Raw genomic sequence first — 57,671 nt, forward strand, 5'->3', positions numbered from 1 at the left:
CGAACCGCTTGGATAATAACTGGCATAAACATAATCACAATCAAAGCAATTACTAATGTAGCCACTAATGTGTGATTACCACGTTGCTTTTCTTTACTTACTGCACGAGAAACATGACCTGATTCATCTTCATCAGAATCAAAACTCTTCTCCCAAGGCTTCTCTTCAGCTTCATCATCAGCCTGTTCTTCGTCAGCTTGATTTAATTCTGGTTCAGTATCTGGTTCAACTTGTGATTGTTCACTTGTTGTGTCTGTATCAGGTTTTAAAGAATCACTATCATCAACTAAACCTGTTACTGGAGGAACTGAATCAATATTTTCATCTTCATTAGACTCTGATTGACTTAAATGATTTTGATTACTCTTACTTGCTTGTAAGTGATCATAATTTTGATTATCATCGTTATCTTTAACTTCAGAACTATCATCTTGAACACTTTTTGGTTCCACAGATTCTACGGGTTCTGCTGGTTGTGGTGTTGAGTAACCATCGTCACCTGGAGCCTCTTCAACATCATTTTTATTATCATCAAAACTATCCTGTCCATTGGACGGAATTAAATTGTACTTTTTTAAATCTTCAGGACTTACGGATCCTTGCATACCATCAGTTGTTTGAGGTACACGAGAACCACCAGAAGTATTGTTTTTGTTATTCTCGGCCATTAAAAACCAACCTCCTACTTTCTATCCTTTAAAGCATATCATAAAATTTTAAAATTTTTCTTTAAAGATTTATAAAATAGGCTTAAATCTGTCAGTTTAACAATTATTTAATAAAAAAATGACCTTTTAATCGTGGATAAACTACAAATACACCCGCAGAAATAATCAAAGCTTTTATGATATTGAATGGAATAACAGCTGTAACAACATATTTTGTCAAACTCATATTAAGTTGCATCCCTACAACATTCATATACAACGGCATAACTATGAAGTAATTCATTAAGGACATTACAAGTGTCATCGAAATAGTTCCCACAACGACCGCCATAATTTTCTTGTCCTTTTTCCAAAAATAACCAAATGGTAATAGCAATGAAATTCCTCCAACTATGTTAGCACCATTACCAATAACTCCGGCGACACCTGATCCAGTGATTAACCAGTGACAAACCGCCTTAATAACGGCTATCAAACTGCCCCCAATTGGACCATATGCTAATGTTCCAATAATAGTTACCACATCACTTAAATCTACTTTTAAAAATGGTAACCAGAATAAAACTGGAAATTCAAAAAACATAATGATAGCAGCCAGTGCGGAAAATATGGCTACTCCAATCATTGCGTGAAATTTGTACGTACTTCTTCCCATAAAATCAACCTTTCCCGCCGATTTCCAAAAGAAAAGAGGTCTATTTGAATATACCTAAATAGGGCATACGCAAACAGACCTCTCTGTTTTCTTTCATCTAGACTTTAACTATCGGTCTGGGAATCAAACCCAGTCGGCCAGCAAAATGCTGGGTCGCGGACTATACCGCCGGTCGGGAATCACACCCTGCCCTGAAAACCAACTTATTAAATTTTTCACTATTAATATATCAAACTAACGTCTATCTTTCAACTGTGCAACTTCAAGTCTTGTTAAATTTCTATATTTACCAGATACCAAACCATCTAATGTTAAGAAACCATATTTCTCACGAGCCAATTTCTCAACTGGATGACCAACGGCTGCAAACATATTCTTTACTTGATGATTATGTCCTTCATGAATCACCATTTTTACAAGTGAAGTATTCTTTTTAGTGTCCTTTGACATGATATGTACTTTAGCACGTGAAGTCGTATAATCCTTTAGTTTCAGACCATTCTCTAGCTTTTTAATTTCTTCAACTGTCAAAAAGCCTTGGACCTTTGCAATATATGTTTTTTCAACATGATATCTTGGGTGCATCAATAGATTGGCAAAATCACCATCATTAGTTAACAACAATAAGCCAGAAGTATCATAATCTAATCTTCCAATCGGATATACACGTTCATCAACATCTTCCAAAAGATCTGTAACAACTTTTCTATTCTTATCATCCTTAACAGCAGAAATAACACCACGGGGCTTATACATCAAGATATAGCGTTTCTTCTCACTATGAAGTGGCATTCCATCTACTTCAATTTTATCGCTATGATCTACTTTAATTCCCATTTCTCTAACTGTTTTACCGTTAACCACAACGTGTCCTTCAGAAATCATTTGTTCTGACTTCCTACGCGAAGCTACACCTGCGTCTGCCATAAATTTTTGTAATCTAATTTTTTCCATCAAAATCTCCTATGTTCTCAGTTTCATCATTTTCAAATTTTTCTATTTCAGGTAATTCTTTTAAATTCTTAATACCAAAATAATCAAAGAAATAATCCGTAACCACATATAGATTAGGATGTCCGGGAACATTCTTCTTCCCATCCTCCTTGATTAAATTCCTAGCTAGAAGTGTGTTGATACTTCCGGAACTTTGAACTCCACGTATATCATCAATCTCAATTCTAGTTATTGGTTGTCGGTACGCCACAATTGACAATACCTCTAACGCTGCTTGACTCAGCTTGGTTCCTAAGCCAGATTTGAAATACTTGGTTAATACGTCACTATATACGGATTTGGTAATCAATTTATATTGAGAATTAAAGTTAGCTAGCTTAATACCTGAATTTTCATCACTATCCAACTTAATCTCTAATTGTTCAATATTTTGTCTTAATGCTGCACTATCTATTTCAAGTAACTGTGCTAAATCGTGTTCCTTTATCCCTTGATCTCCAGCAACAAAAAGTAATGCCATAATTTTTGCTTGATACACTATTATTAATTCCTCAATTCAATTATTAATTCACTATCAAGATTTTCTTGAGTCGCCGTTATTTGTTGCTTACTCACCATTTCAAGTATAGCTATAAAATCAGTAACAACTTCCTCAATATTATCTTGTAACTTTAAAAGTGACTTAAACGTTGTTCTTTTAACACTTGATAATTTATCCAAAATATTTTCTGTAGCATCTTTTATTGACAAGACTTCATTTTGTATAATTTCAGTCTGTGGTTGACGATTCTTTTGTTGTCGTAATATTTCAGCAAAAGTTGTAGCCAAATCATCAAGCACTACAGAATCAGGCTTTAAAAATTGTTCCAATTGAGTTTTCGGTATACTCATATCTTTATCAAAAGACAACTTACGTACTTGTTCTTTTTGTTCAAAATATTCTGATACCCTTTTAAAAGTCTGATACGTCAATAATTGTGAAACTAGTTCATCACGTGGATCTTCCATCTCAAAATCTTCGTCGATTTCATCAGGTGCTTGTGGCAACAACATCTTGCTTTTAATTGACATCAAAGTTGATGCCATCACTAAGTAATCTCCAGCAACATCTAACTCCAAAACTTTCATACTATTCAAATAATCAATATATTGCTGTGTGATTTGAGCAATGGGAATATCATATATATCTATTTTGGACTCTTTAATAAGATGGAGCAGTAAGTCAATTGGTCCTTCAAAATCCGTTAAAACTAAATTTAATTTTTCCATTATTTATTATTTTCTAATGCATCTTCACCTGTAACTACAGACGATTTACGCTCTTCCTCTTTGCTTTCACGCCAACTTTTTAATAATTCACTAAGGTTAAAGTTTCCCAAAATCGTATAATTTGAGAACTTTTGTTGAATATCATCAAAGATTTTAAAAATATTACTTTGTGAACGATAGGAAGGACTCAAAGAAATATACTCAATAAACACGGTATGTGCTGAAAAAGAAAGTGCCACAATTCCCGAATAGTCTTCAATATTGCTCTTCCAAAGATACAACTGACGATTTTCATCTTCCTTATAAAGATTTAATTCTTGATCTAAATTAGACATGTCTTTCAAATCATGAATATACGATAAAAATCCCATGGCAATTTTTTTGTTCTCATCACTATATTTATTAAGCATATTTAAATATTATCTCCTATGCACGAGGATGCGAGTTTTCATACACTTGTTTCATCCTTGTTTTATTAATATGAGTATATATCTGAGTGGTTGAAATATCAGAATGCCCCAATAACTCTTGAACAACACGTAGATCAGCACCATTTTCCAATAAGTTTGTCGCAAACGAATGTCGTAACGTATGTGGTGTAACATCTTTTTTAATACCAACTTGTGCAATGTATTTTTTAATCATTCGCCAAATAGATTGTCTGGTTAATTTGTTTCCCCTAAAATTCAGAAAAACTTCTTTCTGTTCACCATATCTTTCAACCAACTGATCACGAGTTTCAGAAAAATATTTTTGAATCCACTTAATAGCGGTATCTCCGATTGGTAATAATCGCTCTTTGTCACCTTTACCTAAGGTCTTAATTAAGCCTAAGTCTAAATGTAAATCATTCATTGACAAATTAACCAGTTCGCTAACACGTAAACCAGTTGCATACATTGTTTCAAAAATTGCTCTATCTCTAATACCTAATGGTGTTTGTGTATTAGGTGATTCAATTAATGAATCTACTTCTTGCATTGACAATACTATTGGCAGATGTTGACCTTTTTTAGGCGCATCTAGTTCATTCATCGGATTAACTTCAATTTTGTTGATTAATTCTAACCACTGATAAAAACGTCTTAAAGAAGAAAACATTCTCATCTGTGTTGTTTTAGATTTACCTTGCTTGTCTTGATCGGCAAAAAAATTAGTGATCACAAAATGGTCCTCAGGATATGTATCTTTTTGGTTATTTTCTAAGTAATAACTAAATTCCAACAAATCTTGTTGATAAGATGTGATCGTATTCTTTGATAAACCTCTATCAAGTCTTAAATAACGTCCATAATCAGCTATTGTATCAATCATTTTTTGATTATGGATTGTCAATTTCTCAGTCAAATGGTTCCACCTCTATTTAAGATACGTAAAACCATCTTTTTGTTCAATCTTTCGTTGTTTCATTAGATTACCTAATGCACGCTTAAAACTACCCTTACTGATACCAAAGTATTCTTTAATATCATCAGGATCACTCTTATCAGTATATGGCATTTTACCATCTTGAGAATGTTCCAACACTGCAATAATCATCTGTGCATCTGGAGTGATTTCTTCATATGCACGTGGTTTCATTGATAGATTCAATCTTCTATGACTTGAGCCAATTGCACGAGTTTTTACGTGTTGTCCTATATGCATTGGACCAGACTGCTCGTTTACATGAATGAAACCTAAATAGTAATCTTCTGTAATAACAAAAGTACCAGAATCTCTAATTGCAATTACGGTTGTCTCTTCATCTCTGTTTTTCATAGAGTCATTGGCGCTACGTACTAATTGCATATAAAGATTTAAGTCAGCAAGTTTACCCCATAAACGTCCCTTGTGATCAACATCTAGTTTAACCATGACACGATCACCTTTTTTAGGCCATTCAGAATGTTCCAATGGTAAATCATCTAATGAAACAACAATATCCTTATCCTTTAATCCAACATCAATAAAGACCCCAAGGTCTGATCTTACATCAGTAACTTCAGCATAATCCCAAACTCCTTGTGATACTGAAGGCAAATTAGCAGTCATTTTGTTCTTATGTGCCTGATTTTCATAAACAAAACCAGTGATCTCATCCCCTAATTCAGGAACACTTTCTAATTCACTTAAATCCAAAGCAAATGTGTAGCCCTCAATTTGTACGAAGGCTTCATCTTTATTCAAATCAGTAACAACCCCAGTCACTACTTGACCATACAAATCTTTTAATTCCATAATTTCACCATATTCTTCTTAATATACTCATTTTTTACTATTACTATTTTAACAGTTATATCCAGAGTTACATAATTATTCTTGTCGAAACATTGTACCATGTTTATTTCAATTTTTAATTATTTTTGAAATGAATTTTCAAGTCACAGTTTTTTTTAAATTCAACATTGAATTTATAACTAGTTTGTGAAATAATTTCCTTCGTGGGAAGCGTTTCCAAAAATAAATAAAGTATAGAAAGAAGAGTTTTATTTATGAAAATTAAAGCTGCTGTTGTAGATAAGGTAAATGATCCATTTGTAATTAAAGATGATATAGAGCTTGCAGATATTCAAGATGATGGATTGCAAGTAAAGGTTGTAGCATCAGGTATTTGTCACTCTGACGAAGCCTTGCGTACGGGTGATGCTGGTTTTGATATTCCTGCAATTTTGGGACATGAGGGTTCTGGAATTGTTGAAAAAGTCGGTAAAAATGTTCATAACTTTGAAGTTGGTGACCATATCATCATGTCATTTTATTCATGTGGAGAATGTGACAATTGTCTCAAAGGGATTCCAACACAATGTCGTAAATATGCTGCCTCAAACTTAAGCGGTACCCGTCCAGATGGCAGTGATCATTTTACAGAAAATGGTAAACATATCAGTGACATGTTTAATCAATCATCATTTACAACTCATACTGTAATCAGTAAAAGAAATGCTGTTAAAGTATCTAAAGATTTAGATTTAAGAAAACTTGGACCTTTGGGTTGTGGATACGTCACTGGTAGTGGTACCGTATTTAACACTTTAAAGCCAAGACCCGGTGATACAATTGCCGTCTTTGGTACAGGTGCTGTTGGTCTTGCTGCCATGATGGCTGGTAAAATTTCTGGCTGTACACACGTTATAGCAGTTGATATTGTTCCATCACGTCTTGAACTAGCGCAAAAAATGGGTGCTACTGACATTGTTGATAGTTCAAAAGAAGATGCCGTTGAAGCAATCAAGAAGATCACAAATGGTCTAGGTGTTGACTGGGCTGTTGATACTACTGGTGTTGCCAAAGTTATGACAGATTCAATTGCAGCATTAACACAAGGTGGTACAACAGCTACAATTGCTGTAACACCACACAATATTGAAGTTAGCACATGGAATGACCTATGTGTTGACGATAAAAAAATCGTCGGTGTAAATATGGGAGATTCCATTCCTCAAGTTGACATTCCTCGCCTAATCGAATTCTATAAGATGGGTGTATTCCCATTTGACTTAACTGAAAAATTCTATGATTTCGATCAAATCAATGAAGCTGACGCTGATTCTGTCAGTGGTAAGACTATCAAGCCTATCTTGATAATTGATAAAGATTATAAACCAGAAGCTTAATTTACATATTTAAAGAATTTGTGACATAACTCTTTTTCTACTCAAACTTGCAGTGAAAACGCGTGCCAAAACACAATTTTCTCCGTCTAATAAAAAGAAATCGATACTTACTTACGTAATTATCGGTTTTTTTTGCATTATACTAGAAAACTGAACGTGTTATGTCACGCTTAGTTTCCTATATGACATATGTCACAAAAAGTCATGACATTGCTTACTATTTATGAGTAGATCACTCCGCTAAAATTAATTTATCAAGTAAAGGAGTGAATTTAATGACATCTATTATTGAAGTTGATAACTTGAACAAAAATTATGGTAATAAAACAATCCTGGAAAATATTAATTTCAAAGTTGACCAAAATCAAATAATTGCTTTAATCGGAGAAAATGGTGCTGGTAAAACCACACTAATAAATATTTTGTTAGATTTAATTTCATCTGATTCAGGTACAGTGAAGATATTGAACAATACTAAGCATATCAAAGAGCATCTGGGTGTAATGATACAGCAAAATATCTCCATAACACGCATTACCGTTAAAGAAATAATAAAACTAACTCAAAGTTATTATCAAAATCCATTACCATATGAAGAAATAATTGAATTAGCTGATTTAAAAAAATTGGAACATTCAAAGATGAATCAGCTATCTGGTGGACAAAAAAGACGTCTATCTTTTGCACTTTCAATAACAGGTAATCCCAACCTACTCTTCTTAGATGAACCAACTGCTGGAATGGACAGTCAAAGTCGTACCAAATTTTGGCAAATTATCGCCAATTTAAAAAATCAGCACAAAACAATTTTTGTAACTAGCCACTATCTTAATGAATTAGAGACCTTTGCCGACAGGATCATAATTTTACAAAATAAATCAATTGCCTTTGATGGATCAATCGCCAAACTACGCTCTTTAGAAGGCGAAAGTTTAATTGAATTCGACAGTGATCTCTTGCCTGACTTATTTAGTTCCATACCTGAAATAACCAATTTTAAGAAAATTAGCAACCATTATCAATTCACAACTAATAATACTGAATCACTAATGAATCAGCTAACTCCATATTTAAATGCCATCAGTAACCTCAAGGTACAACAAAACTCACTAGATTCGCTATTTTCTAATTTCAATACAGGAGACATAGTCTATGAATAGTTTTATTTATCAAATCAATATTAACTTCAAAAGAATAATTCTTCGCAATAAACGTTTCTTCTTATTTGATATGATGTTGCCAATTATATTTTATTTATTGTATTCCAAAGTATTAGTTTCCAATATGCCAGAGACTGATTTAAGAATATGGCAAATGAATTATTTGATAAGTATGGTTATTTATAGTTGTTTATTAGGATCAATCATCACCGTTGCCAATACGTTATTTGAAGACAAAACCAGTCATTTTGATATATTATCAAGACTAACTCCTCTCCCCCAGTGGCAATACTATTTATCACGAATCTTAATTTTTATGTTACTTAATTTAATTTCAGCAATTAGCATCTGTTTAGTTGGCATACTGGTAAATAATCTAAGTTTATCCATTACCACCTGGACTTTGATAATTTTCATAACCATAATCGGTACCCTACCGCTTATATTGGTTGGAATTTTGATTTCACTTATAAATAATCCGACTACAGTCAATATATTAAACAATCTAGTGGTATTTCCACTCGCAATTATCAGTGGACTTTGGTGGCCAATTACTATTATGCCTGATTGGTTACAATTTATTGGAAAATTGATGCCTACTTTTGAATTATCCAGTATCGATCAAGCCATTCTTTATGGTAAGATTATAAACAATCATTATGTTTTAGGACTAACCCTTTGGATTATAATCATTGGAATACTAACTTTAACAATAATCAAACATCAAAAACATAAGGAGTTAAATTTCGAATGAAATTTCTAGAGGACCATATTCTATTTCCCAAAAGATTCGGTATTATGCCGTACTTTTGGACCCTTTCATTAATTTTGGTATCCAGCCAAGTGCTGTTTGAAAGAAACAGTTTTGACTGGATTTTGTTTTTCCTACTATTAATTTTCATCAAACTTTATCGTGACGGTTATGTGATCAATCGGTGGCTTCCCATACAAATAGGCGGTCAATTAATCATCACAACATATCTTTTATCTCAATATTCCTTTGGGACACTTTTCATTTACACTGCATGGGAAATTGGTTCACTTCATTTAAAGAAAAATCAATTCTACAAATATACAACTGTTTATCTAATTTTTAGTGTAATTTGCATTTTGGGAAACTCAATAATAAATTACAAGTCATCTGACATATATGGACTGATCATAACTTTCTTATTTGCCTTTGGGTCTCCATTTGCTGCAAGATCACTAGGAAATACATATCAAAGATCCTATCGTTTAAAACAAAATAACAAACGTTTGGAAACAATTATCAAACAAAACGAACGAGAACGAATTGCAAAAGATTTGCATGACGATCTTGGGCAATCATTTTCACTAATAACTTTGAAAGCTGAATTAGCGGATAAATTGATTGATAAAAACGTTACACAAGCACGAAAAGAGATTAAGGATATCGCTACAACATCAAGGGAAAATCTTACCTTGGTTCGACAAATTGTCAGTGATTTGAATCGAAAGTCGATTGCTGAAGCAATGATTGAAGAAGAAAACCATTTAAAACTAGTTAATATCATTCAGCAATCATATAATGAGAAAGTATCAACAACGTGGCCACTCGAAATTCAAAACGTGCTAGCGGCAATTATAAAAGAATCTTCAACGAATATCATCAAATATAGTAAAGCAGACACGGCTATATTCGATTTTAATGAAGATGATAAATATTATTATTTGAATATCAAAGATGACGGTATCGGATATAAAAACGTTCGTAAAGATTCTTTTGGATTATCTGGCATGTCACAACGTCTATCTGACATTAATGGAGAAATAACTATTAGTTCCAAACAAGGTACAACTCTAAAAATAAAAATACAAAAGAGATAATTAAAATGACGACAGTTTATCTGGCAGAGGATCAAAAGATGTTAAATACCGCTTTGGCAACACTTTTAGGATTAGAAGATGACTTAGATGTTATCGGTACAGCAACTGATGGAAACACTGCCTTATCAGAAATAATTTTCAACAAACCAGATGTTGCGATTCTTGATATTGAAATGCCAAAATTGTCCGGATTAGATGTGGCGCAACAACTAAATATTCTAAAACTACCAACTAAAGTAATAATCTTGACAACATTTGCCAGAGAAACTTATTTTGAACAAGCTGTTCAAGCCAATGTTAATGGATATCTGTTAAAAGATAATCCAACTGATCAACTAGTTAAAACTATCCATGAGGTTCTTAATGGACAAACTATATTTTCTCCAGAATTAGTTAGAACAATTATTTCAGCTGAAAAAAATCCCTTATCAAAACGAGAAATGGATGTCCTCAAGGAAATAAAAACTGGTAAAAATAGTAAAGAAATTGGTAAAGCTGTATATCTTTCAGATGGAACCGTTCGTAATTATATTTCATCCATTCTCAGTAAAACTGGAACTACCTCTAGGATAGAAGCCTTGAACATTGCAGAAAATAAAAAATGGATTTAAATAGTGTGACAGAGTATCTTCAAATTTCATATATGATACATAAAAAACGATATTTACTTACGTAAATATCGCTTTTTGTATTATATTAATAAGATTTTGTTCTGTTATACCTTTTCACTGTAAATTTACGTAAAAACAGAGTTATATTACAATTTTTTTATTTCGTCACAATCTGACTCATTCTTTAACTTAGTTAAAACATCTGCACCGAATTTCTCTAATGTATCTTTATTATCTCTTTGAGGTAACTTATAGCCTACAAAATATGGTGATGCAACAAATCTTGGGATTATTTTACAAATAATATCACCATTTTCATCATAAAAGAAAATATTATAAGAATCACACGTTCCATTATGAAAGTCATTCAATATATAACGAATAGTAATTCTGGCGAATTCAGCCAAATCATTTAAGTGCTCAACACCTTTGATTCTAATATTGAATTCAACGAAACCCATAATAGGTTCCTGTGATAAATTGAAATCAATATTATCTGATTTATAAATTTCATATCCAGTAAAATTATGCTTACTAATATATTGATATCCATCAACATTTTCCAAACCAACTATTTGAAAATGCGGATGCTTCAAACTACCACCGGACATTGGACCAAAATTCTTGTACATCAAAACACTCTTATATTTCTTTGTTTCCAATAATGAATTCCAACAATCAAAGATAAATTGAAATACTTCAGAATTCTTTTTAACTGAATAAGTCGATATATCTGCATCGTGTTCACTAGACTCAATTAAAACGGTTTGATAGGTATCCTTTAAAGTTCTGAATTTATTCTCAAGCCAAATCATGTCGTCTTTTTGTCTGATAATATTAGTTAAACTAGCTGTGTCACAAAATGGACAGATTGCAGCTTTCTTTTTTGTATCCCTTGGTTTCCCTTTAGCTACATCAAGTTGGAAAATCAATAGGTCATTTTCATCCAAATTAAATCTCCTTTTTTATGTATACAAAAATACTGAAAAGGATTTGATCAGAATCCCCTTCAGTACTTTTAATAAATTTCAATTAATTATTTTTGTTAATTATAGAGAACGTGAAGCACCCTTGTAAATAACACCACGTCTTGAGTCAACAGTGACTGTTTCGCCATCATTAATCAAGTTTGTAGCATCTTTAGCACCAACAACAACTGGTAGACCCATAGCAATACCAACTACGGCTGCATGTGAAGTCAAACCACCGTTTTCAACAACTACGGCACTTGCTTTTTCAAGAGCTGGAAGATAATCTTTGTCAGTCATTTCTGTAACAAGGATATCTCCTTCTTTAACTTTATCGTTAGCTTCTTTAGCTGAATGAGCAACTACAGTATTACCAACGATTGATTCTTCACCAACACCTTGACCCTTAACTAACTTTGAACCAATTAGTTGGATCTTCATAACGTTTGTTGTACCACTTTCACCAACTGGAACACCAGCAACGATAAGAATTAAATCTCCTTCTTTAGCAAAGCCAAGTTCTTGAGCTTTCTTAGAAGCAAGATCAAACATTTCATCTGTATTAGCAGGTTTGTCAGCAACGATAGGTTGTACACCCCAGTTAACTGTCAATCCACGTTGTGTTGTTTCGTCGAATGTAATAGCAAGAATATCAGCACTTGGACGATACTTAGAAATCATACGAGCTGTGTAACCTGATTTAGTAGCTGTAACAATTGTCTTAATGTTCAATTCTTCAGCAGTTCTAACAACAGATTCACCGATTGATTCTGTAACGTTTGAGCCTTTGTATTCTTCGAATCTTTGAATAGCCAATTGGTTACTCTTGTCTAATTCTTTTTCTGTACGTTCGTCAATTTTAGCCATTGCTGCAACTGATTCAACAGGATAATCACCGTTAGCACTTTCACCAGAAAGCATAGTTGCATCTGTACCATCAAGAACAGAGTTAGCAACATCAGTAACTTCGGCACGTGTAGGACGTGGGTTTTCTTGCATTGAATCAAGCATTTGTGTAGCTGTAATAACTGGTTTACCTAAAGCATTACATTTTTGGATCAAGCTCTTTTGAACAAACGGTACGTTTTCAAATGGAATTTCAACACCCATGTCACCACGAGCAACCATCAAACCATCTGAAACCTTCAAGATAGAATCGATATTGTCGATACCTTCTTGTGATTCGATCTTAGGGAAGATTTGTACTTGTTCCATATGTTTTTCTTCAAGAATTTCACGAATATCAAGAACATCTTGTGCTTTACGAACAAATGAAGCTGAGATGAAGTCAATAGCGTTGTCACAACCAAAACGAATATCACTGGCATCTTTTTCTGTGATACCTGGTAGGCGAATTTCAACACCAGGTGCATTAACACCCTTACGTGAACCGATCATACCGTCATTTTGTACTTCTGTAACTAATTCACGGTTTTTGTCATCTTTTTCTGTAATCTTAAGATCAACAAGACCATCATCGATCAATACGTGACCACCGACATGTGTATCATCGTACAAACCAGGATATGTAACAGCAATCTTTTCTGGATTACCAGTTAATGAATCATCCATAGAAATACGGATTGTTTCACCGATTTTAGCTTCAAACTTGCCACCATCTTGAACAGTTGTACGGATTTCAGCACCCTTTGTATCAAGAACGATACCAACTGTCTTACCTGTAATCTTTTCAGCTTCATGAACCATGTTCATACGTGATAAATGTTCTTCATGATCACCATGTGAGAAGTTGAAACGGAAAACATTTGCGCCTGATTCAACCAACTTTGTAATTGTTTCAATATCATTAGATGCGGGTCCAAGTGTACTTACGATTTTTGTTCTTTTCATCGAGAAATCTCCCTTTTTTATGTTATTCGTCTTTATTGTAACAAACTATCTGCTTAATGATTGATTTAAATCGTATAAACTTAAATCAGGTTTGTGCTTATTATCAAACAGATCAAGCATATTATGGTATGTCAACTTGTTGTCTTCAATACCAATGGCTACTCCACCTTTGCCATCTTCAAGAAGATCAACGGCATAAGCACCCATTTTACTTGCTAAAACACGATCCCTTGCAGTAGGTGAACCACCACGTTGTACATGTCCTAAAACAGTGCTACGTACTTGGAAGTCACCATAAGAATTAAGCTTGTCAGCAAATTCTTGAGCATGCATAACACCCTCAGCAAGAACAACAAGCATATGCTTCTTGCCCTTTTCACGGCCTTCTTTAATACGTTGAGCAACTTCGGCAATATCAAATTCACGTTCAGGAACGATAATTTCTTCGGCACCACCAGCAACACCAGACCATAAGGCGATATCGCCAGCACCTCTACCCATTACTTCAATAACAAAAGTTCTTTCATGGGAAGTAGCTGTATCTCTAATTTTATCAATTGATTCAATAACAGTACTTACGGCTGTATCAAATCCAATTGTAAAATCAGTATAAGGAATATCATTATCAATTGTACCTGGTAGACCGACAGCATTATATCCATGCTCTGTTAGACGCAAAGCACCGTGATATGAGCCATCTCCACCGATAACAACTAATGCATCAATTCCAAATTTCTTAAGTTGTTCAATACCCTTAAGCTGACCTTCTACTTTGGCGAATTCAGGATATCTTGCAGAATACAAGAAAGTTCCACCACGTTGAATACGGTCAGATACATCAGCAGCTGTTAGTGGGAAGATATCCCCAGCAACTAATCCTGCATATCCATAATTGATACCAAACACTTCAAGTCCCTTGTCTAGGGCTCTACGTGTGACTGCTCTAATAGCAGCGTTCATTCCAGGGGCATCTCCACCACTGGTTAAAATACCAATCCGCTTCATTTGTTCACACTCCAAATTTATTTGTTTCAAAAACAAAACCTTATAAAATATAACATTTTTAGAGAATAGTTTGTAGGGTTGAAAACGTTTTAAGGTGAAATTAGTCACTATTTTTAAGGAAAACATTTTTTTTGCCTAATAAATCTTCTAACTTTTGCCCAATTTCATCAGAAAAGTTTATCCAACGATTCGACTTTAAGATTACTGCCTGCTTAGTTCTCTCTCGATAAAGTATCACTGGAATTTTCCCAGGTGAACTTTCTATCAATTTATATAGTTTTGACAAATTGTCTTCATTATCAAACGCAAAGCTTACTCTTAAATATAATTTATTTTTAGGTAACTTAACTGTGTATTGTTTGGGATCGTTGAATTTATCGGCAATAAATTCCAAATCCCCCCTCATTCCATCATCTGCACGACCAACAATTAGAAAAATTTTGCCTTCTAATTCAACATTTTCTAATTTCTGAAATAATTTTGGAAAAATTGTTACTGAGATGGAACCAGTTTCATCTTCTACAGTCGCAAAACACATTTTCTGCCCCTTTTTAGTTCGAATAACACGTGGACGCTTTATTAATCCTAAAATAGACACATTGCTCTTTTTGAAATCCTTCAAATTAGAAATTTTAACTGTATTTATATTTAATAACCGCTCACGATACTTCTCAACCGGATGTCCCGATACATAAACTCCTAGAAATTTTTTTTCTTGATTTAATTTTTCAGTTAAAGAGTAGTCATCCACAACATTTTTCTTCGGATCTAAGACATCAAATAGTGATAAATTATCCCCCGCAAGTTGCATACTCTCTATTAAGTCTTTGAAATCAAGCATCAATTCCCGTCGATTACGATTAAACGAATCAAATACTCCTGACAAAATCAATGGATCCAAATAGTCATCTTTAACAAATCGAATATCTATTCTTTGTAAGAAATTCAACACACTAGTATACTCACCATTTTTTTGACGTTCTTGAATTATATTTTCTGCTAAATCTCTTCGCATCCCTTTGACACTTAAAAATCCAAAGCGGATACCGTCATCATCCATTTTAAAAGTTGCATTACTTTGATTAATATTCACGTTTTTAATTGGAATAAATTTATCTTTAGCAGCTTGAATATATGTTGTGATTTTCTTTTCACTATTTAAATTAGCATTCATCAGACAGATAAAAAATATCTGTGGGAAATGAACTTTAATATATGCCAGCCAAAAAGCCACCATGGAATAAGCTACAGAGTGAGATTTATTGAATCCATAATTACCAAATGTTTCTATATATTTGTAAACCTTCTCAGCCGCATCACGATCATGGCCTAGCTTTACAGCACCTTCTACAAACTTTTTGCGATTTTCATCCATCAATAATTCATTTTTTTTACTAATGGCACGCCGCAAAATATCGGCATCTGCTAATGAAAAACCAGCCATCTTTGATGACGCCTGCATAACTTGTTCTTGGTATACCAAGATCCCATACGTTGGCTCAAGTATCTTTTCTAGTGAAGAATCCGGATATGTAACAGGTTCTGAGCCATGTTTACGTGCAATAAATGTTGAAATATTTTGCATTGGACCAGGACGATACAGCGCATTAGTTGCTACAACATCATTAAAACTAGTCGGTTTCAATTGCCTCAAGACACTTTTAATTCCGTCAGATTCAAATTGGAAAACACCATCAGTATCCCCTCTTTGAAACAATTCAAGAGTTTTTTGGTCATTCAAAGGAATTCTTTCTGGAACGAACTCTTTTTTATATTTCTTAGAAATAAGTTTAATCGCTTTATCCAATATGGTTAGATTTCTTAAACCTAAGAAATCCATTTTAAGTAATCCAACGCTTTCAACATTATTCTTTGTTTGCTGAGTCAGATTAATCCCGTCATCTTCCAACTGAACGGCAACGATATCAGTCATTGGCTTTTTACTCAAAACAATTCCTGCAGCGTGAGTAGAATAATGTCTAGGAATACCCTCAACTCTTCTAGCAACCTTGAAGATCAATTGATTCTCCTGGGAGCTTTCAACTAGATCCTTTAAAGTGTTAGATTCGTTAATTGATTCTTCAAGCGTAATATTTAACTTACGTGGAATTGCATTTGACCATTGAGTCAATTGAAACGATGTTTGACTAAAAGTCCTAGAAATATCACGCAAAGCCATTTTTGCAGCTAATGTGCCAAAGGTAATAATCTGTGCCATATGAGTTGATCCATATTTATCATGCATATACATTACCATTTCGTCTCTGCGGTCATCTGGGAGGTCTAAATCGATATCTGGCATATTTACCCGTTGAGGGTTTAAAAACCGCTCAAACAGCAAATCATACTTTATAGGGTCCACTTGCGTTATTCCTAACGTATACGAAACCAATGAACCAGCTGCTGACCCACGTCCAGGACCAGTTCTAATACCGACTTCGTGTGCATGCTTTATAACATCCCAGACTATCAAAAAGTAATCCGAGAACCCCATCTCTTCTATAACACTCAATTCATAATTCAGACGTTTAACGTAATCACTTGTGACTTTACCATCCAGTCTTTTATTTAATCCTCGAGTGGCTAAATCTCTCAAAAAACTTTCTGACGTTAAATTATTCGGTGATTCAAACTTAGGTAATTGCGTTTCCTTAAATTCAATTTCAACATTACATTGATCAGCAATCTGATTAGAAGTCGCTACTGCACTTTGCATATCAAAATTTGCAAAATCAGTTTCAAATACATCAGCTTTCCGTAAATAATGATCACCATTTTCAATTACCTGGTTAATATTTTCAAATTTTTCCCCAGTTCTCAAATTATTTAATACCTGATACGATAAGTGATCATCTTCGTTTATATACCTAACGTCGCCAAGTGCTGACATTGGGATATCAGTACTATTTGAGATTTCTTTGATCTGTTTTACATTATCAATTTGTTCAGAATATAATCCCACTCCTAAAAAAATAGAATTAGGATCTGTTACATCTTTTAATTTTCTAAAATAGTCTCCAGTATTATCTGAAACCAAGATTTCAGACTGATCAGCTGGAGTGATAACAAATATATCTGACATAAATTGCTTGATAGAATCAATATTTATAGAATCATGAGAAGACATTATTTGTGAAGATATTTTTATAAGATTATGGTATCCAGCATCGTTTTTTGCCAATAAGATAAGTGAATAAGTATTTACTTCATCTTGAATACCAAGTAGGTTTGCAACCATTCCAATAATTGGCTTCACTCCAGATTTTTTAGCATACTTATAAAAATCAATTGAACCATATAAATTGTCTATATCAGTTAGAGCAATCGATGAGTAACCTCGTTTACTAGCCTCATCAACTAGTTCAGGTAGCTTTACGGGACTGTGCAGCAAACTAAAACTGCTCATCACTTGTAATTGTGTTTGCATTTTGTCGCCCCCTTTGGTTAAAATTATATCAAAATCAGATGGAACTTTATTGGGCAAAATCTGTTTTTGTGCTAAACTACTGGAGAAAGTGAGATGGAAGAAATGAGATATGTTGCTGTAATTTTTTGGGCAATTGTTTTAGGTCAAGTTGCTGGATTTATTGGTGGTGCATTGAACCAACAAACATTTAGTTCAGAACAAACAATGATTGTTACTGTAGTATTTGCCATTATCTTCAGCATAATTCCATTGCTGCTAGATAGTGATAAAAAAGATCGCGCTTAATCAATAAGCGCTTTTTTTGTGTCTTTAAAAGTTTATCTAAGCATTACAACTATACACGATATTTTATCAAACAAAAATGAGACTATATTTATCAGTAATTTAAACTGATTTAATAGTCTCATTTTTTATTTAGTAATATACATATAAAAATCACTAGTTGCTAAATTAACATTGTAATTAATACCTTTAGAAGTTATCTGTTTCATGGTAGTAGTTCCACCTTGAGCATCTTTAACCTCTTTACCAAGATCTTTTACAACTTGCTTACCATCAGCACCAATAAACTGAGAAATAAGTACTAGGTCAGTACCAAAGGCCTTCATACCCTTTTTAGATTTCATAGTTTTATAAGTAATGTTCATAGCAAGACCCATCATCTGTCCATTTTGAACATTGATTCGTAACTTAGTTCCATTAGAAGTCGTATATTTAAAAATACCATTTTGGGCTATTAAAGGTAATTGATCAGTTTGATTGCCCATCTTCAAATTCATGAAATTATACTGTTGAGCAAAAGTTGTGTAATCAATTAAGGTCTTGGATTTTTTTACTTTAACGATAGATGTCTTAGTATCATCACCCTTTGTGGCCTTAATTCTAACATTTTGCGACTTGTTTGAAACAGGAACAGAGATGGCGAAGTGATCATCACTGACAGAGACCTTTTTAGTCACACCACCTACTGTATAAGTAAGTTTGTCATAATCAGTTGCTTTACCTTTAACAACAGCAACTAAACCGTTAGCAGAATATTCATCTTTGGTGGTTGATAAATCTAGTTTTGAACATCCAGTCAATAATATGAAGAATACAGGCACTAACATTAAAAATAAATATTTTAACTTCTTCATTGTGATTTCCCCGTTTATTAAAAAAAAGCCAAGCATAATTTACTTGGCTTTTAATTAAGCTTCTTTCTTATCTTCGATAACTTTTTCACCCTTGTACATACCTGATGGTGATACATGGTGACTAATACGATATTCACCAGTAGCAACGTCGAATTGCATGTTTGGTGTATCTAATTTGATATGTCCACGTCTTTGACGTTTTCTTTGTTTTGATGTTTTTCTCTTTGGAACAGCCATATTTAAAAACTCCTTTATTTATATTACTTAATCAAATCTAACGTTTAATATAATACTATCATAAAAACGTTTGAGCAAGCAAATTTACTATTTTGTTTGTTTTTTCGTCTGATTTTCCTTTAAAGCATCGGCAATTTGACTATCATTCGATACTTTTACATTAGAAATTTGTTTCTTAGCACTTCTGGATAATTTATTATTATCCTTTTTACTACTTCCAGAACTTGCCAAAAGCATAGTAATAATTGCCCCTAGCAATAATGACACAATAATCAAAATAATCAATGGTAATTTAACATGTGTGAAACCAAAACTAACTGTAACTGGATTCACATTCAAGACCGCAAAAATAACCACGATTAAAGCAATTATCAGCCCAATTACAAATTTTGACTGTTTACTACTCATAAAGTCATCCCCTACTTACGATTTCCTAAAGTTGCGGCAAAATAATCTCCAACATTTGGTGCAAGCTTATACAATACTGCACCTAGTTCCATCAATCTTGGTAAATTTATTTCACGTTTATTTGTATTAAAAGCACCAACAATTTTCCATGCTAACTTGTCTGGATCCAAAACAAATGCCTTTACGGAATCCAAGTAACCACCGTTATGATCAGCAATACTGAAGAAATTAGTTGCAACCGGACCTGGGTTAATAGTTGTTACTTTAACATTCAATGGCTTAAGTTCCAACCTTAAACCATCAGAAAATGCAATAACAGCTGCTTTGGTTGCCGAATAAACAGATGATTTAGGCGTTGACATTTTACCAGACATTGAGCCCACATTAAGTATGTGTCCATGACCGTTATCAATCATTTTCCCAGCAACAAGTCTTGTCATTAACATCAATCCTAAGACATTGACACGAAACATTTTTTCAACTGTAGCAAAATCAGTATCCAAATATTTTGAAAAATCACCAAATCCAGCAGCATTTACTAATATATCAATATTTTCAAAAATTTCAAATGCCTGATCAACACCAGAGTTGATTTGTTTAGGATCACTCATGTCGATCAAAATATATTCATGATGTGCAGATTCAGCGCCAACACGAATACATTCATTTTTTACTTGAGAAAGTTTATCTTCATTACGAGCAACTAAAATTAAGTTGGCACCTAATTTAGCAGCGTTGATAGCAACATCCTTACCAATTCCAGAAGATGCTCCAGTAACTAAAACTGTTTGATTTAATAGATTACTCATCACTTAATCCTCTCTAGAAATATTGTATGCACTCTATATTTTAAATGGTACATCATAAATGTCAAAATCATTAACTACTTTGGTGTTCTTAAAGATTTGTTGAGCTTCCTTTTGTAAAATCAATGAACCCTTACCAGTATAGCGAGCTGAAATATGAGTTAGCAATAATCCTTTAGCATTACACTTTTTAGCCACTTCAGCTGCCTTTGTGGCTGTTGAGTGGTAATAACTATAGGCAAGCTGTTTATCTTCATTAGAGAAAGTAGACTCATGCACGATAACATCGGCGTCTTGTGACAATTTATCGATCTCTGGTGTATAACGAGTATCTGAAATAATTGAGACCACTCGACTTGGCTTATCTGGACCTATAAAATCTTTACCATTCAAAACGGTACCATCATCCAAAGTTACAGTTTTGCCACCTTTAAGTTGACCAAAAATCGGACCATTAGGAATCTTATATTTCTTTAATTCATCAACTAAAAGTTCACCAGTTCGCGGTTTTTCAATAACACGGTATCCAAAACATGTAATACGATGCTTTAATTTACCAGCCACAACACGAAATGTCTTATCGTTAAAGACTTCACCGCCGTCTTTTAGCTCAATATATTTAATCCTATAGTTAAGCCTACTGCCAGTGACTTTTAAGGATGTCTCTACAAATTCCTTAATCCCAACTGGTCCATATATTTCAAGAGGTGAAAGACCACCTTGATTAGCACGACTGGCCAATAAACCTGGCAAACCAAAGATATGATCACCATGCAAATGCGTAATAAAGATTTTAGCGATTTTTCTAGGTCGAATCGTTGTCCTTAAAATTTGATGTTGCGTAGCCTCACCCACATCAAAGAGCCATACTTCATTTCTCTCATCCAACATTTTAAGTGCTGTACTCGATACATTTCGGCTTTTTGATGGAACACCGGCACCTGTTCCTAAAAATTCTAATTCCATATAAAAAATCCTATTCTACTTTTTATCTAAGTCTTTTAATATTTCCCTTGCTACAAACGAAGTATAATACATCGAACCTTCTGGATTAGGATGAACATTATCGTCATAGAACCATTCAGTATGTCCATTTGAATAATCATTCCAATCAATAACAGTCAAATTCTTATACTTGCTGTCTGCCTGATTCAAGACGCTATTAACCGTCTTTTCCCATGGACGTGTTGGTACATGAACATTGATCCAATATACGTGTGTTTGAGGTCCAACAAGATCCATTACTTGATCAACCTGTTGTAAATTGAATGGTCCATTTGTACCTAGACCAATTAAAACATTAGGTGCCAAAACACCCTGATCTTTATAATTTTGCAATATTGCCATACTTGCATCTAATTGACGACTCACAGCTGCATCTACAACAACTTTTTTGTCATCGAACAACTTCAAGAAGTTATCAGATCCATCTGCCATGACTGAATCTCCGACTGCAGTTAGAGGAACATCCTTTAATCTTTGTAACTGAATTTGTGTTAAACCATACTTTTCAAAATCTTGGTTAATCGGAGCTTCTTTAGCCTGTTTCTTATATCTGGCCATGTCAGCAGCACTAACTTCACTTGTGGCCTTTTTATTCTTATTCTTCTTTAAATTCTTAATTGCTTCTTGATTCTTTTTCTTCGTAGCTTTTTCATTTTTATTTATCTTATTAGCCAATTGACTGTGGTTAACATTAGGATTAGGTGCATCAACAGCTTGGACAACACTATAGCAACCAGTAGCTGTTATGAAAGCAACAACTATTGCTATAACCTTTTGGTATCCCAGAGAACTCTTGAAAAAGTTCTTGATGGATTGCCAATTTGCGTGGGCCAATGGTTGTTCAACGAATCTAAATGAGAACTCAGTTACTAAAATTATAAGAATAACTTCAATTACTGGATAAAGAATCGGATGATCTGCTATGTTCTTAAACTTTGATTCAAAGAAGATCATAACTGGAAATTGATATAAATAAAGTCCATAACTTCTACTTCCAATATAGTGAAATACCTTATTGGACAACACCTTATTCCAAAAAGAATCAGGATGAGCTAATACCGCTATCAAAATACATGTGACTAATGTAAAAATAAACATTCCGCCACGATATAGAAATGGATCATTATCCTTAACCGTAAATATCATCAAAATTAATAGTGCAATTGATAACGCACCAATTAAATTTAATTTGAGCTTATCACTTTTTTCTAGTCCTGATTTCAATTTTTCCGCAGGCCAGATAATAGCCAAACCACATCCCATTAAAATAGAAAAAAGACGTGTATCCGTACCATAATATATCCTACTTGGATCAACACCTGGCTTGAACAAGATAGCCATCCAAATTGCTGAAATAATAGAAACTACCATAGTAAATCCAAAGATTCGACTCTTCTTAACACCGAATTTTATGAATAATAGCAACAATAAAGGCCAAATAATATAGAATTGGCCCTCAATTGACAATGTCCATAAATGTGTAAATGGTGACTCATTATTGGCAAATCTTTCAAAATATGATTGTCCATTAAAAATTTGCCACCAATTGTACACATTCAAAACGTTAGTCAAGACAATTTGATCTAAGTGATACAATAAATTCTTTAAAAAGAAGAAAATGTATGCACCGGAAGCTAGTAACACAAACAACATGCCTGGATATAAACGTTTAACACGTTTCCAATAAAAATTCTTTAAATCAAATTTACCACCATAATCAGTAGTATTAAAGAAATGATCAGTAATTAAATAACCTGATATCAAGAAAAAGATTGGAACTCCTAAATATCCACCGGAAAAGACATTAGGATTTAAATGATACATTATGACACCTATAACACCTAATGTACGTAATCCGTCAAAGCCGCTTATATATCTTCTTTTTGGTGATTTATTCATTATACTTTTTACCCCTAAATAAAATCAAAAGTGAAATCAAGAATTGTAACTGAATCCCCTGATTGTGCGCCAGCTTTCATAAGACCATCTTCAATTCCCATACCTTTAAGCTGACGAGCAAATCTCATAATTCCATCTTGATGATCTAAATTACTTCTTTGTAGAAGTAACTCGACATCTTTACCTTTAACAATATAACTGTGTTCATCTTCTTTTTCGATGGTGAACTTATCGGCTTGAGCCTCATAATTATATTCTTTGGTTTCATCCGTTTGAACATCTAGATGAATTGGTTCTACATTTGATAGTACTTCACTAGTGTGATTCATTAAATCTTTAATACCAGTGTGTTGAATACTTGAAATAGCAAAAATATCAGCATCATCTGGTAGTTTATTTTTGAACTCTTCGAGTCTTTCTTCAGAGCCGGGAATATCAAGTTTGGTTGGAACAATTACTTCTGGTCTCTTCAAAACATTCTCATCATAATTACCTAGTTCTTTACGAATAGCCAAGTAATCTTCGTATGGATCTCTTCCATTTTCTGGATCCATATCAACTAGATGAAGAATTACTCTAGTACGTTCAACGTGTCGTAGAAATTGAATTCCCAATCCTACTCCATTTGAAGCACCCTCGATAAGTCCAGGAAGGTCAGCAATAACAAAATCTTGACCGTTATCAAGTTTAACCATCCCTAGATTAGGTGAAAGCGTTGTAAAATGATAAGCCGCGATCTTAGGCTTTGCTGAAGTAGCTACTGATAATAAAGTAGACTTACCAACTGATGGAAAACCAACTAAACCGACATCAGCAATCAACTTCAATTCCAATCGCAAGTTAATATCTTGTCCAGGTTCTCCATTTTCAGCTATTTCAGGTGCACGGTTCTTTGAATTAGCAAAATGAATATTGCCTCGTCCACCAGAACCACCCTTAGCAACAATTAATTCTTGATCATGTTTAATTAAATCACCTATTAATTTACCAGAATCTTCATCATATACTGAAGTTCCAGCAGGCACTGCAATGTAAACTGGATCAGCTTTATGCCCATACATACCCTTTATTTGACCATTTTGACCAGGTTGTGCTTTAAAGATACGTTTGTATCTAAAGTCCATCAAAGTGTTCATACCTTCGTGTGCCTTTAGAATAATATCTCCTCCGCGACCACCATCGCCTCCTGCTGGTCCACCTAGTGGAACATATTTTTCATGGCGAAAGGCTACTGCTCCATCTCCACCTTTACCAGATCTAACGGTGATTTTAACGTTATCTACAAACATTAAAACTCCCCTTTCTACTCATAGTTATCATTTTTAAATTTTAGCACAAAAATAGACATCATAATACTTAGATTATAAACAAATTGTTTAAGCAAATCGAAACAATTTAATCGTTATTGAAGTTTTTTGAAAGAATTTGACTGAATTTGGTTGATTTTGAATGAATTTGATGTATTATAGTTCTCGTAAGGTGAAATGTAAGTGCTTACTGAAGAGAGACAACAAATTATACTCGAACAATTGAAAATTCATAATATTGTTAAATTGCATGATTTGGTTCCCCTCACAGGGGCATCCGAATCCACTTTAAGACGTGATTTACAAGATTTAGAAAACTGTCACAAGTTATTAAGGATTCATGGTGGAGCGCAAAATGTAATTTCTTTACACGAAGAACCTGCTCTTTCACAAAAAGCTACTGTTCATTTAGATGAGAAAAAAAGTATTGGACGTACAGCCGCTGGCGAAGTTAGAAACCAAGAAGTTATTTTCTTAGACTCCGGAACTACAATTCAATTTATGATTCCTTATCTAGTTGAACACAAAGACTTACTTGTAATCACAAATAGTGTTGACAACGCATCAATGTTGGCTGATTACGACATCGAAACTTTCTTGCCTGGTGGAAAATTAAAATCATCTACCAAAGCACTGGTTGGTTCATCAATGATTCAGACACTAGAAACGTATCACTTTGATAAAGCGTTCTTAGGAACAAACGGTTTTTCAATTGAATCAGGATACACAACACCTGACCCTGAGGAATCTGCTATCAAACAACTGGCAATGAAACAGTCAAATCAGACCTTCATCCTTTCTGATAGTTCTAAGTATTGTCAAGTCAGCTTTAGTAAATTTGCTGACTTACAAGATGCTACCTTAATTACAAACAAACTACCAGAAAAAGAATCTGGATCACTAAATAAGAAAACTAAAGTTATGGAGGTAGATTAATTGATTTATACAATCACTGCTAATCCTTCAATAGATTACGTACTACAATTGAAGGATTTAACAACTGGTAAAGTTAACAGAACAACTAGTGACGTTAAACTACCAGGGGGAAAAGGAATTAATGTTTCCAGAATCCTCAAGGAATTAAATATTGATTCAACAGCTTTAGGATTTGTTGGTGGATCAACTGGAGAGATGTTCAAGAGTTTATTATCTCAACATGAACTCAAAACTGATTTTACAAATGTTCATGAAGACACTCGTATCAACGTAAAAATAAATGCCATTGAACAAGATGAAGAAACTGAGATAAATGGTACTGGTCCTGCTATTTCAAACGAAGAAAAAACTTCATTTTTAAAACAACTTGAATCCGTAGGAACTGGTGATGTAGTGATTATGTCAGGTAGTCTTCCAAAGAAGTTGCCCGATACATTCTACTTAGATATTGCCAAGATGATTCAAGAAAATGGCGCAGACTTTGTCATTGATACAACTGGACAAGCATTATTAGACACGCTACCACTACATCCCCTAGTCGTTAAACCAAATCATCATGAATTGGCCGAGTTATTCAATACAACGTTTAATTCTGATCAAGAAATTATCGACCATGCTAGAAAGCTATTGGATAAAGGTGCCAAACATGTCTTAGTTTCAATGGCTGGTGATGGAGCTTTACTAGTAACAAAGGATCACGCATATAAGGCTAATGCACCAAAGGGTGTTGTAATTAACTCCGTTGGAGCCGGTGATTCAATGATTGCTGGATTTGCTGGAACATTTATGAAGAACAACGATCCTATTGAGAGCTTCCACATTGGAGCTGCTTGTGGATCTGCAACTGCATTCAGTCAAGATATTGCTGTTAAAGAAAAGATTGACGAAGTTTACAAAGCTATCAGTATTTCGGAATTAAGTTAAGGGAGGGACTTATTGATGGATCTTAAACAATTATTACTAAAAGACGCTATGATCATGGACCTTAAAGCTACAACTAAAGAAGAAGCTATTGAGGAAATGGTTGACAAGTATTATAAAGTTGGTGTCATTAATGATAAAGATTTATATAAATCAGATATTTTAAAACGTGAGGCGCAAACAAGTACCGGTATTGGTGATGGGATTGCCATGCCACATGCCCGTGATAAGGCTGTACAACGTGCTACTGTACTTTTTGCTAAGAGTGCTAAGGGAATTGACTATGAATCTCTAGACGGTCAACCTGCTTACCTATTCTTTATGATTGCTGCCCCAGATGGTGCGGACAATTTACATTTACAAGCACTTGCTGCTTTATCATCACTTTTGATCAATCCAGATTTAGTTGCTAATTTGAAAAAAGCTACAACTAAAGATGAGGTTCAAAAATTATTTGATGATGCAATGGCTGCTAAAGAAGCTAAGGATAAAGCTGATGAGGCCAAACAAGCTGCTAAAAATAAAGCCGCTGAAAATAATTCTAACGAAGACGAAAAGCCCTTCGTTGTTGCAGTAACCGCATGTCCAACTGGTATTGCTCATACGTACATGGCTGAAGCTGCTCTTAAAGAACAAGCCGAAAAAATGGGCGTGGATATTAAAGTTGAAACAAATGGTTCTGAAGGTGTTAAACATAAGTTAACATCTAGTGAAATCAGTCGTGCCGCTGGTGTTATTATTGCAGCCGATAAAAAAGTTGATATGCCTCGTTTTGATGGCAAGCATCTAGTTAATCGTCCAGTTTCAGATGGTATTAACAAAGCTGAAGAATTAATCAATTTGGCTACTGAACAAAAAGCTCCTGTTTTTCATTCTGAGGGTGGAGCTGTTTCAGATGATGAAGATTCAGCTGAATCAAAGTCACTTTGGTCAAAAATTTACGCTGATTTAATGAATGGTATTTCAAATATGCTTCCATTCGTTGTTGGTGGTGGTATCCTGATGGCCATCTCATTTCTACTTGAGAGCTCAGTTGGTGCACATTCACAATGGTTCTTATTCTTTAACAACGTTGGTAACTATGCATTTAGCTTCTTGATCCCTGTTCTAGCTGCTTATATCGCCGTTTCAATTGGTGATCGTCCTGCTTTACTACCTGGTTTCGTTGGTGGTTATATGGCATCACAAGCAACTGCTTCATTTGTTTCATCTAAGAGTCCTGCCGGATTTATCGGTGGTCTACTTGCTGGTTTCATCGCTGGTTGGACTGTTATTTTCTTAAAGAAATCGCTCAAGAATCTTCCTAAGTCATTGGATGGTTTGAAACCAATTCTTTTGTACCCTGTTTTAAGTCTTTTGATTGTCGGAGCTATTATGTACTTCGCAGTCGATCCAGTCTTCGCCGTAGTTAATCACGCAATCACAGCATTCCTAGAAACAATGGGTACTGGTAATGCCGTTGTTCTTGGTACATTGCTCGGTGGTATGATGGCTATAGATATGGGTGGCCCATTTAATAAAGCTGCTTATACATTTGCTATTGGTACATTTACTGCAACACAAGATGGTGCTTTAATGGCTGCCGTTATGGTTGGTGGTATGATTCCACCTCTAGCAATTGCCATTGCTACAACATTCTGGAAGAACAAGTTTACTGAACAAGAAAGACAAGCTGGACTATCTAATTATGTTCTAGGTCTTTCATTCATCACTGAAGGTGCAATTCCTTTTGCTGCTGGAGATCCACTTCACGTTATCGTATCAAGTGTAATTGGTTCAGCAATCGGTGGTGGTTTGACACAACTATGGGGTGTTAACGTACCTGCTCCTCACGGTGGTATCTTCGTTACACCATTGGCAAATAAGCCTTTAATGTACTTGTTAGCCGTAATAATAGGTGCCGTAATTTCTGGAGTTATCTATGGAATTTGGAAACCTGCTAAAAAAGTTGAGAGTAAATAATTAATTGAAGCATCTACCAAATTGGTAGATGTTTTTTTATTTTGAATCAAACTAAAAAAAGCGTTCAAACTGTTGTTTTATAGTAAATAAACAGTTTTGAACGCTTTTTATCCCTTAGAATATTTCTTATGAAAATTAGTACTAGCCAAAGTTATTTTGATCGTTTGTGCAGTAGTTTTTGAGATACCCAAATCTGTAAAATCATCAATTGAAGCATCTTTGATTTTTTTAACTGAACCAAACTTCTTTAATAGCTTATTGCGAGTCTTTGGTCCAACTCCTTGAATCCCATCAAGTCTTGATGATAAAGCATTTTTACTTCTAGTTTTACGTTGAAAGGTAATCGCAAACCTATGGACTTCATCCTGAATTCTCTGTAATAAGTAAAATCCTTGGCTTTTACGATCTAACGCAACAATTTCTCCATCTTCACCAAATATTAAGTGCGAAGTATTATGGTGATTGTCTTTAACCATACCTGCAACTGGGATATTAATTCCTAATTCATTTTGCAAAACATCCATAACAGCACGAAGTTCAATAATTCCACCGTCCATTAGAATTAAGTCCGGAAGGTTACCATCTTCTTTAATAACTCGAGAATATCGACGATAAATAACCTCACGTGTATTAGCGGCTTCATCAGCACCGGATTGATGTTCGACCTCACCTTTGATTTTATACTTTCGATAACCGCTCTTCTCAGGCCGGCCATCTTGGAACATGACCATGGCAGACACTGGATTGGTACCTTGAATATGAGAATGATCAAACGATTCAATTACATGTCCATATGGCAAATTCAACGAGTCAAATATTTGTTTTTGGGCTCCATATGTTTGACGATTATCAAGTTCCATCAAGCGAAATTTCTCTTGTAACACCAATTTAGAGTTATCCGCTGCCATATCCATTAGATCCTTCTTTTGACCACGCTGTGGGGTTCTAAACGGTATATCTAAGACCTGTGACAAGGTATCCTTATCTAAATCCTCTGGAACAAGAATTTCCTTTGGCATAACTTGGTTCCTTCTATTATAAAATTGCAAAATAAAAGTCGATAATTCTTCTTCAGGCGTATTTATACAAGCAAAAACCTTTTTCTCACGTTTCATCAATCTAGCTTGTCGTATAAAGAAAATTTGGATAGAAATCCAACCCTTTTCAACATAATAATTAAAAATATCACGTGGTGTATTATCGTTTGAAATAATCTTTTGTTTTTCAACAGTAGTCTCAATGTATTTGATCTGATCACGTAGTTCCGCTGCTCGTTCAAATTCCATTTTCCCAGAAGCAGTTTCCATTCTTGCCTCTAAATTTGACTTAACTTCCCCAACGCTACCACCAAGAAACTTCTTGATTTTTTCAATTTGACCATCATATTTTTCACGAGGTACTTCCTGGAAACAAGCCCCCAGACACTGTCCCATATGATAGTACAAACAAGGCCGACCTAAATTACCCTGACAACGTCTGAGTGGATATACTTTTTGCAAAAAGTTCAAAGTATTAGTAGCTGCCCAAACATTAGGGTATGGTCCAAAGTAATAGGCACCGTCTTTCTTGACTAAACCTGTTATTTCCATCTTAGGATCGCGTTCATTGGTTATTTTAATATAAGGATAGCCGGTACCACGTTTTAATTTAATATTATAATAAGGTTGATGTTTTTGAATCAAAGTAATCTCCAACAAGAATGCTTCTTTGTCATTAGAAGTAATAATTGTTTCAAAATCACAAATTTCAGAAACTAATCGCTCAGTCTTACCCTCATGTGAACTCTTAAAATAAGAACGGACACGATTTTTTAGATTTTTAGCCTTACCAACATAAATGATTTTCGAATTTATATCTTTCATTAAATAGCAACCTGGACGTGGTGGTAATAGACTTAATTTATGTTCAAGATATTCTGTTGCCAAAAAAATATCTCCTTTCTAAACATTACTCTACGTCAATTAAAATATACTTATTGGATATTGTCCACCAATAAGAACAAACGTTCATATAATATTTTGAAGAAATTTAGAGTAACTATTTGTGCTTTGGTTCAAAAGGACTTATAATGTATTTAATTAAATATAGAGAACAATTCAACCTGAAAGGGGCTGATACCGATGGGCTTAACAGTGAAACGCGAAGAGAATTTTGGTAGTTTATTTGATAAATTTGCCTCACTTCCCGATGATGTCAAAAAAAACGTAGATCGAGTAGATACTGCGGATAAGAAATCTTCCAAGAACGATAAAGATTCTAAAAGTAAAAAATAACTTCTCATATTTTCAACTCTTCATCCTACATTGAAGAGAATGCCATTTATAATTACTGTCCGTTACAAAGATTAAAACCCTTTTGATAAGTAAATGAGCTTGTGACATAACTCTACATTAAAAGAGCCTTCATACAGAAACGTTCGGTTTCCGTATGAAGGCTCTTCTTGTATAATAAAAGAATAATAAAAAAAGAGCACCGGTCCGAACACCGATACTCCACGAAATCACCCTCGAAAGGATGTTCCAAATTATGTTCAATAATTATAACATAAATCAGACAAGTTTAAATATGGCAATCGAATTTATTCCAGAGAAAGATCACGAAGCGTATTATATCAATGAATTAGTGGAATCTATTGAGTTTCACGATAGTTATGAGACAGGACGTCCGCGTGAATATGATTTGCGGGCCGTCCTAAAATTAGTACTATTTTCATATCTTAGAGGTCGCTACACTTGTCGCCAAATTGAGCGAGAAGCTCGCGAGAATATCTATGCACGTTGGTTGACTCAAGAACACGTTCCTTCATATCGCACAATTGCACGCTTTATAGTTTCCGACGAAGCTATGGAGATGATTCAATCAAGTTTTGAATCTATGCGTAGCTTTTTAGTTGAACATAACTTGATTGACGATTGTGTATTTATTGATGGGACCAAGATTTTGGCGAATGCCAATAAATATTCGTTTGTCTGGAAGAAGAAAATCATTCATTATGATGATTTAAACCGCGAAAAAGCTGAAGTCATTCTAAATGAAATAAAAGAAGTTGAAACCACTGCCTTTTCAGAATCATTACCCATGGACTATGATAATTTAGATTTGACTATTGCTAAGTTAGAAGAACGAATTGAACAATTGGATTTAAAAGTAGAAGAAACCAAGAAAATCTCTCCTAACCCTGCGAAGCGGGTGCGGAGAATAATGAAATCCAAGTTAAACAAGACAAAACATATCAGTGAGAAGCATGATAAATATTCAGAAGATATGAAGATTTTTGGTGAACGTAATAGCTTTTCAAAAACTGACCATGACGCTACATTCATGCGAGTCAAAGAAGACCCAATGCAAAACGGACAACTGAAACCTGGATATAACCTACAGATTGCCACTAGTAATCAATTTACCTTGGATTATGATCTGTTCTGGAATCCAACCGATACTCGTACCTTGATTCCATTCCTCAAAACTCTGGAGACCCACCGAGTTTTAGGACGTTTCATAGTGGCTGATGCAGGATATGGTTCAGAATCTAACTACAGATATATTGAAGATGAATTACTAGACCAAACTTCCTTGATTCCTTACGGTACGATGCTCAAGGAAAATAGTCGTAAATGGAAATCAGATGAAAAGAAAGTTCTAAACTGGGACTACCATGATATCGATGATTATTACATTGATCCCAACGGTGTTAGATTCAACTTTCTAAGAGTTACTATTAGAACCGATAAATATAAATTTAAAAGACAGTTTCGTTGTTATAAAGCCGAATCAAAAGATGAGAATCAAGAAATAATTGATGCGGCATTTAATAAAAGTGGAGGTGTCAGATATATTTATATTAATTCTGAATGGGAATATTTCAAAGCACATGAACGAGAGAAGCTTTATGGTAAAGTTGGGGCAAAAATATATGCCCAACGAAAAATCGATGTAGAACCGGTTTTTGGACACCTTAAGGCTTATTTGCATTTTACCAGGTTCACGGTTCGTGGAACTGATAAAGTCAAAAGCCAAATGGGATTAGCCTTAATGGCAATGAATATGGGAAAACTAGCCAAAAGAATGGCTTTTTCTTTAAAAAACAAAAGGACCAGAACAGGAAATCTTCGGATTTCCAAGTTCTGGTCTTATTTTTTATGGAGTTTTGTCACAAGCTCTATTTTTATTGTCTATTTTAATTAAGAATCAATACTCTGAATAAAGTTTGCATTAATTACTGGTCTAGTAATTGTTCTTCCTTTTTCATTTGTATAGTTCTCAACGGTATTAAATTTTCCAAAAAATTTGATACTTGAACCAACTTCTATTCTAGACATCCCTTTTGATAAAGTACTCAAGTCGTACTTTATCTTAACATCTTTGGAATGATCACTTCTATCAAGCGAAACTATTACAAAATCACTATCAGACTTTAAAACTAGTCCTCTCTGATAAATTTTAGTATTCTTATAAATTTGTGGATTATCGTACATATTATCAAAAGATACATAAATATAATTATTCATCTTCGAACGAAATTCGGTTTCAGTTAATTGGCTTGATAAGTCCTTAGAATCTTGCCTTACTTTTTGAACCCCTTGATCAAAAGTGCCAAAATTCATAACCACCACGACTGCAATAAAAAATAAGAATAGTAAAATAGCAGTAATCCTTTTTACCATTAAATTCCCCCAATAAAAAAACTTTATCAGACGAGTTTACTTATTTCAACATTATCTTGTTATTTAAGTAATTAAATATTGGAATATACTACAAACAAATAAAATTAAATCACAAAAATAATTTAACCCAAATTAATCAATTGAACTTTCGTAATATTTTCTCCTGCAGAGATTCCTTCAACGACATCGACATATTTCATGTCATGGGGCAATTTAATCTCATAAACATTCGTATAGGTATAAGTACCGTCCAAAGCCTTACTTGCTCTAAAATTGATATTAGTAATATCGATTGAATTTTCCTTAAAATAATTCGTAATGAATTTCTTACCTTTTCTTTTATCAAGATACTGGATCTCAACTTTTTTAAGTGGATTGACACGAACAATTCTTTTTAAAAATGCCACAACACCATAGACTACTACAAAACTTGCGACCGCAATTAGATAATTACCCATTCCGACTGCCAGGCCTAAACAAGCGACTACCCATAAACTAGCAGCTGTTGTTAATCCCTTTATTGAGTGATGTTCCACAATAATAGTCCCAGCACCTAAGAATCCAATTCCACTTACTACTTGAGCAATTAATCTAGCTTCATCAGCTCTGATAACCCCCTTATATGCAGGAAATTGTCGTGCCATTTCAATTGCATTAAATCCAATTTCCTTTTGGATCATAGCAATTATACATGCACCTAGACAAACCAGAATATGTGTCCTAATTCCGGCTGGTCGATGTTTGTGTGCTCTATCCCAACCTATGATTCCAGACATTAAGGTTGCCAAAAGCAACCGAATTGTAATTGTTAATAAATCCAAATGTAAACTCAAATCACTCCACCTCTAATATTACCTTAACACAAATTTAAATTTGATTTATACCAAAAAAAATCAGCATATTTTGCTGAATTTTTTTAAACGCTAATTGTACCAACTTTCAAAATATTTTGATTAGAAGATAAATCTTCAACGATATCGACATAATTCATTTTTTTATTCATATCAATTTCATAAATGTTGGTATATGTATACTCATTTACTTGTTTTGTGGCTTGAAATCTAACATCCTCAACTTTGATATTATTTTTTGCAAAATATTCGTTAATAAATTCTTTAGTCTCAGCTTTATGTTTATACTGAACTTCGATTTTTCTAATGGGATTGACCCTAATAATTTGTTTTAAAAATCCAACCACACCATACACCACCAAAAAGCTACAAATAGCTAAAATATAATATCCCATTCCTACGGCAATTCCGACGCAAGCAATAACCCAAAGACTTGCGGCAGTCGTTAATCCACGGATGGAATGATGTTCAACGATAATCGTTCCAGCACCTAAAAATCCAATTCCACTAACAACTTGAGCAATCAGTCTAGCTTCATCAGCACGTAGAATTCCACTATATTGTGGATATTGCTTCGCCATTTGTATTGCATTGAATCCAATTTCTTTTTGTATCATTGCAATAATACATGCCCCTAAACAAACCAAGATGTGTGTTCTTAAACCAGCCGGTCTATGCTTATAAGCCCTATCTAAACCAATGACTCCGGAAATAAAAGTAGCAAGTAGCAGGCGAAGCATTATCGTCCAAACACTTAATTGTGTTGTCAACTAAACCACACCTAATAATCCTAAAATAATGGCTAAAATGAGGACTCCCAAAAGTATCCAATTAACATTGACTTTTTTACTTAATAGCCAATAACAAACTAAAGTGATACTAAGTGGAACCAGCCCTTTAAATAATTGATCTAAATATGTTTGTATTAGAATTGGTTTACCACCTGCAATGGGAACTGATAATTTACTTTCAAACTTTACCATGCTGGCGGTCATGCTACCAATCATAATCAAACCAAGTGTACTTGCAGCTTTATTAAGAATTGCCATACTTCCATTGGCATAAATTCTTTCAATAAATGTAGAACCAAGTGAAAATCCCATATAAGTAAGATAATATCTGGTTAATATTGACGGAACATTATAAATTAATAGAAATAATATAGGACCTAAGATTGATCCTTGCGATGCTAAACTAATACCAACACCTGCTGCAATAACTCTAAGAACTCCCCAAAAGATAGAATCACCAATGCCTGATAGTGGACCCATCAGTGATGTTTTTAAGGCGACAATTGATTCAGAATCAAAATCGGCCTCTTCTGAATTTTTCTTCTCCATTGATGCAACAAGGCCCATTACAAATGTACCAACATTTTGTGTGATGTTATACCACGTCGTATGACGCATTAGAGCTTCTTTTCTTCCTTCAGGATCATCTTTGTAATATCTATTTAAAGCAGGAGTAATTGAATACATGAATCCCGGTGCATGTGCCTTTGTGGCACCAGCACGACTGGCAAACACTGTAAATGAACGCCAGAAAATTCCGTTAAGCATTTTTTTATCTTCTTTTGTCATATCTTGAGTTAATTTCATGAAAAGAAGTCCTCCTCTTCTTGATCAGATTTAGTTTCATTTCCAGAATCTGTAATACCAGTTGCAGATACCGGTCTATTTTCTAATTCTTTTTGCTTATTTTGAATATCAAGTAGCTTCTTGTCCTTGAAACTTATTACTAGAACTAAGATTATACCCAATGCTGCAACGGCAACAGATGGTAATTCAAGATATGCCACGAGAATAAATCCTAAAAAGAAATACGGTGCTAACTGTTTACTCCAAAGCATCCTCATCAAAATTGCAAAACCAACGGCTGGAAGCAATCCTCCAGTAGCTGCAAGACCGGCCATTAAATTATCCGGAATATTATTAACCATTTGTTGAACTGGTTTTGCACCTTCCAATACGCTAAAAAATGTAATTAATGAAAAAATAAAGTAATTGATAAACCACATTACATAATGCATAACCGCTATTGCACCTGGTCTATTCTCTTCTGCATATTTATCAACTAATGGAGCGAATAAGTTCATTACAACGTTTTTCATAAACATAGATATAAATGCAGCTAAAACACCTATAGGAACAGCAAGTGCTAGAGCAGCTTTTTCATTAACATTTAAAACAATGGCAAATGTCGTTGCTAAAACTGTTGCTGTAACAGGCTCTGCTGACAATGCTCCTCCAATATCGACTGCACCCATGAATATGGCCTCTAGTGAAGCACCCATGATAATACCTGTTCTTAAATCACCAAATATTAATCCGGCAACCATACCTACAACTAATGGACGTTCAATCATAGTTTGTCCAAATAACCAATTACCCCCGTAACAAATGAATACCGTTAAAGCAGCTAAAAATGCTTCTTTAAACATAATATTTTCCCCCCTACTTATCTTTCAATAAAGTTTTAATCGAAACCTTGGCATTACTGGGAACCACTTGCTGAAATACTGGAACATCTAACTTTGATAATTCTTTTAAAGCATCTAATTCACTATGACTAAGCATCAATGTACTACCAACTAAAACTGGTTCACCTTCACTTTTATCGGCAAAACGACCAACATTAGCAACATTAATACCACCAATATTCTCAACATTTTGAGCAATTTTTAAAGCATCTTTAACACAATTGGTTAAGGCAAACATCCTCATCCCTTGACCCTTTGGATTATTAAACACTTTAATAGCATCATCCACTGAACGGATCAAAAGTTTCTTTCCAGTGGGAGTAGCCATTTTCAAAGTCATTTGAACCATCTCATTTTCAGAAGCACTATCATTAGCTACAACAATTCCAGGTGTATCCAACTCCTTAGTCCAAACAAGTGCAACTTGTCCATGAATTAATCGATCATCGATTCTTAATTGTACAATCATATTTCTTCCTCCATTATTACGATAAGAAACTATCGTCTGATATATCATCATTTGGTTTTACTTCTACTAATTGAACTTGACTTAAATCAATAAGTTCTTGTAAGTGTTCTCTAGTAAGTTCCTGCTCATCTAACAAAACCGATAAGACAATGGGTAGATTAGTACCACTTACAACGAATATATTATTATGTTCCATAACCTCCAACATTACTTTTTGATTAACACTTCCACCAAACAAGTCGGTAAAAATTATTGCTGGTTTACCGTCAATCTCTTTAACATACTGTTTGATATCAGCAACATAATCATGCTCATCCACATATGCATCTATCGTTGTAATCTGATCAGTCATGCCTGTTAAAATCTGAAGTGAACTTTTAATCCCACTTGCAAGATGACCATGACTTGCAATCAAAATTTTCTTCATACTCATAACTTCCTTAAATTAATATTCACTTTTATATAAGCAAGTGCTGTGCCAAGTCTTATAAATCTACTGTTATCAACAAAAATAGGATTAGTGTTTAAAAAATCTAAACACTAATCCTTATTTATTTAAAAATTAAATCAATTGTTTGAACACTTCATACATAAGTGATAATTCATACTCACTTACTTCAACGTTATATTTCAACTCTAACGTCTTAAAGATTCCTTTAGAAACATTGATGAATTCCAATTCTGGTTCGTCTGGATTTATTTTTGGTGAATCACTATTTTTAGCTATTATCAATCGTTCCATCATCAACGCAATATGCATATAAAGATTGAGTTTAACTTTACCATCTAGTTTCACATGATAATAATTCTCATACTTAAAGATAACGGTTTCCACTTCTTTTATAATGACTTTAGGATTAAGGAAACTTAACCGTTCACCGACACCTTCAATTGAGAAGAATCTTAATAACTGTTTATTCAAACTATCAATTGACTGTTCATTCAGATAAGGCTGAAGCCATTGTTTTATTTGACGTTCTCCAGAACTATCTAAAATATCATAAATATTAATATTAGGAATATTGAAACTATCTGGCAAATTTGTTGTTGTGATAACAAAAATCGTTTGATCAAAGTAATGATTGTCATCTTGATGTATATTAGCTTTCAGATTTGTATAATCCATTGTTATAATTTTTATTTTATCGGGAAAATATGGTTGCATAGTTTCTTTGATTTTTTGAGAAATACCTAGTCCCGAAATACAAGAAATAATAATATTTTTATCTTGAGAGAATCCAGCAAAATAACGTGAATTTATTTTATATTCTGTTGATGCGGATTCAGCAATTTTCTTGAATGGTGTTTTTTGCTGAATCTTCAAAGCAATATCCAACGCTGTAGCTGTGGTTAAATTATCTACAACTAATAATTCACCATCAATATTGTTCTTAACAGAATTATACAATTGACTTAAAGATCCCATATCAATTAACAATATGACACCATTAGTGGTATCAAAAGAATCTAATAGTTTCTCTGTTTTAACAATTATCTCTGGTAATCCCGTGTCGATTGGCATATCTATTGCATCAAAGATATATCCACCACAAAGTTGATTGACAACGGCTTTGATACTTGTTGCCGTATTTTCACCATGAGCTACTAGTAATCCATGCATTGATAAAGTTTCATCAATATATTCACTTAATAATATTGTCATTAATATATTAGCTATAGATTCGTTCAAATTAATTGAATTATTCATTGTATCAAGGAAATATTTTGTAACATAACTTGATCTACGATAATTTGAATTCAATTTAAAACTTATTTTATCAAGTAATGTTTTATCAAGATCAAAATTAATTTTAAATAACTTGAACAGTAATTCACTCAAATATTTTGCTTGTTTTAATCCAAATTGCTCACAAATAATTCGATTATATGAATAGTTGAATTGCGAATATATCGGCTTTTCCAATTCTTGTAATTTAATTACTTTATCAAAATCATGAAGATGTTGAACAATATTTCTTTGTACATTACTCATATTATTAGTATCTGCAACGGCAAACCTATCTAGTAAGGTCTTTAATTCATTGAGTTCCTCATCCCAAACATTACTTGATTGCATCACCAACTTATTATTTGGATCAATTAAAATATCTGCTATTTTGTTTTTCTCACAACTTCCTAGTACAAAGTATTTATCAGTCAAAATCACTTTACTTTCATTCAATTGATCTTTATATGCATTGGCACATCCAACCTTAATACTATTTTTCAATTGTCCAATATTACCGTCTGACTTAAGATTTAATAACGAATCTATAACATTACCTTCAACTTCTATTTTCTTATTTATCCGAGTTGCTTCGTTATAAAAAATTGAATATATCAAGTTAAATCGTTCAACCTTAGGACGATCACTGTAACTAGGCAAGTGAACTGAAATTGAAATTCTTCGTCTAAAGGTTTCCAGCAATACTTCATTGGTATCTTCCGTTGTAGCGAACAGCAGACGAACTTTGGAATGTTCGACTTGTTTATTTTCACCCATTCTTCTGAATACACCGCTATCAATGAAATTAAAGAGTTTTTCCTGATTTTCACTATTTAATCGATGAACCTCGTCTAAAAATAGATAACCTCCATTTGCTTGTTTAAGTAATCCATCCTTTTGTTCATTGGCACCGGTGAAAGCTCCTTGGTTATAACCGAATAAAATACTAGACAATAATTCAGGATTATTGGCATAGTCAGCACAATTCAAAACTAAAAATGGTGCATTATCAGCAATTACATCCGAATCCTTAGCATATTGATATATTCTTTTTGCCAAGTAACTCTTACCAACCCCACTATCTCCAGTAATTATCATATTCAATCCATTGGGTGGATAGTGTACTGATGCCACACATTGAGAAATAACTTGTTTCAGGCTACCATCAGCTCCAATAAAATTATCAAAACTGTCTTTGTTAACGTTATTTTCATCACTTGATTCAATATTTTTCAATTGCCATAAAACTGGACGTCCCATTTTCTTCTCAACTAATCCATCCTCAACCAGTTGATTTAGATAATGGCTAGTTACCGAACGACTCAAATCCATCAAATTGGATAAATTCGTTGTGTCACTGGGTAATTTATTAGCCTTATCCAACTCCTTTAATTTATTTAGTAAATTCCCCTTTGCATCCAACAAGTCTCATCCCCTCAAGTATATCTTTATCTTATTGTTTACTTTATCATGGAAATACAAAAAAATTGCGATATAAAATAATCTAATATCACAGTTTTTATTTTATTCAAATAATTGAAAAATTTCTTCTTTTGTATTAACTTTCTTCAAATATTTTACGAAATCATCATGCATAAGTAATTTTGATGTAATAGATAAATATTCCAAATGACTATTATCGTTCTTATCTGGCATCAAAAATGAGACAACAATATCGGCTGGTTTATCATCAAATATCTTCCCGAATATTATTAGATTCTTATGCTATAAGAACAAAAAAAAGCTAGGTCAAAGGATTCTTCAATCCCCAACCTAGCTTTTTTTATTTTAAACCTAATCTTCTTTTGACATCTTCTAATTGTGCTTCAAGAACTGGATCACGTCTACTTAAAATATCTAGCGTACTTGCTGTAGACTTCTTTGTTGAATCTTTAATTTTTGTAGTCTTCTTTTGTTCGTTTGAACTCTTGTTATATTTTCTAACCCAAGCAGACACTTGTTGATAAGAAATATCGTATTTCTTACCTGTCATTTTATAATCATTGTCATGTGCAATGGCATAATTAGCGATCTCTTTTTGTTGTTTCTCATTGTACTTCATGCTAAAAACTCCTAAACAGCTTATTGTTTAAAATTATAACATATTTTTTGGGTTGAAAAACAGTAATATAGCTGAAGTAATAAAAAGAAGAGCAACCCGGGGAGGTTGCTCTTCTGCGCAATGAGGATCGGGTTAAACCGTATACCTCATTGTCATACTATCATATTATATGAATAAAAGCTCAAAAAAAAATGGTAGCTCAGGGAGGAACCACCATTCCAATAACAGAATTCTGCTATTTAAACATGAAATTATCAAAGGAGAGGAAATGTAGGAATATCTCCTCTCCAATAAATAATGTATCATAAATATATATATATTAATAATATTTTCCTAACAAAAAATGGAAAGTTTTTAATTTTAACACGATATAAACGTTGATATATCAACGTTTATTCAACTACTTATAATATATTGCTGAATTTATCTAGTTTATTACTAATATATTGCCATTATGTCAACATCTAAAAAGTCAAAAAGAAGTCGCGTTAGCAACTTCTCAGAGTTTGGCAATAAATTAAACATGAACAATCCCATTTGAAATGAATAATTACAAAAAAACTCTATGAAAATGAATGAAAGAAATCAAAATGTGTGTGGGAGTTGAGAGGCTTTGGATGTATATAAATTTGGGAAATTAGATTCATTCATAATCATTTTGAACATAATCCTGAGCTACAGGATTGGATTAATCCGCTTGATATCAACCGGTAGCTTTATTGTACCTCAATTGGACTATACCGTATACTACAAATTATTTATATTTAATTAACTATTTTTTTGTTATCAGTGGAAATTCCGGTGAAAATATCTATAATTTTTCTGAAATCTGGTGTCTCTAGTGTATTAGTTCGATAAATGACTAAAATATAAAATGGTGGTAATTTCAAATTATTGACCTCTACTTCTTGGATCCCTTCTTCGTGATAAAGTGCTGTCTCAGCTATAAAGCTAATGCCTTTATTCGCCTTAATCAAATTTAACAGCAAGTGATGGTCAGATGTTTCAAAGATAACTTTAGGTATCACATTATATCTATCTGTGAATCTCTTAAACACTTGTCTGTGAACAGAATTGTTGTCAGTTAAAATAAAATCTTCCTTTAATAAGTCAGTTAAGTCTATTGGACCATTAAAATTCCTTTTACTCGAGGCAATCAATTTGAAGTAATGTGTTTTTATTACTTCATATTTTAACTCCGCATCCTCCGGCAACTGTGTTGTACCCAATAAAGAAATGTCTGTGTGCCCTTTTTTTAATTCTTCCAATAATTCCTTTGAACCATCCACTACAGGTTCAATTAAATCTAATAGATTTTCATCACGTAATTGATCAAATACTTCCGGTAATAAGTAATTTGTGATTATTGGTGGTAACCCCATTTTTATTTTTTTTTCTTTAATTCGTGCTAAATCTTGCTTAGTTAAATAATCCTCACGCAAAATCCTTTTGATATGTGTTAACAATTGTTCCCCAGAATGCGTCAACGTTAGCGAATTAGCATAACTTTTACGATCAACCAATTTCACCCCATATTCGTCCTCTAATCTCTTTAGCGAGTAGGTAATCGTTGGTTGACTTACATGAAAATATCTTGCCGTATCAGAGAAGTTTTTTAATTCACTTAACTTTTGAAAATATTGACAATCCTTTATATTCATATTCTCACCTATAAATTATTTTTATCAATTATAACATATTTGACTATAATTTTTATCGAGGTATATAGTACTGTATGAAAGTTAAAGAAAGTTAATTCAGGAGGCATTTTTATGAAGGAATATAAAGGTTTAGACCTATTAAACAATCCATTCTTAAATAAAGGCACTGCTTTTACTAAAGAAGAAAGAAAAGAAAATGGAATCGAAGGTTTGTTACCTCCATTCGTTCAAACACTTGATCAACAAGTTGCTCAAGCATATGAACAATATGGTACAAAACCAACACCATTAGCAAAGCGCATGTACTTAATGGACTTGTTCAATGAAAACCGTACATTGTTCTACAAATTATTCAGTGAACACGTATATGACTTTATGCCAGTTGTATATGATCCAACTATTGCTGACACAATTGAAAACTACAGCCACTTTTTCTTAGATCCACAAAACGCTGCTTACTTATCAATTGATGATCCAGATAATATAGAAGCAACATTGAAAAACGCTGCTGGTGATCGTGATATTAAGTTGATCGTTGTTACTGACGGTGAAGGAATTCTTGGTATTGGTGATTGGGGTCTACAAGGTGTAGATATCTCTGTTGGTAAGCTTATGGTTTATACAGCTGCTGCCGGTGTTGATCCTAAGTCTGTTTTACCAGTTGTTCTTGATGTGGGTACTAACAACAAATCATTATTAGATGATGACTTGTATCTTGGTAATCATCATGAACGTGTTACTGGTGATACATACTACGATTTTGTTGATAAGTTTGTTGGCAAAGCAGAAGAATTATTCCCAGACATGTATCTTCACTTTGAAGATTTCGGTCGTGATAATGCTGCTAACATTTTGAACAAATACAAAGACCAAATTTTGACATTTAACGATGATATCCAAGGTACAGGTATTATTACACTTGCTGGTATTCTAGGCGCTTTGAATATTTCTAAAGAAAAATTCACTGACCAAGTTTATATGTCATTTGGTGCTGGTACTGCCGGTGCTGGTATTGCAAAACGTATCTTTGATGCAATGGTTGAAGAAGGTTTATCTGAAGAAGAAGCTAAGAAACACTTCTATCTAGTTGATAAGCAAGGCCTATTGTTCGATGATACAAAAGATTTAACACCTGAACAAAAGCCATTTACAAGAAGTCGTAGTGAATTTGCTAATGCAGACGAACTAACAACTCTTGAAGCTGCTGTTAAGGCTGTACACCCTACTATCCTTGTTGGTACATCTACACAACCTGGTTCATTTACAGAATCTATCATCAAAGAAATGGCTGCACATACAGCACGTCCTATCATCTTCCCATTATCAAATCCTACTAAACTTGCTGAAGCAAAGGCAGAAGATCTTTTGAAGTGGACTGACGGTAAAGCACTTGTAGCTACTGGTATTCCTGTTGAACCTGTTGAATACAAAGGTGTTACATACACTATTGGACAAGCTAACAATGCTCTTGTATATCCTGGCCTTGGTCTTGGTGCAATGGCTGTTAACGCTAAGCTACTTAGTGATGGAATGATCAACAAAGCTGCTCATTCATTAGGTGGAATTGTTGATACAACAAAAGCCGGTGCTGCTGTATTACCTCCAGTTTCAAAATTGGATGAATTCAGTATGACTGTTGCTATGGGTGTTGCACAACAAGCCATCGAAGAAAAGCTTACTGATAAAACAGATGCTAAAAAAGCTATCGATGACATCAATTGGGAACCAAAATATTAATATTTAAAAAGTTATAAGAGAAGGGGAATTATCTCATGGAAGCATTTATCACATCACTTGAAAGTGTTGCTGAAATCGTAATTGTTATCGCCCTTGGCTACTGGTTAAGAAGCTCAGGCCGTTTGGGTGATGAATTTAAGGGAAATATTTCATTTATTATTATGAAAATTGCTTTACCTGCATCAATCTTTGTATCAGTGTTGAAGTATTTGACACGTGATAAATTATCTACTCTAACTGGCGGACTAGTTTTTGCCTTTGCCAGTTTTGCATGCAGTTACTTACTAGCATGGATCTTGACAAAAGTATTTCATATTAAAAAGGGTCGTCGTGGTACATTCATTAACATGTTTGCCAATGCCAACACAATTTTCATTGGTCTACCACTTAACATGGCTCTATTCGGTTCAAAGAGTTTACCATTCTTCCTTGTTTACTATGTTATGAATACTATTTCTACTTGGGCTGTCGGAGTGTTCTTTATCTCATCTGATGATCCAACTGTTGAAAAAGGCGCTAAGAAAGACTTCAATTGGAAAAAGTTACTACCTGCTCCACTTGTAGGTTTCTTAGTTTCATTAGTATTCTTACTACTAGCTATTCCTGTTCCAGAATGGATTAACAAGACACTTGATATGGTCGGTGGTATTGTTACACCTATGTCACTTATCTACATTGGTATTATCTTAGCTGATGCCGGTTTGAAGTCAATTGGCTTTGACCGTGATACGATTTTGGCTTTACTTGGTAGATTCGTATTTGCTCCAGCAATCATGATTGGATTTGTATTGTTAGGCAAATCAATGGGTAACCCAATGCCAAGTCTTGAAAGTAGTACATTAATTATCCAAGCTGCTGCTCCTGGACTTGCTGTTTTACCTATCTTAGTTGGACAATCGCACGGTGATGTTGAATATGCAACTAATGTTGTTACAACTTCAACAGTCCTATTCGTTATCGTTGTTCCAATCTTGATGCAAGTTGTTAACTTCATCTAGTTAATAAATTAAATTAATTGATTCATCCTCCAAATAACTAAATAAAAGGATCCAGAAGAAAAAATCTTCTGGGTCCTTTTTAATTGTCTGAAACTTCTTCAATTAATTTATTTAACACTTGTAACACGCCATGTTCATCATTTGTGCCCGTTCTATAATTTGCGTACTGTTCCATGCCTTCACTACCATTGGCCATTAGATAGCTGTATTTAACAGCCTGTAGCATTTCTTTATCGTTGAACGTATCACCAAAGGCCATCATCTTTGAAGGATCAATATCCAAGTAGTTACCAATCAATCTTATGGCACCACCCTTGTCTATTCCCTTATTCATGATGTCGATCCAAACTTCACCACTTACAACTACTGAGAAGTTATCTCCAAATTCTGGTTCAAAAATATCATCATAATATTTTTGACTATGTCCATTTGGAAAATAAATAGTAAATTTATTTGCATCTCTTTGTATCGTTCTCAAATCATCTACTAATTCCACTTTTGTATAAAATGTCTTTAAAAATGGAACATACTTCTCGTATTTCTTATTTACATAAGCGGCATCCAATGCACAAATAATGGGAACACCATCGGTATCATCTTCAACAAAATGTACCATTCGTTGATAATCTGGCACATCAATCAAACTCTTGAATAAGATCTTACCCTTATAACTTACCAATCCTCCATTATCACAAATAAATGTCATTTCGTTTTTTAACTCTGGAAACAGATCCTGTAATGTATAAATTGGTCTACCACTAGCAATCCCAAAATTTATATCCAGTTTCATTAAGTTGTTGATTATATCATCAATTCCAGCTGGTAATTTACTGTTACTTTCCAACAATGTTTTATCCATATCGGATGCAACAAATTTTACATCTTTCATTCGGAAATCTCCTCAAATTTTCTTTTTACTACTACTATGTTAGCACTTTCATAGTTTATTGAAAATCCAAACATATCTTACTTCATATAATTTTTGTTATGTAACCTTGAATATAATTCACTTTCTCTAAACTTGACAGAAACAAAAAACAATATCACCATTAGTATAAGATAAAATACTTTTCGGAGGCATTTCAATGACTTTATTGAACACTAGTTTTCGTACTAATTATTTACACACATATTTTAAAGCAACCGTGGTAATTCCAGATACTGATGAGTCAGATTATAAGGTCGTTTGGTTACTGCACGGTTACACCGCTGACGATACAACTTGGATTAGAAATTATAACGTTGAGAGTCTGGCAAATAAATACAATTGGGCAATCATTATGCCTGAAGGAAGAAACTCATTTTATACTGATTCAGACTTCATTCCCTATTACAGTTTCTTCACCAAAGAATTAGTACCAAAAATGCAAAAGCTATTGCCCATTTCCTCTAAGCCAGAAGACAACTATATTGCCGGTGTAAGTATGGGTGGTTATGGAGCATTGAAGATTGGATTGGAAAATCCTGATAAATTCAGTCGTATCGCTGCAATGTCACCTGTAGCAGATATTGAACATTTTAGAAACAATCCAGGTAGCCCAATGCCACTGAATGCATTTGACACAATTTTTGATTCAACAGAAAAAATTCACGATAATCAACTGGCCAATATTTTGGATAACACGAATTCAACTGATCAAAAAATTCTCCAATTATGTGGTGATGATGACTTTATGCATGATGATAATATCGAATTAAAGAATCAACTTACAAAGAAATTCAAAGATAATTACAAATGGATGCCAGTAAATGGTGATCATTCTTGGACTACTTGGGTTGAAAATGTTGATGGCGTATTTAATTGGCTAAATAGATAGCATTACTTTTATCAAGGACCAATTTCATAATTCTTGTAAAATACACAAAATGATTTACAATCATTAACATAATCAATTTACCGAGGTCTTAAAATGACATTAATAAATATGAGTTATCGAACAAATTACTTACATACATACTTTAAAACTACCATTGTAATCCCGGATTCAAATAAAAAAGAATACAAAGCTGTCTGGTTGCTCCACGGATACACTGGGGATGACACGGCTTGGATTAGACATGCAAATATTGAAAAATTAGCACGTGAACATGATTGGGCAATCATCATGCCTGAAGGACGCAATGCTTTTTATACAGATTCTTCCTTTATACCTTATTATTCATATTTTGTAGATGAATTGATCCCGAAAATTCAAGGAATGTTTCCAATTTCTAACAAACCTGAAGATAACTACATTGTGGGATCAAGTATGGGCGGATATGGTGCATTAAAGATTGGTTTTACTAACCCTGATAAATTCAGTAAAATTGCGGCATTGTCACCTATAACAGATATTGAAAATTTCAAAAAGAATCCTCAATGTCCTATGGACGAACATACTTTTGACTCCATATTTGACTCAGAAGAAAAAATTCAAGCTAATCAACTGACTACTATTTTCAATCGACTCAAACCAAATCAAAAAGTCCTAACACTTTGTGGCGATGAAGATTACATGCATGAAGATAATGTCATGTTCAAAAACTTCTTAACTATTCATTTAACTAATAATTATACTTGGATGCCAGTAAATGGCGATCATTCGTGGGTTACATGGGTTAAAAATATCGATAAAGTATTTAAATGGCTAGAATAACAAAAGCACAATAAATTGACCAAAAATCAATTTATTGTGCTTTTTATTTTGATTCAATTGTCAAAGTTTTTATTGGTGATCTTCTCTTTTTTCATTATATCCACTAGATTCTTTGTATATTCACTTTCATAGATAATTGCAAATAACGTATCCAACACATATTCAAATGACAATTGTGAAGCAAATGTTCCTACCTTTACAAAATTGTATTCCGTTTGGGGAACTTCAATTACATACTTGGACAGTTTAGCCATCTCAGAATCAGTATCACCAGTTATTAAAATAGTGTCTCTATTCTCATGTTTTAAATAATTCAGATATTGTACAAACTCATGTGACCTACCACTATAACTAATAAATACGCCACTATCATTCTTATCCAAATTTAAGGAATGCCAACTACCTTCACCGTATTCTCCAGCAACTATCGGATAACGGTCTATCTTATTGAATTTATTTTGAAAGCTGCGTGCTCTGATCTGTGAATCTCCTGTACCAAACAAGAATATTCGCTTAGACTTGATTAATATCTTGGCTACTTTTTCCAAATTATGTTTATCAAGCTTATCAGCAGTTTTTTGAATTGACTCGATCGATAAATCAGCCATATTTTTAGCAATTTCAAAGGCAGAATCAGTCGCCGTAAAGGGAAAATTAGCATTAACATTGGATATTACATGTTGATTGTCCTGAACTTCCTTAACCAGGACAACACGAAAATCCTTAAAACCTGAGAATCCAAGTTTTTTAGTCAATCTTATTACGGCTGAATGAGACGAATAAGCTCTTTTGGCCAAATCTTGAACAGTGATTTTTGCCATATCAAGTTGATTATCTAAAATATATTCAGCAATTCTTTGTTCCGTTTCAGTAAAATTGGACTCTTGTTTCAATTTATCAATCACAGACACAAAATCACCTTCTTAGTTTCAATATATCATATTGGAACTAAGAAGGCATTTTGTTTTTAACCCAACTGAATATCTGCATCCCTTAAGGCCATATCTACAATTTCCATAACAGACTCACTATGATCCAACTCTTTTTTAACAAAATCCATATCATGATCTGCTACCAATTCATTAAACTTCTTAAATTCCTCATACATACGATGATCATTTATCTTATCATCAACATGTTTAGAAAATCCATTATTCAAATTAATATCAAAGTCTGATAGAACATTGGTTGGTCCATTAACAATGACTGAACCGGCATTACCTTGAATAGTTGTTTGAATCTTGGCTGAAGTGTCCTTAGACCCTATACATACTACTTTAGTATTTCCGTAATCCAATATCAGCATACCTGAAGTATCTATACCTCTTTCAATGTTTGCCATATACTTAACTGATTTAGGTTTTCCTAAGATACCAACAATAAAGTGAATATTATAGATATTAATATCCATCAAAGCTCCGCCACCCTTTTTAGGATCAAAGACTGGTAATATTTTACCTTCCTTGAAAGCATCGTATCTGTGTGAATATTGAGAGTAATTACATTCAATTAACTTTATATCACCAATTTTTTTAAGTGATTCTTTTAATTCTTTGTAATTGGTCAAATATTGATTAGTTATAGCTTCTACCAATATTAGATTCTTATCTAAAGCTAATTTTTTAAGTTCACGCATCTCTGACAACTTGAGCGTGAACGGCTTTTCACAAATAACATTCTTACCAGACTCCAAAGCCTTCTTGGCATATGCGTAATGTAAAAAGTTTGGTAAAGCAACATAAACTGTATCAATATCGGCTTGTTTCAAACATTCCTCATAATTTGTAAACACTTTTTTGATTCCATATTTTTCACTTAGTTCTTGCATCGTGGGAACATCTTGTTCAACTCCAACAATGGCATTCAATTTAATTTCTGGAATATCTGAAACCATTGTTAAATAATCTTTAACAATCATTCCAGCTCCTATAATGGCTAATTTCATTTTATTTATCCTTTCTAGATCATATATCTGTGGTACTTAAATCAACTGAATCAATCTCTGATTTTTTAGCAGTCAATTTTTCTTCTTTCTCTATTTCACTTTTTAGTGCCAAATTATCAGCCATCTTAAAAAACGGAAAATATATAATTCCACTTAAAAAGATTTGAAAAACATTTAATAGTGCACCACGCCAACCACTAACTAAAAATCCAGCAATAATCGGTGGTGTGGTCCACGGAATATTAATCCCATTTGTATAAGGAACAATTCCTAGTTTCATTGAATAGTAAGTAATAATTGCCATAATAATAGGAGTCAAAATGAACGGTAAAACTAACATAGGATTCAAAACAATTGGTAATCCAAATATTATTGGTTCATTGATAGTAAATATCTCAGGAATAATCGCCAATTTTCCAATTGCCTTAAATTGTTTAGATTTTGCGAAGAAAAATAGCAGTAATACTAGTCCAAAAGTTGCACCAGATCCACCAACTTTAACGAAATTTGAATAAAATTGATAGTCAACAATGTTGGGAATACGATGTCCGGCCGATACAGCTGATGCATTTTGTGCAGTTAGCGATAACCATATTGGCTGCATAATACTTCCAACAATGTTGGCTCCATGAATACCAAAACTCCAAAGTAACCCTTCTACCAAAATCACTAAAATTGTTGCTGGTAATGTACTACCTAATGAAGTTAGAGGTGTTTGTAAGTTATTGAATATAAATGTCTGAACACTGCCAAAACTAGTTGAAGCAAAAACAATCCTAACGAAGTTAAAAACAATAATTATTATGGCTATTGGGATAAGCGAAGAAAAGGATTTAGATACATTTAAAGGAACCGAATCAGGCATTGTGATTTTCCAGCCTTTTTTAACTGTGTATCTTAAAATTTCAACTGCTAAAATTGAAGAAATCATTCCTACAAATAAGCCTGAAGCTCCAACATTAGTAAGTGGAATACCAGTTCCTAAATCAGTATCAACAAATTTTGATAACGGTGTAACAACGAAAAAAGCTGCAAGTGCTGAAAAAATACTACTTATCCTATCTATTTTGTATGATTTAGCAAGCTCATTGGCAATACCAATAATTACATAAATACTCATCATATTCATTGTTACATCATTAGGTGCCAGAAATAAATTCTGCCAAGTTTTACCAAATGTATGTGTCATAAAATTGCTATATGCATCAATTGGCATATAGGCAAATAACAGGAAAAAAGAACCAACAATAAGTAACGGCATTGCCGCCATAAAGGCGTTTTTAATTGCAGATAAATAACGATTCTGATCCAACTTGACGGCAATCGGCGTCATCTTGCTCTCAAAAATACTCATTAATTTTTGCATTTTGCCTCTCCTATTCTCAAAATCACTTCATCTGTCTAATTCCTTCTTCAAGTATTTCAATTTGCTTAATTGTTTCTTCATCCTTAACTATTTTGTCTGCACCATTAATAATAGAATCATAAACACCTTGATATACTCGACTGTAATCGCCAATTTCTGAGACGACTTTTTCTTCATGATAATTATTGTCATCATCGTAATACGTAAGAGTTCCATAATCCTTGGGATCGTCTATTCCAAAATCATCATTGTCTGGCATATAAAAGTGTTTGAGGTCAATTTCTTGATGATCCATATCTTGCTTTATAAACATTCCTTTTTTACCATAAACAACAAAGCTAGGACGAGGTTTGATTCTAAAGTAACTTGATTTAACTGACACTTTCATCACGCCATAGTACATGTCCAAATCAAAGTAATCATTCATTCTATTCTTCCCCAGTAACTGACGAACATCATAATGGATTGAATCAGGATTACCGAAGAACGACAAAATTTGATCTATTGTATGGCATCCATGTCCGTATAAATAACTCGTCCCAATCGAAAACTCTTTTACATTCTCGGGCACATATGGACGATAATAGTCATATGTTGACTCAACCTCTAAAATATCTCCTAAGACACCACTCTTAATAACTTTTTGGAGAGTTAGAAAATCAGAATCAAAGCGTCTATTTTGATAGCATTGTAAAAACAAATGCTTACTTTTAGCCAATGCAAATAATTCTTTTGCCTCTTTAGATGTAGATACAAATGGCTTTTCAAGTAAGACATTCTTACCTGCTTCAAGTGCCTCTTTGGCTAGCGAATAATGTAAATTTGCCGGTACACTGACTGTAACTAATTGAATTTCTGGATCATTTAATACATCATCAATATTTTGGGTATATTTAACACCTTCAATTTTTTTCCAAACCCCTTTTGATGGCGCATAAATGGTTTTGACTTTAATATTGTCTTTGTTTAATACAAACGGTAAATGATAACGATTAACACTCTTGCCATTTCCGATAAATCCCATTGTTAACATAATTAGTTCCTCCTGATTACTTAATAAATTTATTATATGTTCTAACATTCACAAATCAGTAATTTCTCTTGATCTTGGTACAAATGTTCAAAGATAATCGACTATAACAATCCAATCGTTGAACAAAATGTTCAAAAAAATAGACATGTACACTGTTTTTACAGCACACATGTCTATTTATTATTTTTAAAACCTATTCAATCACATCGATATTTTTATTAATCAGCTTACATACAATATCACGTTTTTCTTTCAGGGTCGTGGCCTCTTTATAAATATTCTCACGTGGTGGTATCCTAATATCATCACGCCTTAAAGCACCTAACGTATCTCCATGAACAATATATACGTCAATATCAAATAAAACACCTAATGGATTGATATTTTCAAAAATAACAGCTGAATTTTTAACGATCTGAGCATCTGCACCAACAATTGCAAAAGCTTGAGGACCAGTTGCGATATCCCAGACAATTTTCTTTTCAATCTTAAAATCTTTGATAAATTCAGTGAAACCTTTTTCAAAAATATTACTCAAATATTGATTGTTTTTGATTGGTCCAGGAATATTCAACTTTGCACTTACTAGTGATCCATAATCAGGCACTTCATCGGAAAGATACTTTCTCTCACCAACATTTGCTACATGACTAAAATTTATTTGGGCATCACTTTGCTCAAAGCCTTCTGAAAAAATATCAATCATTCCTAAACGCTCCTAATTCATGTAATTTTGACACTATGTCAATTCTAGATTCATTTTACCATGAATTCACAAAATAATTTGAATCAATATATCATAATGATAGTTTAGGAATCTGATTCTTAATAACTATCATTTTTAATAATTTTAATTAACATGAATTTTTGCACAAAGAAACTCACATTTTTTAAGAATGCGAGTTTCTTTATTTGAAAATATAAATGGTTCTAATTATTATCTAATAAAGCTCTAATCAATAAAATTCTTTTTGGTAATGAAATAAAATGGAATTGCTACTACCAAGGCACCAAGTCCCCAAATTAAATTGATTGCTTCTGTATTGATCAATAGCCAGATCGATACTACTACCGCAATAATCGGAATTGTCCAACCAAATGGAATCTTGAATCCAGTTGGTCTATTCTTCATAGTCTTTCTAAATACTAAAACAGCAATACATGCAGGTATATATTGTGCAAATCTGGAAACTGCACTAATTTGCGCTAGAGTGGCAAATGTTCCTGACATGGCAATGGTCCAACCTAATATTGTTGAAACAATGATGGCAATATAGGGTGATCCTTTACTGTTCTTCCTTTTTAGAATTGCAGGCATCATACCATGATTGGCCATGGCAACACCTGATCTAGGTGTGATGAACGATGAAGAAACACAGATACCACCGATCGATAATAATGTACCAGCAGCAATTAGATATTTACCAAAATTACCCAAAATTTTGGCAAAAGCATCTTGAACAGGGGCAACACTATTGGCCAAACTACTTCCTAATACCCCGATACATACTGCTTGAATCAATAAATAAAACGACGCTACTACTAACAAGATAACAATTAATGCACGTGGTAAATTCTTTTCAGGGTTCTTCATTTCACCTGCGGCAACGACTGCACCTTCAACACCTGTAAATGCATAAAACATCGTCATTGAAGCAACCGCAAACGAACTTGAATTGGCAACTTTACTTGGCAAAAATGGTGTGAAATTACTCCCTTTAATAAACCAGATACCTATAGCAATAAATATTACTAATGGTAATAGCTTAGAGATGGTAATTGTATTGTTAATAATTGATGTAACCTTCAATCCAGAAATATTCATTGCCATCAAAACTATGGCAATTACAGTAACTACAATGTCTTTTGATACGGTATTATTCAACGAAGTAAAAATACCACCTAGTGCTGTGGCAAAACCAACATACATTGTACCTTCCGCAATAATCCTAATAGCCCAAGTAACAAAGCCAACTTCATAACCTACAAAGTTCCCAAATGCCGCTTTTGCATAAACATATGGACCACCAGTTTCGTCAAATAAACTAGCGTCTTCAGCCAAACAAAGTCCAATCGTAAGTATTAAAAATGCATCAAACACCAAAACTATCAAACTTGCTGGTCCAAAAAGCTTCATACCTTGATTGGGTAATAAAAAAATACCTGAGCCAATAATTCCGTTAATACCAAATAATAAAATCGTCCAAAAACCCATTTTGTGATTTGTACTAGTTTTTTCCATATTAATTTTCCCCTATTCATAAATTAGGTTCTAGCGATAAAGTCCTTGAATATTGCTAGCTGTTTAGGATATTCCTGCCACATATTTTCAGGATGCCATTGGACTGCCTGTACACTTGCATCGTCATTTTCAATGGCCTCTATAACACCATCTGATGCTGTAGCAACGACCTTTACACTTGGGGCTGGTTCTTTAATTGCCTGATGGTGTCTAGAATTTACAAATGATGTTAACCCAACAGAATTTTGTAATATAGATTTCTTTATATCAACATGATGTGTCGGTTGATTACCTGGTGCATTTTGATGATGCTTCAGCAATGTGGGTTCACCATATTGAGTTGTTAAATCCTGATAAACGCTACCACCTAGTGCAATGTTAATAATTTGAGCACCACGACAGATTCCTAAGATAGGGATATGTTTTTCAACGGCTTTTTTTATTAATGCTATTTCAAAAATATCTCGATTACGATTTGTTGTTCCCAATTTTGGAATGGGTTCTTCACCCATAAATGTCGGATCCACATCAGGACCACCAGTGAATATGATGCCATCAAGCTTTTCAAGCAATGAATCAACTTTGTCTACTGGAATATATGGCAAGCTAATCGGGATTCCACCAGCTGTTAACACGGCATCTACTATAGGACGCGGGACAAAGTCAGCCGACTTTTGATTAATGACTGCTGTTGCCTCTAAGAATACGTCAGCTGTAATACCAATTATTTTGCTCATTTTACTACCTCTTTTAGTTATTGTATGTTGATAAGATTAGCACCTTTTTAATCTAAGTCAAATAATTAAATAATTTAATTAGATATTTTTTAATGTTAAACAGTCAAAAAAAACCGAACTCATAAGCTGTGAGTTCGGTAATTTTTTTAAATTATTTTATTTTTAAATCTTTAACACTGTTTTCTATGATTTCTAATGGTGAATCAACTTGTGCCATGGTTGCTGCTGCGTAGGCACCTTCAACTAAAGCAACATCAAAACGATGTATAACTTTATCACTCATCTCTGAAACCATATCAAGATTCATTTTGGAACTACCCAAGTCGTAAAAGGCTAATATTTCATCACCAGTATTACTATCTACTGCCTCTTGTACTTTTTGTATAGAACTTCCGATTTCATTATCATCTGTTCCACCAGCAGTTGTTATAGATACATTTGGTGCTGCCTCAGCAATTAGTTCTTTAACACCTTCAGCAATTTTGTTCGAATGAGATACAATTACTATTCCAAATTTCATTAATCAATTATCTCCTAATACGTCTACTAATGATTCAAATAAGTAGGCGCTAGATTGTGATCCCGGATCCAAATGACCTTTTGATTTTTCCTCTAAATAACTAGCACGTCCCTTTGTTGCCACCATATCTTTGGTTGAATTCAAAGCTGTATCCACATTTGCTTTATCTAATTTATTTGATTTCAAATCATCAGCGATTGGTTGCCAGACATCTATCATAGTTTTCATTTTAACATCAGATTCACCGCGACGTTTTATGCCATCTGAACCAACTTGAATCAAATCAGATAATTCAATATTTTCAGTTTTTACGGCCTTAGACATATCAAGAAATGCTGTTCCATACAATGGTCCAGAAGCTCCACCGACTTTTTGAATCATGGCAAAGGCTACTGCCTTATACAGATCAGATACAGTATTTGGAGTTTTTTTAGATAATGATTCAGTGATTGCTTTCGCACCACGGTCCATGTTTGTACCATGATCACCGTCACCTATCGCTGTATCCAATTCATTTAAATACGCCTTATTTGTTTCGAGTTTTTGAACAAATAATTCAACCCACTTTTGTGACTGTTCTAATTCAAGTTTCATAAAAAACATCCCTTCTAAACCTAATTTACCAACCAATCGTAACGACCGGCTCCTTTAATTTATCGATCCAATCATCATTTGCTTTCATGATTGTTAGTGAGATTCCTTGCATATCAAGGGAAGTTACAAGATTACCAACTTTACTGAATTCAACATCAATATTTTTTGATTCCAACTCATCCAAAACATTATTGGCAAATATATATTGTTCCATCAATGGAGTACCACCCATACCATTTATCAAAACAGCAAACTTACCAGATTTATCATCAAATTCTTTAATGATTTTTTCAATCAATTCATGTGCTAATTCTTTAGCCGGTTGGATTTTTTCAACTGAATATCCACGTTCATTATGAATACCTATACCATATTCTATTTCGTCATCTTTCAATTCAAACCCTGGATGGCCAACAGCTGGCACAGTTGCCGCATGCAATGCAATACCAATAGTCTTAGTATTATCAACTACACTTTTTCCTAGTTTTACTAATTCATCTAGGCTTTCACCCAAACGTGCTGCCGCACCGATAATCTTCTCAACCAATGCAGTACCTGCTACACCACGTTTACCTTGAGTAAATTCACTATTTTTAACAGATATATCATCATCTACAACAACGGTAGCAATTTTTATATCATCTGCCTCAGCCATTTCCTTTGCCATATCAAAGTTCATAATATCGCCAGAATAATTCTTAACTATCAGCAACACACCAAGTCCTTGGTCAACAGCACAAATAGCTTCATAAATTTGATCCGGTGTTGGTGATGTAAATACCTCCCCTGCAACGGCAGCTGAAAGCATTCCATCACCGACAAATCCTGCATGTAATGGCTCATGTCCACTTCCACCACCAGATACTATACCAACTTGCTTGTGTTCAGAAAACAACTTATCGTTTCTCACCACAGCAGTAGTTCCCTCAATTTCTTTCAATAGATCAGAATTAGTTCTAACCAACCCAGAAATCATTTCAGGGACAATGTCCTCAACATTATTGATGATCTTTTTCATTAATGAATCCTCCATTTCAAACGACTGAATACGATTACAATTTCAATTATACTTCATTACGAAAATGATGACATCTATTAGGGCCAAATGCACACATTTAGAAACAAAAAAGCACAATGAATTAAATTCATCATGCCTTTAATAACGATTCACAATACAAAATCACTCCTAGGATAGTTCAACATCAAGTGACTTTATATTCAATTACAAATAATTAATTAGCAATTACTTAAAAAAATCAACTAGTCTGTTACTGGATCTGCATCAGTATCACCTGACTGTTTATCATTTAACTTACCGACGA

General features: G+C 33.7%; 58 protein-coding genes and 1 riboswitch (2 of these 59 running past the window's edge). Of the genes, 15 read left to right on the plus strand and 43 right to left on the minus strand.

What is annotated here, in order from left to right:
• The 8 genes from BTM29_RS10290 to BTM29_RS10325 all read right to left on the minus strand — a co-directional run.
• Positions 1 to 668 carry the 5' portion of a LysM peptidoglycan-binding domain-containing protein gene (locus BTM29_RS10290; RefSeq protein WP_076617166.1) on the minus strand. It extends 577 nt beyond the left edge of the window, so 668 of the gene's 1,245 nt are visible here — the first part of the coding sequence; its start codon is at positions 666 to 668; its stop codon lies off the left edge, out of view.
• A 103-nt stretch (positions 669 to 771) separates the two neighbouring features.
• Positions 772 to 1,323 carry an ECF transporter S component gene (locus tag BTM29_RS10295; RefSeq protein ID WP_076617169.1) on the minus strand — a complete coding sequence of 184 codons (552 nt, stop codon included), beginning with the start codon at positions 1,321 to 1,323 and terminating at the stop codon, positions 772 to 774.
• A gap of 81 nt (positions 1,324 to 1,404) precedes the next feature.
• Positions 1,405 to 1,526: riboswitch (FMN riboswitch) on the minus strand.
• Between the two features lie 31 nt (positions 1,527 to 1,557).
• A complete protein-coding gene (locus tag BTM29_RS10300) occupies positions 1,558 to 2,277 on the minus strand; it encodes a pseudouridine synthase (RefSeq protein WP_076617172.1) in 720 nt (239 codons plus the stop codon).
• Positions 2,264 to 2,797, minus strand: coding sequence for an SMC-Scp complex subunit ScpB (scpB, locus tag BTM29_RS10305; protein ID WP_076618895.1), 534 nt, complete (start codon positions 2,795 to 2,797; stop codon positions 2,264 to 2,266). The genes BTM29_RS10300 and scpB overlap by 14 nt, the downstream gene beginning before the upstream one ends.
• Before the next feature lie 23 nt (positions 2,798 to 2,820).
• A complete protein-coding gene (locus tag BTM29_RS10310) occupies positions 2,821 to 3,546 on the minus strand; it encodes a segregation and condensation protein A (protein WP_076617175.1) in 726 nt (241 codons plus the stop codon).
• Positions 3,546 to 3,956: a RibT protein gene (locus BTM29_RS10315; RefSeq protein ID WP_076617178.1), complete on the minus strand. Its 411-nt coding sequence runs from the start codon at positions 3,954 to 3,956 to the stop codon at positions 3,546 to 3,548. The genes BTM29_RS10310 and BTM29_RS10315 overlap by 1 nt, the downstream gene beginning before the upstream one ends.
• Positions 3,957 to 3,972: 16 nt before the next feature.
• The gene (gene xerD / locus BTM29_RS10320) at positions 3,973 to 4,860 is read right to left on the minus strand and encodes a site-specific tyrosine recombinase XerD (RefSeq protein WP_076618898.1); all 888 of its coding nucleotides are present in this window, start codon (positions 4,858 to 4,860) and stop codon (positions 3,973 to 3,975) included.
• Between the two features lie 45 nt (positions 4,861 to 4,905).
• Positions 4,906 to 5,766 carry a CvfB family protein gene (locus tag BTM29_RS10325; RefSeq protein ID WP_076617182.1) on the minus strand — a complete coding sequence of 287 codons (861 nt, stop codon included), beginning with the start codon at positions 5,764 to 5,766 and terminating at the stop codon, positions 4,906 to 4,908.
• A gap of 254 nt (positions 5,767 to 6,020) precedes the next feature.
• On the opposite strand from BTM29_RS10325, the gene BTM29_RS10330 reads away from it, so the two are divergent.
• The 5 genes from BTM29_RS10330 (at position 6,021) to BTM29_RS10350 (ending at position 10,761) form a co-directional block, all read left to right on the plus strand.
• Entirely contained in the window at positions 6,021 to 7,142 is a 1,122-nt protein-coding gene (locus BTM29_RS10330; protein WP_076617186.1) for an NAD(P)-dependent alcohol dehydrogenase, read from the plus strand.
• 275 nt (positions 7,143 to 7,417) lie between these two features.
• The gene (locus tag BTM29_RS10335) at positions 7,418 to 8,302 is read left to right on the plus strand and encodes an ABC transporter ATP-binding protein (protein ID WP_076617189.1); all 885 of its coding nucleotides are present in this window, start codon (positions 7,418 to 7,420) and stop codon (positions 8,300 to 8,302) included.
• The gene (locus tag BTM29_RS10340; protein ID WP_076617192.1) at positions 8,295 to 9,056 is read left to right on the plus strand and encodes an ABC transporter permease; all 762 of its coding nucleotides are present in this window, start codon (positions 8,295 to 8,297) and stop codon (positions 9,054 to 9,056) included. Before BTM29_RS10335 ends, BTM29_RS10340 begins: the two co-directional genes overlap by 8 nt.
• Before the next feature lie 356 nt (positions 9,057 to 9,412).
• The gene (locus BTM29_RS10345) at positions 9,413 to 10,150 is read left to right on the plus strand and encodes a sensor histidine kinase (RefSeq protein ID WP_192844189.1); all 738 of its coding nucleotides are present in this window, start codon (positions 9,413 to 9,415) and stop codon (positions 10,148 to 10,150) included.
• A 5-nt stretch (positions 10,151 to 10,155) separates the two neighbouring features.
• Positions 10,156 to 10,761, plus strand: coding sequence for a response regulator transcription factor (locus tag BTM29_RS10350; RefSeq protein ID WP_076617199.1), 606 nt, complete (start codon positions 10,156 to 10,158; stop codon positions 10,759 to 10,761).
• Positions 10,762 to 10,907: 146 nt separating this feature from the next.
• On the opposite strand, the gene BTM29_RS10355 is transcribed toward BTM29_RS10350, so the two are convergent.
• The 4 genes from BTM29_RS10355 to dnaE all read right to left on the minus strand — a co-directional run bounded on the left by BTM29_RS10355 (position 10,908) and on the right by dnaE (position 18,012).
• The gene (locus BTM29_RS10355) at positions 10,908 to 11,711 is read right to left on the minus strand and encodes a DUF4931 domain-containing protein (protein WP_076617202.1); all 804 of its coding nucleotides are present in this window, start codon (positions 11,709 to 11,711) and stop codon (positions 10,908 to 10,910) included.
• 99 nt (positions 11,712 to 11,810) lie between these two features.
• Complete coding sequence (pyk, locus tag BTM29_RS10360; protein ID WP_076617205.1) at positions 11,811 to 13,580, minus strand: pyruvate kinase; 1,770 nt, start codon at positions 13,578 to 13,580, stop codon at positions 11,811 to 11,813.
• A gap of 45 nt (positions 13,581 to 13,625) precedes the next feature.
• Positions 13,626 to 14,585, minus strand: coding sequence for a 6-phosphofructokinase (gene pfkA / locus BTM29_RS10365; protein WP_076617207.1), 960 nt, complete (start codon positions 14,583 to 14,585; stop codon positions 13,626 to 13,628).
• Between the two features lie 100 nt (positions 14,586 to 14,685).
• Positions 14,686 to 18,012 (minus strand): DNA polymerase III subunit alpha, encoded by a 3,327-nt coding sequence (dnaE, locus tag BTM29_RS10370; protein ID WP_076617211.1) that lies wholly within the window; start codon positions 18,010 to 18,012, stop codon positions 14,686 to 14,688.
• 93 nt (positions 18,013 to 18,105) lie between these two features.
• Here dnaE and BTM29_RS10375 point away from each other — a divergent pair, with 93 nt between their 5' ends.
• Entirely contained in the window at positions 18,106 to 18,297 is a 192-nt protein-coding gene (locus tag BTM29_RS10375) for a YjzD family protein (protein WP_225972197.1), read from the plus strand.
• 125 nt (positions 18,298 to 18,422) lie between these two features.
• On the opposite strand, the gene BTM29_RS10380 is transcribed toward BTM29_RS10375, so the two are convergent.
• The 7 genes from BTM29_RS10380 to obgE all read right to left on the minus strand — a co-directional run bounded on the left by BTM29_RS10380 (position 18,423) and on the right by obgE (position 24,792).
• The gene (locus BTM29_RS10380; RefSeq protein ID WP_076617214.1) at positions 18,423 to 19,148 is read right to left on the minus strand and encodes a hypothetical protein; all 726 of its coding nucleotides are present in this window, start codon (positions 19,146 to 19,148) and stop codon (positions 18,423 to 18,425) included.
• A gap of 54 nt (positions 19,149 to 19,202) precedes the next feature.
• Complete coding sequence (rpmF, locus tag BTM29_RS10385) at positions 19,203 to 19,385, minus strand: 50S ribosomal protein L32 (protein WP_076617218.1); 183 nt, start codon at positions 19,383 to 19,385, stop codon at positions 19,203 to 19,205.
• An 87-nt stretch (positions 19,386 to 19,472) separates the two neighbouring features.
• Positions 19,473 to 19,793: a lipopolysaccharide assembly protein LapA domain-containing protein gene (locus BTM29_RS10390; RefSeq protein WP_076617221.1), complete on the minus strand. Its 321-nt coding sequence runs from the start codon at positions 19,791 to 19,793 to the stop codon at positions 19,473 to 19,475.
• Between the two features lie 11 nt (positions 19,794 to 19,804).
• On the minus strand, positions 19,805 to 20,602 hold the full coding sequence (locus BTM29_RS10395) for an SDR family NAD(P)-dependent oxidoreductase (protein WP_076617224.1): 798 nt from the start codon (positions 20,600 to 20,602) through the stop codon (positions 19,805 to 19,807).
• Between the two features lie 33 nt (positions 20,603 to 20,635).
• On the minus strand, positions 20,636 to 21,565 hold the full coding sequence (rnz, locus tag BTM29_RS10400) for a ribonuclease Z (protein WP_076617227.1): 930 nt from the start codon (positions 21,563 to 21,565) through the stop codon (positions 20,636 to 20,638).
• A gap of 15 nt (positions 21,566 to 21,580) precedes the next feature.
• Positions 21,581 to 23,503 carry an acyltransferase family protein gene (locus BTM29_RS10405; RefSeq protein ID WP_076617230.1) on the minus strand — a complete coding sequence of 641 codons (1,923 nt, stop codon included), beginning with the start codon at positions 23,501 to 23,503 and terminating at the stop codon, positions 21,581 to 21,583.
• Positions 23,504 to 23,517: 14 nt separating this feature from the next.
• The gene (gene obgE / locus BTM29_RS10410) at positions 23,518 to 24,792 is read right to left on the minus strand and encodes a GTPase ObgE (protein WP_076617235.1); all 1,275 of its coding nucleotides are present in this window, start codon (positions 24,790 to 24,792) and stop codon (positions 23,518 to 23,520) included.
• Between the two features lie 201 nt (positions 24,793 to 24,993).
• On the opposite strand from obgE, the gene BTM29_RS10415 reads away from it, so the two are divergent.
• The 3 genes from BTM29_RS10415 to BTM29_RS10425 are packed head-to-tail and all read left to right on the plus strand — an operon-like array spanning position 24,994 to position 28,629.
• The gene (locus BTM29_RS10415; protein WP_076617238.1) at positions 24,994 to 25,746 is read left to right on the plus strand and encodes a DeoR/GlpR family DNA-binding transcription regulator; all 753 of its coding nucleotides are present in this window, start codon (positions 24,994 to 24,996) and stop codon (positions 25,744 to 25,746) included.
• Positions 25,747 to 26,670: a 1-phosphofructokinase gene (pfkB, locus tag BTM29_RS10420; RefSeq protein ID WP_076617242.1), complete on the plus strand. Its 924-nt coding sequence runs from the start codon at positions 25,747 to 25,749 to the stop codon at positions 26,668 to 26,670. It begins immediately after the preceding gene.
• 15 nt (positions 26,671 to 26,685) lie between these two features.
• A complete protein-coding gene (locus BTM29_RS10425) occupies positions 26,686 to 28,629 on the plus strand; it encodes a PTS fructose transporter subunit IIABC (RefSeq protein ID WP_076617245.1) in 1,944 nt (647 codons plus the stop codon).
• A gap of 107 nt (positions 28,630 to 28,736) precedes the next feature.
• Here the strand turns inward: BTM29_RS10425 and uvrC are convergent, their stop codons facing one another.
• Entirely contained in the window at positions 28,737 to 30,554 is a 1,818-nt protein-coding gene (uvrC, locus tag BTM29_RS10430) for an excinuclease ABC subunit UvrC (RefSeq protein ID WP_076617248.1), read from the minus strand.
• A 195-nt stretch (positions 30,555 to 30,749) separates the two neighbouring features.
• On the opposite strand from uvrC, the gene BTM29_RS12895 reads away from it, so the two are divergent.
• The gene (locus BTM29_RS12895; RefSeq protein WP_164509421.1) at positions 30,750 to 30,902 is read left to right on the plus strand and encodes an SPJ_0845 family protein; all 153 of its coding nucleotides are present in this window, start codon (positions 30,750 to 30,752) and stop codon (positions 30,900 to 30,902) included.
• Between the two features lie 253 nt (positions 30,903 to 31,155).
• Positions 31,156 to 32,814 carry an IS1182 family transposase gene (locus BTM29_RS10435; protein ID WP_076617253.1) on the plus strand — a complete coding sequence of 553 codons (1,659 nt, stop codon included), beginning with the start codon at positions 31,156 to 31,158 and terminating at the stop codon, positions 32,812 to 32,814.
• Here BTM29_RS10435 and BTM29_RS10440 read toward each other — a convergent pair.
• The 11 genes from BTM29_RS10440 to BTM29_RS10490 form a co-directional block, all read right to left on the minus strand.
• Positions 32,811 to 33,293 (minus strand): hypothetical protein, encoded by a 483-nt coding sequence (locus BTM29_RS10440; RefSeq protein WP_076617257.1) that lies wholly within the window; start codon positions 33,291 to 33,293, stop codon positions 32,811 to 32,813. The two genes, BTM29_RS10435 and BTM29_RS10440, sit on opposite strands and share 4 nt — an antisense overlap.
• Before the next feature lie 122 nt (positions 33,294 to 33,415).
• Positions 33,416 to 34,069: an MgtC/SapB family protein gene (locus BTM29_RS10445; RefSeq protein WP_236906185.1), complete on the minus strand. Its 654-nt coding sequence runs from the start codon at positions 34,067 to 34,069 to the stop codon at positions 33,416 to 33,418.
• A 140-nt stretch (positions 34,070 to 34,209) separates the two neighbouring features.
• Positions 34,210 to 34,914: an MgtC/SapB family protein gene (locus tag BTM29_RS10450; RefSeq protein ID WP_120270403.1), complete on the minus strand. Its 705-nt coding sequence runs from the start codon at positions 34,912 to 34,914 to the stop codon at positions 34,210 to 34,212.
• Positions 34,915 to 35,742 carry a PTS system mannose/fructose/sorbose family transporter subunit IID gene (locus BTM29_RS10455; protein ID WP_076617264.1) on the minus strand — a complete coding sequence of 276 codons (828 nt, stop codon included), beginning with the start codon at positions 35,740 to 35,742 and terminating at the stop codon, positions 34,915 to 34,917.
• A complete protein-coding gene (locus BTM29_RS10460) occupies positions 35,739 to 36,584 on the minus strand; it encodes a PTS mannose/fructose/sorbose/N-acetylgalactosamine transporter subunit IIC (protein WP_076617268.1) in 846 nt (281 codons plus the stop codon). Before BTM29_RS10460 ends, BTM29_RS10455 begins: the two co-directional genes overlap by 4 nt.
• A 13-nt stretch (positions 36,585 to 36,597) precedes the next feature.
• Entirely contained in the window at positions 36,598 to 37,092 is a 495-nt protein-coding gene (locus BTM29_RS10465) for a PTS sugar transporter subunit IIB (RefSeq protein ID WP_076617272.1), read from the minus strand.
• A gap of 16 nt (positions 37,093 to 37,108) precedes the next feature.
• The gene (locus BTM29_RS10470) at positions 37,109 to 37,519 is read right to left on the minus strand and encodes a PTS sugar transporter subunit IIA (RefSeq protein ID WP_076617276.1); all 411 of its coding nucleotides are present in this window, start codon (positions 37,517 to 37,519) and stop codon (positions 37,109 to 37,111) included.
• A 135-nt stretch (positions 37,520 to 37,654) separates the two neighbouring features.
• Complete coding sequence (locus BTM29_RS10475; protein WP_076617279.1) at positions 37,655 to 40,243, minus strand: sigma 54-interacting transcriptional regulator; 2,589 nt, start codon at positions 40,241 to 40,243, stop codon at positions 37,655 to 37,657.
• 99 nt (positions 40,244 to 40,342) lie between these two features.
• Positions 40,343 to 40,531, minus strand: coding sequence for a PTS sugar transporter subunit IIA (locus BTM29_RS10480; protein ID WP_083685982.1), 189 nt, complete (start codon positions 40,529 to 40,531; stop codon positions 40,343 to 40,345).
• A 70-nt stretch (positions 40,532 to 40,601) separates the two neighbouring features.
• A complete protein-coding gene (locus BTM29_RS10485) occupies positions 40,602 to 40,880 on the minus strand; it encodes a helix-turn-helix domain-containing protein (RefSeq protein WP_076617282.1) in 279 nt (92 codons plus the stop codon).
• Between the two features lie 764 nt (positions 40,881 to 41,644).
• Positions 41,645 to 42,541 carry a LysR substrate-binding domain-containing protein gene (locus BTM29_RS10490; protein WP_076617286.1) on the minus strand — a complete coding sequence of 299 codons (897 nt, stop codon included), beginning with the start codon at positions 42,539 to 42,541 and terminating at the stop codon, positions 41,645 to 41,647.
• Positions 42,542 to 42,652: 111 nt separating this feature from the next.
• On the opposite strand from BTM29_RS10490, the gene BTM29_RS10495 reads away from it, so the two are divergent.
• Both BTM29_RS10495 and BTM29_RS10500 read left to right on the plus strand, forming a co-directional pair.
• Positions 42,653 to 44,278 (plus strand): malolactic enzyme, encoded by a 1,626-nt coding sequence (locus BTM29_RS10495; RefSeq protein WP_076617289.1) that lies wholly within the window; start codon positions 42,653 to 42,655, stop codon positions 44,276 to 44,278.
• Between the two features lie 35 nt (positions 44,279 to 44,313).
• Complete coding sequence (locus BTM29_RS10500) at positions 44,314 to 45,276, plus strand: AEC family transporter (RefSeq protein ID WP_076617292.1); 963 nt, start codon at positions 44,314 to 44,316, stop codon at positions 45,274 to 45,276.
• A 79-nt stretch (positions 45,277 to 45,355) separates the two neighbouring features.
• Here the strand turns inward: BTM29_RS10500 and BTM29_RS10505 are convergent, their stop codons facing one another.
• The gene (locus BTM29_RS10505) at positions 45,356 to 46,165 is read right to left on the minus strand and encodes a Cof-type HAD-IIB family hydrolase (RefSeq protein WP_076617296.1); all 810 of its coding nucleotides are present in this window, start codon (positions 46,163 to 46,165) and stop codon (positions 45,356 to 45,358) included.
• Positions 46,166 to 46,361: 196 nt separating this feature from the next.
• Between BTM29_RS10505 and BTM29_RS10510 the strand changes: the two genes are divergently transcribed.
• Together BTM29_RS10510 and BTM29_RS10515 are read left to right on the plus strand one after the other, a co-directional pair.
• Positions 46,362 to 47,093 carry an alpha/beta hydrolase gene (locus BTM29_RS10510; protein WP_076617299.1) on the plus strand — a complete coding sequence of 244 codons (732 nt, stop codon included), beginning with the start codon at positions 46,362 to 46,364 and terminating at the stop codon, positions 47,091 to 47,093.
• Positions 47,094 to 47,186: 93 nt separating this feature from the next.
• Complete coding sequence (locus BTM29_RS10515; protein WP_076617302.1) at positions 47,187 to 47,912, plus strand: alpha/beta hydrolase; 726 nt, start codon at positions 47,187 to 47,189, stop codon at positions 47,910 to 47,912.
• Positions 47,913 to 47,965: 53 nt separating this feature from the next.
• On the opposite strand, the gene BTM29_RS10520 is transcribed toward BTM29_RS10515, so the two are convergent.
• The 11 genes from BTM29_RS10520 to BTM29_RS10570 all read right to left on the minus strand — a co-directional run.
• Complete coding sequence (locus BTM29_RS10520) at positions 47,966 to 48,823, minus strand: MurR/RpiR family transcriptional regulator (RefSeq protein ID WP_076617306.1); 858 nt, start codon at positions 48,821 to 48,823, stop codon at positions 47,966 to 47,968.
• A 56-nt stretch (positions 48,824 to 48,879) separates the two neighbouring features.
• Complete coding sequence (locus BTM29_RS10525) at positions 48,880 to 49,857, minus strand: Gfo/Idh/MocA family protein (RefSeq protein WP_076617309.1); 978 nt, start codon at positions 49,855 to 49,857, stop codon at positions 48,880 to 48,882.
• Positions 49,858 to 49,876: 19 nt separating this feature from the next.
• Positions 49,877 to 51,223, minus strand: a complete 1,347-nt coding sequence (locus BTM29_RS10530) for a PTS sugar transporter subunit IIC (protein WP_076617313.1) — start codon at positions 51,221 to 51,223, stop codon at positions 49,877 to 49,879.
• A gap of 22 nt (positions 51,224 to 51,245) precedes the next feature.
• Entirely contained in the window at positions 51,246 to 52,256 is a 1,011-nt protein-coding gene (locus BTM29_RS10535) for a Gfo/Idh/MocA family oxidoreductase (RefSeq protein ID WP_076617317.1), read from the minus strand.
• A gap of 193 nt (positions 52,257 to 52,449) precedes the next feature.
• Positions 52,450 to 52,962 (minus strand): citrate lyase holo-[acyl-carrier protein] synthase, encoded by a 513-nt coding sequence (locus tag BTM29_RS10540; protein WP_076617320.1) that lies wholly within the window; start codon positions 52,960 to 52,962, stop codon positions 52,450 to 52,452.
• A gap of 246 nt (positions 52,963 to 53,208) precedes the next feature.
• On the minus strand, positions 53,209 to 54,498 hold the full coding sequence (locus BTM29_RS10545) for an APC family permease (RefSeq protein WP_076617324.1): 1,290 nt from the start codon (positions 54,496 to 54,498) through the stop codon (positions 53,209 to 53,211).
• 23 nt (positions 54,499 to 54,521) lie between these two features.
• Entirely contained in the window at positions 54,522 to 55,235 is a 714-nt protein-coding gene (locus BTM29_RS10550; RefSeq protein ID WP_076617328.1) for a gamma-glutamyl-gamma-aminobutyrate hydrolase family protein, read from the minus strand.
• A 151-nt stretch (positions 55,236 to 55,386) separates the two neighbouring features.
• Entirely contained in the window at positions 55,387 to 55,755 is a 369-nt protein-coding gene (gene dhaM / locus BTM29_RS10555; RefSeq protein WP_076617332.1) for a dihydroxyacetone kinase phosphoryl donor subunit DhaM, read from the minus strand.
• A 3-nt stretch (positions 55,756 to 55,758) separates the two neighbouring features.
• Positions 55,759 to 56,349, minus strand: a complete 591-nt coding sequence (dhaL, locus tag BTM29_RS10560) for a dihydroxyacetone kinase subunit DhaL (RefSeq protein ID WP_076618905.1) — start codon at positions 56,347 to 56,349, stop codon at positions 55,759 to 55,761.
• Positions 56,350 to 56,374: 25 nt separating this feature from the next.
• Positions 56,375 to 57,367, minus strand: coding sequence for a dihydroxyacetone kinase subunit DhaK (gene dhaK, locus BTM29_RS10565; RefSeq protein ID WP_076617336.1), 993 nt, complete (start codon positions 57,365 to 57,367; stop codon positions 56,375 to 56,377).
• A gap of 242 nt (positions 57,368 to 57,609) precedes the next feature.
• Positions 57,610 to 57,671 carry the end of a lactose/cellobiose PTS transporter subunit IIB gene (locus tag BTM29_RS10570; protein ID WP_076617339.1) on the minus strand. Its footprint extends 1,678 nt past the window's final position, so the window shows 62 of its 1,740 coding nt (coding positions 1,679-1,740); its start codon lies beyond the right edge, outside the window — the gene reads right to left on this strand; its stop codon occupies positions 57,610 to 57,612.

The sequence above is a fragment of the Companilactobacillus allii genome (genome assembly GCF_001971585.1).
Classification (GTDB): domain Bacteria; phylum Bacillota; class Bacilli; order Lactobacillales; family Lactobacillaceae; genus Companilactobacillus; species Companilactobacillus allii.

What these genes read in the sequence shown, in the direction of transcription:
- BTM29_RS10550 (WP_076617328.1), bottom strand. Translation starts at nt 55,235, where the DNA reads ATGAGCAAAATAATTGGTATTACAGCTGACGTATTCTTAGAGGCAACA.
- BTM29_RS10375 (WP_225972197.1), top strand. Translation starts at nt 18,106, where the DNA reads ATGGAAGAAATGAGATATGTTGCTGTAATTTTTTGGGCAATTGTTTTA.
- BTM29_RS10405 (WP_076617230.1), bottom strand. Translation starts at nt 23,503, where the DNA reads ATGAATAAATCACCAAAAAGAAGATATATAAGCGGCTTTGACGGATTA.
- BTM29_RS12895 (WP_164509421.1), top strand. Translation starts at nt 30,750, where the DNA reads ATGGGCTTAACAGTGAAACGCGAAGAGAATTTTGGTAGTTTATTTGAT.
- BTM29_RS10380 (WP_076617214.1), bottom strand. Translation starts at nt 19,148, where the DNA reads ATGAAGAAGTTAAAATATTTATTTTTAATGTTAGTGCCTGTATTCTTC.
- BTM29_RS10435 (WP_076617253.1), top strand. Translation starts at nt 31,156, where the DNA reads ATGTTCAATAATTATAACATAAATCAGACAAGTTTAAATATGGCAATC.
- BTM29_RS10340 (WP_076617192.1), top strand. Translation starts at nt 8,295, where the DNA reads ATGAATAGTTTTATTTATCAAATCAATATTAACTTCAAAAGAATAATT.
- BTM29_RS10315 (WP_076617178.1), bottom strand. Translation starts at nt 3,956, where the DNA reads ATGCTTAATAAATATAGTGATGAGAACAAAAAAATTGCCATGGGATTT.
- BTM29_RS10530 (WP_076617313.1), bottom strand. Translation starts at nt 51,223, where the DNA reads ATGCAAAAATTAATGAGTATTTTTGAGAGCAAGATGACGCCGATTGCC.
- xerD (WP_076618898.1), bottom strand. Translation starts at nt 4,860, where the DNA reads ATGATTGATACAATAGCTGATTATGGACGTTATTTAAGACTTGATAGA.
- BTM29_RS10390 (WP_076617221.1), bottom strand. Translation starts at nt 19,793, where the DNA reads ATGAGTAGTAAACAGTCAAAATTTGTAATTGGGCTGATAATTGCTTTA.
- rpmF (WP_076617218.1), bottom strand. Translation starts at nt 19,385, where the DNA reads ATGGCTGTTCCAAAGAGAAAAACATCAAAACAAAGAAAACGTCAAAGA.
- BTM29_RS10295 (WP_076617169.1), bottom strand. Translation starts at nt 1,323, where the DNA reads ATGGGAAGAAGTACGTACAAATTTCACGCAATGATTGGAGTAGCCATA.
- scpB (WP_076618895.1), bottom strand. Translation starts at nt 2,797, where the DNA reads ATGGCATTACTTTTTGTTGCTGGAGATCAAGGGATAAAGGAACACGAT.
- BTM29_RS10470 (WP_076617276.1), bottom strand. Translation starts at nt 37,519, where the DNA reads ATGAAGAAAATTTTGATTGCAAGTCATGGTCATCTTGCAAGTGGGATT.
- BTM29_RS10515 (WP_076617302.1), top strand. Translation starts at nt 47,187, where the DNA reads ATGACATTAATAAATATGAGTTATCGAACAAATTACTTACATACATAC.
- BTM29_RS10465 (WP_076617272.1), bottom strand. Translation starts at nt 37,092, where the DNA reads ATGATTGTACAATTAAGAATCGATGATCGATTAATTCATGGACAAGTT.
- pyk (WP_076617205.1), bottom strand. Translation starts at nt 13,580, where the DNA reads ATGAAAAGAACAAAAATCGTAAGTACACTTGGACCCGCATCTAATGAT.
- BTM29_RS10325 (WP_076617182.1), bottom strand. Translation starts at nt 5,766, where the DNA reads ATGGAATTAAAAGATTTGTATGGTCAAGTAGTGACTGGGGTTGTTACT.
- dnaE (WP_076617211.1), bottom strand. Translation starts at nt 18,012, where the DNA reads ATGCAAACACAATTACAAGTGATGAGCAGTTTTAGTTTGCTGCACAGT.
- BTM29_RS10350 (WP_076617199.1), top strand. Translation starts at nt 10,156, where the DNA reads ATGACGACAGTTTATCTGGCAGAGGATCAAAAGATGTTAAATACCGCT.
- BTM29_RS10440 (WP_076617257.1), bottom strand. Translation starts at nt 33,293, where the DNA reads ATGGTAAAAAGGATTACTGCTATTTTACTATTCTTATTTTTTATTGCA.
- dhaM (WP_076617332.1), bottom strand. Translation starts at nt 55,755, where the DNA reads ATGAAATTTGGAATAGTAATTGTATCTCATTCGAACAAAATTGCTGAA.
- BTM29_RS10455 (WP_076617264.1), bottom strand. Translation starts at nt 35,742, where the DNA reads ATGAAATTAACTCAAGATATGACAAAAGAAGATAAAAAAATGCTTAAC.
- BTM29_RS10505 (WP_076617296.1), bottom strand. Translation starts at nt 46,165, where the DNA reads ATGAAAGATGTAAAATTTGTTGCATCCGATATGGATAAAACATTGTTG.
- BTM29_RS10300 (WP_076617172.1), bottom strand. Translation starts at nt 2,277, where the DNA reads ATGGAAAAAATTAGATTACAAAAATTTATGGCAGACGCAGGTGTAGCT.
- BTM29_RS10495 (WP_076617289.1), top strand. Translation starts at nt 42,653, where the DNA reads ATGAAGGAATATAAAGGTTTAGACCTATTAAACAATCCATTCTTAAAT.
- BTM29_RS10395 (WP_076617224.1), bottom strand. Translation starts at nt 20,602, where the DNA reads ATGAGTAATCTATTAAATCAAACAGTTTTAGTTACTGGAGCATCTTCT.
- BTM29_RS10485 (WP_076617282.1), bottom strand. Translation starts at nt 40,880, where the DNA reads ATGAAGTACAATGAGAAACAACAAAAAGAGATCGCTAATTATGCCATT.
- BTM29_RS10500 (WP_076617292.1), top strand. Translation starts at nt 44,314, where the DNA reads ATGGAAGCATTTATCACATCACTTGAAAGTGTTGCTGAAATCGTAATT.
- BTM29_RS10490 (WP_076617286.1), bottom strand. Translation starts at nt 42,541, where the DNA reads ATGAATATAAAGGATTGTCAATATTTTCAAAAGTTAAGTGAATTAAAA.
- obgE (WP_076617235.1), bottom strand. Translation starts at nt 24,792, where the DNA reads ATGTTTGTAGATAACGTTAAAATCACCGTTAGATCTGGTAAAGGTGGA.
- pfkA (WP_076617207.1), bottom strand. Translation starts at nt 14,585, where the DNA reads ATGAAGCGGATTGGTATTTTAACCAGTGGTGGAGATGCCCCTGGAATG.
- BTM29_RS10330 (WP_076617186.1), top strand. Translation starts at nt 6,021, where the DNA reads ATGAAAATTAAAGCTGCTGTTGTAGATAAGGTAAATGATCCATTTGTA.
- BTM29_RS10525 (WP_076617309.1), bottom strand. Translation starts at nt 49,857, where the DNA reads ATGAAATTAGCCATTATAGGAGCTGGAATGATTGTTAAAGATTATTTA.
- BTM29_RS10540 (WP_076617320.1), bottom strand. Translation starts at nt 52,962, where the DNA reads ATGATTGATATTTTTTCAGAAGGCTTTGAGCAAAGTGATGCCCAAATA.
- BTM29_RS10460 (WP_076617268.1), bottom strand. Translation starts at nt 36,584, where the DNA reads ATGTTTAAAGAAGCATTTTTAGCTGCTTTAACGGTATTCATTTGTTAC.
- dhaL (WP_076618905.1), bottom strand. Translation starts at nt 56,349, where the DNA reads ATGAAACTTGAATTAGAACAGTCACAAAAGTGGGTTGAATTATTTGTT.
- BTM29_RS10545 (WP_076617324.1), bottom strand. Translation starts at nt 54,498, where the DNA reads ATGGAAAAAACTAGTACAAATCACAAAATGGGTTTTTGGACGATTTTA.
- BTM29_RS10535 (WP_076617317.1), bottom strand. Translation starts at nt 52,256, where the DNA reads ATGTTAACAATGGGATTTATCGGAAATGGCAAGAGTGTTAATCGTTAT.
- BTM29_RS10310 (WP_076617175.1), bottom strand. Translation starts at nt 3,546, where the DNA reads ATGGAAAAATTAAATTTAGTTTTAACGGATTTTGAAGGACCAATTGAC.
- BTM29_RS10510 (WP_076617299.1), top strand. Translation starts at nt 46,362, where the DNA reads ATGACTTTATTGAACACTAGTTTTCGTACTAATTATTTACACACATAT.
- dhaK (WP_076617336.1), bottom strand. Translation starts at nt 57,367, where the DNA reads ATGAAAAAGATCATCAATAATGTTGAGGACATTGTCCCTGAAATGATT.
- BTM29_RS10445 (WP_236906185.1), bottom strand. Translation starts at nt 34,069, where the DNA reads ATGTCTGGAATCATAGGTTGGGATAGAGCACACAAACATCGACCAGCC.
- BTM29_RS10425 (WP_076617245.1), top strand. Translation starts at nt 26,686, where the DNA reads ATGGATCTTAAACAATTATTACTAAAAGACGCTATGATCATGGACCTT.
- rnz (WP_076617227.1), bottom strand. Translation starts at nt 21,565, where the DNA reads ATGGAATTAGAATTTTTAGGAACAGGTGCCGGTGTTCCATCAAAAAGC.
- BTM29_RS10335 (WP_076617189.1), top strand. Translation starts at nt 7,418, where the DNA reads ATGACATCTATTATTGAAGTTGATAACTTGAACAAAAATTATGGTAAT.